Annotated in this window: 57 protein-coding genes (2 of these 57 cut by a window edge); 31 read left to right on the top strand and 26 right to left on the bottom strand. The window is 61.5% G+C overall.

The window, feature by feature from the left end; genetic code table 11:
* From G9Q84_RS23585 to G9Q84_RS23555, 7 genes are all read left to right on the top strand, one after another.
* A protein-coding gene (locus G9Q84_RS23585) for a cysteine dioxygenase family protein (protein WP_032886597.1) crosses the window boundary here: on the top strand, positions 1-54 show its 3' portion. The gene continues 558 nt to the left of window position 1, outside the view; only the last 54 of its 612 coding nucleotides appear in the window; the start codon falls outside the window, past its left edge; the stop codon is at positions 52-54.
* A complete protein-coding gene (locus G9Q84_RS23580; RefSeq protein WP_181644189.1) occupies positions 51-1,634 on the top strand; it encodes a rhodanese homology domain-containing protein in 1,584 nt (527 codons plus the stop codon). Before G9Q84_RS23585 ends, G9Q84_RS23580 begins: the two co-directional genes overlap by 4 nt.
* A gap of 101 nt (positions 1,635-1,735) precedes the next feature.
* Entirely contained in the window at positions 1,736-2,710 is a 975-nt protein-coding gene (locus G9Q84_RS23575; RefSeq protein WP_032886599.1) for an ABC transporter substrate-binding protein, read from the top strand.
* Between the two features lie 11 nt (positions 2,711-2,721).
* Positions 2,722-4,080, top strand: coding sequence for an LLM class flavin-dependent oxidoreductase (locus G9Q84_RS23570; protein ID WP_179178841.1), 1,359 nt, complete (start codon positions 2,722-2,724; stop codon positions 4,078-4,080).
* Positions 4,077-4,760, top strand: coding sequence for a peroxiredoxin-like family protein (locus tag G9Q84_RS23565; protein WP_181644188.1), 684 nt, complete (start codon positions 4,077-4,079; stop codon positions 4,758-4,760). The genes G9Q84_RS23570 and G9Q84_RS23565 overlap by 4 nt, the downstream gene beginning before the upstream one ends.
* 76 nt (positions 4,761-4,836) lie before the next feature.
* Complete coding sequence (locus tag G9Q84_RS23560; RefSeq protein ID WP_181644187.1) at positions 4,837-6,006, top strand: acyl-CoA dehydrogenase family protein; 1,170 nt, start codon at positions 4,837-4,839, stop codon at positions 6,004-6,006.
* On the top strand, positions 6,003-6,950 hold the full coding sequence (locus tag G9Q84_RS23555) for a D-isomer specific 2-hydroxyacid dehydrogenase family protein (protein ID WP_181644186.1): 948 nt from the start codon (positions 6,003-6,005) through the stop codon (positions 6,948-6,950). Before G9Q84_RS23560 ends, G9Q84_RS23555 begins: the two co-directional genes overlap by 4 nt.
* A 1,033-nt stretch (positions 6,951-7,983) precedes the next feature.
* On the opposite strand, the gene G9Q84_RS23550 is transcribed toward G9Q84_RS23555, so the two are convergent.
* The 5 genes from G9Q84_RS23550 to G9Q84_RS23530 form a co-directional block, all read right to left on the bottom strand.
* A complete protein-coding gene (locus G9Q84_RS23550; protein ID WP_181644185.1) occupies positions 7,984-8,757 on the bottom strand; it encodes an energy transducer TonB in 774 nt (257 codons plus the stop codon).
* Positions 8,754-9,200 carry a protein TolR gene (gene tolR, locus G9Q84_RS23545; protein ID WP_181644184.1) on the bottom strand — a complete coding sequence of 149 codons (447 nt, stop codon included), beginning with the start codon at positions 9,198-9,200 and terminating at the stop codon, positions 8,754-8,756. Before tolR ends, G9Q84_RS23550 begins: the two co-directional genes overlap by 4 nt.
* A 14-nt stretch (positions 9,201-9,214) precedes the next feature.
* Positions 9,215-9,907 (bottom strand): protein TolQ, encoded by a 693-nt coding sequence (gene tolQ, locus G9Q84_RS23540; protein ID WP_032889400.1) that lies wholly within the window; start codon positions 9,905-9,907, stop codon positions 9,215-9,217.
* A gap of 46 nt (positions 9,908-9,953) precedes the next feature.
* Entirely contained in the window at positions 9,954-11,819 is a 1,866-nt protein-coding gene (locus tag G9Q84_RS23535; RefSeq protein ID WP_032889402.1) for a phytase, read from the bottom strand.
* Positions 11,820-11,963: 144 nt separating this feature from the next.
* Positions 11,964-14,477 carry a TonB-dependent receptor gene (locus G9Q84_RS23530; protein WP_122764163.1) on the bottom strand — a complete coding sequence of 838 codons (2,514 nt, stop codon included), beginning with the start codon at positions 14,475-14,477 and terminating at the stop codon, positions 11,964-11,966.
* A gap of 382 nt (positions 14,478-14,859) precedes the next feature.
* Between G9Q84_RS23530 and G9Q84_RS23525 the strand changes: the two genes are divergently transcribed.
* The gene (locus tag G9Q84_RS23525; protein WP_181644183.1) at positions 14,860-15,774 is read left to right on the top strand and encodes a GGDEF domain-containing protein; all 915 of its coding nucleotides are present in this window, start codon (positions 14,860-14,862) and stop codon (positions 15,772-15,774) included.
* A gap of 1 nt (position 15,775) precedes the next feature.
* Positions 15,776-16,813, top strand: a complete 1,038-nt coding sequence (locus G9Q84_RS23520) for an AraC family transcriptional regulator (protein WP_095184515.1) — start codon at positions 15,776-15,778, stop codon at positions 16,811-16,813.
* Here G9Q84_RS23520 and G9Q84_RS23515 read toward each other — a convergent pair.
* The 6 genes from G9Q84_RS23515 to G9Q84_RS23490 all read right to left on the bottom strand — a co-directional run bounded on the left by G9Q84_RS23515 (position 16,800) and on the right by G9Q84_RS23490 (position 22,481).
* Entirely contained in the window at positions 16,800-17,681 is an 882-nt protein-coding gene (locus G9Q84_RS23515; RefSeq protein WP_095184514.1) for a LysR family transcriptional regulator, read from the bottom strand. The genes G9Q84_RS23520 and G9Q84_RS23515 overlap by 14 nt on opposite strands.
* Positions 17,682-17,860: 179 nt before the next feature.
* Complete coding sequence (ycaC, locus tag G9Q84_RS23510) at positions 17,861-18,478, bottom strand: isochorismate family cysteine hydrolase YcaC (protein ID WP_032889415.1); 618 nt, start codon at positions 18,476-18,478, stop codon at positions 17,861-17,863.
* Positions 18,479-18,498: 20 nt separating this feature from the next.
* Complete coding sequence (locus G9Q84_RS23505; protein ID WP_181639940.1) at positions 18,499-20,337, bottom strand: amidohydrolase; 1,839 nt, start codon at positions 20,335-20,337, stop codon at positions 18,499-18,501.
* Positions 20,334-20,924: an antibiotic biosynthesis monooxygenase gene (locus G9Q84_RS23500; protein WP_032889421.1), complete on the bottom strand. Its 591-nt coding sequence runs from the start codon at positions 20,922-20,924 to the stop codon at positions 20,334-20,336. Before G9Q84_RS23500 ends, G9Q84_RS23505 begins: the two co-directional genes overlap by 4 nt.
* Positions 20,925-21,012: 88 nt before the next feature.
* Positions 21,013-21,600 (bottom strand): NUDIX domain-containing protein, encoded by a 588-nt coding sequence (locus tag G9Q84_RS23495; RefSeq protein ID WP_032889423.1) that lies wholly within the window; start codon positions 21,598-21,600, stop codon positions 21,013-21,015.
* Between the two features lie 35 nt (positions 21,601-21,635).
* Complete coding sequence (locus G9Q84_RS23490; protein WP_181644182.1) at positions 21,636-22,481, bottom strand: SDR family NAD(P)-dependent oxidoreductase; 846 nt, start codon at positions 22,479-22,481, stop codon at positions 21,636-21,638.
* 162 nt (positions 22,482-22,643) lie between these two features.
* Between G9Q84_RS23490 and G9Q84_RS23485 the strand changes: the two genes are divergently transcribed.
* A complete protein-coding gene (locus G9Q84_RS23485; RefSeq protein WP_181644181.1) occupies positions 22,644-23,570 on the top strand; it encodes an alpha/beta hydrolase in 927 nt (308 codons plus the stop codon).
* Positions 23,571-23,762: 192 nt separating this feature from the next.
* Here G9Q84_RS23485 and G9Q84_RS23480 read toward each other — a convergent pair whose 3' ends face one another.
* Entirely contained in the window at positions 23,763-24,923 is a 1,161-nt protein-coding gene (locus G9Q84_RS23480) for an alpha-hydroxy acid oxidase (RefSeq protein WP_181644180.1), read from the bottom strand.
* Between the two features lie 121 nt (positions 24,924-25,044).
* Here G9Q84_RS23480 and G9Q84_RS23475 point away from each other — a divergent pair, with 121 nt between their 5' ends.
* Positions 25,045-25,830: a DeoR/GlpR family DNA-binding transcription regulator gene (locus G9Q84_RS23475; protein ID WP_181644179.1), complete on the top strand. Its 786-nt coding sequence runs from the start codon at positions 25,045-25,047 to the stop codon at positions 25,828-25,830.
* Here the strand turns inward: G9Q84_RS23475 and G9Q84_RS23470 are convergent.
* Both G9Q84_RS23470 and G9Q84_RS23465 read right to left on the bottom strand, forming a co-directional pair.
* Positions 25,795-26,532, bottom strand: coding sequence for a DUF72 domain-containing protein (locus G9Q84_RS23470; protein ID WP_242461477.1), 738 nt, complete (start codon positions 26,530-26,532; stop codon positions 25,795-25,797). The genes G9Q84_RS23475 and G9Q84_RS23470 overlap by 36 nt on opposite strands.
* Positions 26,529-26,960, bottom strand: a complete 432-nt coding sequence (locus G9Q84_RS23465; RefSeq protein WP_095184510.1) for a DNA methylase — start codon at positions 26,958-26,960, stop codon at positions 26,529-26,531. Before G9Q84_RS23465 ends, G9Q84_RS23470 begins: the two co-directional genes overlap by 4 nt.
* Positions 26,961-27,300: 340 nt before the next feature.
* Between G9Q84_RS23465 and G9Q84_RS23460 the strand changes: the two genes are divergently transcribed.
* Positions 27,301-27,861 carry a type 1 glutamine amidotransferase domain-containing protein gene (locus G9Q84_RS23460; RefSeq protein WP_032889437.1) on the top strand — a complete coding sequence of 187 codons (561 nt, stop codon included), beginning with the start codon at positions 27,301-27,303 and terminating at the stop codon, positions 27,859-27,861.
* A 62-nt stretch (positions 27,862-27,923) separates the two neighbouring features.
* Here G9Q84_RS23460 and G9Q84_RS23455 read toward each other — a convergent pair whose 3' ends face one another.
* Positions 27,924-28,130, bottom strand: coding sequence for a PLDc N-terminal domain-containing protein (locus G9Q84_RS23455; RefSeq protein ID WP_095184509.1), 207 nt, complete (start codon positions 28,128-28,130; stop codon positions 27,924-27,926).
* A gap of 324 nt (positions 28,131-28,454) precedes the next feature.
* Here G9Q84_RS23455 and G9Q84_RS23450 point away from each other — a divergent pair, with 324 nt between their 5' ends.
* Together G9Q84_RS23450 and G9Q84_RS23445 are read left to right on the top strand one after the other, a co-directional pair.
* A complete protein-coding gene (locus tag G9Q84_RS23450) occupies positions 28,455-28,931 on the top strand; it encodes a hemerythrin domain-containing protein (RefSeq protein WP_032889441.1) in 477 nt (158 codons plus the stop codon).
* A 61-nt stretch (positions 28,932-28,992) separates the two neighbouring features.
* The gene (locus tag G9Q84_RS23445) at positions 28,993-29,274 is read left to right on the top strand and encodes a hypothetical protein (protein ID WP_181644178.1); all 282 of its coding nucleotides are present in this window, start codon (positions 28,993-28,995) and stop codon (positions 29,272-29,274) included.
* Positions 29,275-29,398: 124 nt separating this feature from the next.
* Here the strand turns inward: G9Q84_RS23445 and G9Q84_RS23440 are convergent, their stop codons facing one another.
* Positions 29,399-29,944, bottom strand: coding sequence for a putative natural product biosynthesis protein (locus tag G9Q84_RS23440; RefSeq protein WP_179178833.1), 546 nt, complete (start codon positions 29,942-29,944; stop codon positions 29,399-29,401).
* Between the two features lie 62 nt (positions 29,945-30,006).
* A complete protein-coding gene (locus tag G9Q84_RS23435) occupies positions 30,007-30,390 on the bottom strand; it encodes a DUF2946 domain-containing protein (protein ID WP_181639944.1) in 384 nt (127 codons plus the stop codon).
* Positions 30,391-30,571: 181 nt separating this feature from the next.
* Between G9Q84_RS23435 and G9Q84_RS23430 the strand changes: the two genes are divergently transcribed.
* Positions 30,572-31,177, top strand: a complete 606-nt coding sequence (locus G9Q84_RS23430) for an SCO family protein (protein ID WP_032889449.1) — start codon at positions 30,572-30,574, stop codon at positions 31,175-31,177.
* On the top strand, positions 31,177-31,659 hold the full coding sequence (locus tag G9Q84_RS23425) for a copper chaperone PCu(A)C (protein ID WP_095184506.1): 483 nt from the start codon (positions 31,177-31,179) through the stop codon (positions 31,657-31,659). The genes G9Q84_RS23430 and G9Q84_RS23425 overlap by 1 nt, the downstream gene beginning before the upstream one ends.
* Before the next feature lie 10 nt (positions 31,660-31,669).
* On the opposite strand, the gene G9Q84_RS23420 is transcribed toward G9Q84_RS23425, so the two are convergent.
* Positions 31,670-31,999 (bottom strand): DHCW motif cupin fold protein, encoded by a 330-nt coding sequence (locus tag G9Q84_RS23420; protein WP_032889453.1) that lies wholly within the window; start codon positions 31,997-31,999, stop codon positions 31,670-31,672.
* 140 nt (positions 32,000-32,139) lie between these two features.
* On the opposite strand from G9Q84_RS23420, the gene G9Q84_RS23415 reads away from it, so the two are divergent.
* Positions 32,140-32,625: a hydrolase gene (locus G9Q84_RS23415; RefSeq protein WP_032889455.1), complete on the top strand. Its 486-nt coding sequence runs from the start codon at positions 32,140-32,142 to the stop codon at positions 32,623-32,625.
* Between the two features lie 80 nt (positions 32,626-32,705).
* Here G9Q84_RS23415 and G9Q84_RS23410 read toward each other — a convergent pair whose 3' ends face one another.
* On the bottom strand, positions 32,706-33,173 hold the full coding sequence (locus tag G9Q84_RS23410; RefSeq protein WP_181644177.1) for a GNAT family N-acetyltransferase: 468 nt from the start codon (positions 33,171-33,173) through the stop codon (positions 32,706-32,708).
* 205 nt (positions 33,174-33,378) lie between these two features.
* Here G9Q84_RS23410 and G9Q84_RS23405 point away from each other — a divergent pair, with 205 nt between their 5' ends.
* From G9Q84_RS23405 to G9Q84_RS23395, 3 genes are read left to right on the top strand one after another with little or no spacing between them, the layout of a single operon-like run.
* Positions 33,379-33,879, top strand: a complete 501-nt coding sequence (locus G9Q84_RS23405) for a GNAT family N-acetyltransferase (RefSeq protein WP_122764152.1) — start codon at positions 33,379-33,381, stop codon at positions 33,877-33,879.
* Positions 33,880-33,915: 36 nt separating this feature from the next.
* Positions 33,916-35,115 (top strand): hypothetical protein, encoded by a 1,200-nt coding sequence (locus G9Q84_RS23400; protein WP_181644176.1) that lies wholly within the window; start codon positions 33,916-33,918, stop codon positions 35,113-35,115.
* A 46-nt stretch (positions 35,116-35,161) separates the two neighbouring features.
* Positions 35,162-35,587 carry a GNAT family N-acetyltransferase gene (locus G9Q84_RS23395; protein WP_032889463.1) on the top strand — a complete coding sequence of 142 codons (426 nt, stop codon included), beginning with the start codon at positions 35,162-35,164 and terminating at the stop codon, positions 35,585-35,587.
* Positions 35,588-35,607: 20 nt separating this feature from the next.
* Here G9Q84_RS23395 and G9Q84_RS23390 read toward each other — a convergent pair whose 3' ends face one another.
* A complete protein-coding gene (locus G9Q84_RS23390) occupies positions 35,608-36,837 on the bottom strand; it encodes a TPM domain-containing protein (protein ID WP_099602238.1) in 1,230 nt (409 codons plus the stop codon).
* Between the two features lie 128 nt (positions 36,838-36,965).
* Between G9Q84_RS23390 and G9Q84_RS23385 the strand changes: the two genes are divergently transcribed.
* The gene (locus G9Q84_RS23385) at positions 36,966-37,781 is read left to right on the top strand and encodes an alpha/beta fold hydrolase (RefSeq protein WP_099602237.1); all 816 of its coding nucleotides are present in this window, start codon (positions 36,966-36,968) and stop codon (positions 37,779-37,781) included.
* Positions 37,771-38,913, top strand: coding sequence for an ATP-binding protein (locus G9Q84_RS23380; RefSeq protein WP_181644175.1), 1,143 nt, complete (start codon positions 37,771-37,773; stop codon positions 38,911-38,913). Before G9Q84_RS23385 ends, G9Q84_RS23380 begins: the two co-directional genes overlap by 11 nt.
* On the opposite strand, the gene dapF is transcribed toward G9Q84_RS23380, so the two are convergent.
* Positions 38,901-39,704, bottom strand: a complete 804-nt coding sequence (dapF, locus tag G9Q84_RS23375; RefSeq protein WP_032889470.1) for a diaminopimelate epimerase — start codon at positions 39,702-39,704, stop codon at positions 38,901-38,903. The two genes, G9Q84_RS23380 and dapF, sit on opposite strands and share 13 nt — an antisense overlap.
* A 79-nt stretch (positions 39,705-39,783) precedes the next feature.
* Between dapF and G9Q84_RS23370 the strand changes: the two genes are divergently transcribed.
* The 6 genes from G9Q84_RS23370 to G9Q84_RS23345 all read left to right on the top strand — a co-directional run bounded on the left by G9Q84_RS23370 (position 39,784) and on the right by G9Q84_RS23345 (position 49,447).
* Positions 39,784-40,275, top strand: coding sequence for a P-loop nucleotide/nucleoside kinase family protein (locus G9Q84_RS23370; RefSeq protein ID WP_122681818.1), 492 nt, complete (start codon positions 39,784-39,786; stop codon positions 40,273-40,275).
* Positions 40,276-40,396: 121 nt separating this feature from the next.
* The gene (locus G9Q84_RS23365) at positions 40,397-40,900 is read left to right on the top strand and encodes a sigma-70 family RNA polymerase sigma factor (protein ID WP_032889474.1); all 504 of its coding nucleotides are present in this window, start codon (positions 40,397-40,399) and stop codon (positions 40,898-40,900) included.
* Between the two features lie 109 nt (positions 40,901-41,009).
* The gene (locus G9Q84_RS23360; RefSeq protein ID WP_181644174.1) at positions 41,010-41,969 is read left to right on the top strand and encodes a FecR family protein; all 960 of its coding nucleotides are present in this window, start codon (positions 41,010-41,012) and stop codon (positions 41,967-41,969) included.
* Positions 41,970-42,108: 139 nt separating this feature from the next.
* Entirely contained in the window at positions 42,109-44,928 is a 2,820-nt protein-coding gene (locus G9Q84_RS23355; RefSeq protein WP_099602235.1) for a TonB-dependent receptor, read from the top strand.
* Positions 44,929-44,957: 29 nt separating this feature from the next.
* Positions 44,958-47,714, top strand: a complete 2,757-nt coding sequence (locus tag G9Q84_RS23350) for a M16 family metallopeptidase (RefSeq protein WP_181644173.1) — start codon at positions 44,958-44,960, stop codon at positions 47,712-47,714.
* The gene (locus tag G9Q84_RS23345; RefSeq protein ID WP_181644172.1) at positions 47,711-49,447 is read left to right on the top strand and encodes an ABC transporter ATP-binding protein/permease; all 1,737 of its coding nucleotides are present in this window, start codon (positions 47,711-47,713) and stop codon (positions 49,445-49,447) included. The genes G9Q84_RS23350 and G9Q84_RS23345 overlap by 4 nt, the downstream gene beginning before the upstream one ends.
* 7 nt (positions 49,448-49,454) lie before the next feature.
* Here the strand turns inward: G9Q84_RS23345 and G9Q84_RS23340 are convergent, their stop codons facing one another.
* Positions 49,455-51,056 (bottom strand): L,D-transpeptidase family protein, encoded by a 1,602-nt coding sequence (locus tag G9Q84_RS23340; RefSeq protein WP_099602232.1) that lies wholly within the window; start codon positions 51,054-51,056, stop codon positions 49,455-49,457.
* Between the two features lie 40 nt (positions 51,057-51,096).
* Here G9Q84_RS23340 and G9Q84_RS23335 point away from each other — a divergent pair, with 40 nt between their 5' ends.
* On the top strand, positions 51,097-51,807 hold the full coding sequence (locus tag G9Q84_RS23335) for a murein L,D-transpeptidase catalytic domain family protein (RefSeq protein WP_032889480.1): 711 nt from the start codon (positions 51,097-51,099) through the stop codon (positions 51,805-51,807).
* Between the two features lie 30 nt (positions 51,808-51,837).
* The gene (locus G9Q84_RS23330) at positions 51,838-52,584 is read left to right on the top strand and encodes a creatininase family protein (RefSeq protein WP_099602230.1); all 747 of its coding nucleotides are present in this window, start codon (positions 51,838-51,840) and stop codon (positions 52,582-52,584) included.
* Between the two features lie 100 nt (positions 52,585-52,684).
* Here G9Q84_RS23330 and G9Q84_RS23325 read toward each other — a convergent pair whose 3' ends face one another.
* Positions 52,685-53,017 (bottom strand): hypothetical protein, encoded by a 333-nt coding sequence (locus tag G9Q84_RS23325; protein ID WP_095185009.1) that lies wholly within the window; start codon positions 53,015-53,017, stop codon positions 52,685-52,687.
* Between the two features lie 34 nt (positions 53,018-53,051).
* On the bottom strand, positions 53,052-53,696 hold the full coding sequence (locus tag G9Q84_RS23320; protein WP_032889485.1) for a hypothetical protein: 645 nt from the start codon (positions 53,694-53,696) through the stop codon (positions 53,052-53,054).
* 130 nt (positions 53,697-53,826) lie between these two features.
* Between G9Q84_RS23320 and G9Q84_RS23315 the strand changes: the two genes are divergently transcribed.
* Positions 53,827-54,099, top strand: a complete 273-nt coding sequence (locus G9Q84_RS23315) for a hypothetical protein (protein WP_032889487.1) — start codon at positions 53,827-53,829, stop codon at positions 54,097-54,099.
* On the opposite strand, the gene yfcF is transcribed toward G9Q84_RS23315, so the two are convergent.
* Both yfcF and G9Q84_RS23305 read right to left on the bottom strand, forming a co-directional pair.
* Positions 54,074-54,706, bottom strand: coding sequence for a glutathione transferase (gene yfcF, locus G9Q84_RS23310; protein ID WP_099602229.1), 633 nt, complete (start codon positions 54,704-54,706; stop codon positions 54,074-54,076). The genes G9Q84_RS23315 and yfcF overlap by 26 nt on opposite strands.
* Positions 54,707-54,938: 232 nt before the next feature.
* Positions 54,939-55,565 carry the final stretch of a TonB-dependent receptor gene (locus G9Q84_RS23305; RefSeq protein ID WP_181644171.1) on the bottom strand. Its footprint extends 1,809 nt past the window's final position, so 627 of the gene's 2,436 nt are visible here — the last part of the coding sequence; its start codon lies off the right edge, out of view; its stop codon occupies positions 54,939-54,941.

The raw sequence follows: 55,565 nt of genomic DNA, 5'->3' as shown, positions 1-55,565 counted from the left end.
GCCTTCCTCCCGAACATCTGGGATTTGTCCAAAGAAAAGAGCCCTGCCCTATGAGCACCGTACCGACCCGCAATTTCGCCCAGATTCGCCAGGCCCTGTTGGACCATGCAGAAGTCGCCCTGATCGACGTGCGCGAAGAAGCGCCGTTTGCTGAATCCCACCCGCTGTTCGCGGCGAATATCCCGCTGTCCAAGCTGGAGCTGGAGGTGTATTCGCGCATTCCACGGCGTGATACCCAGGTCACCGTCTACGACAACGGCGAAGGTCTGGCCAGCCGCGCCGCCGAGCGCCTGATTGCGTTGGGCTACACCCAGGTCAGCCTGCTCGAAGGGGGCCTCAATGGCTGGCGCAGCGCCGGTGGCGAGCTGTTTATTGACGTGAACGTGCCGAGCAAAGCCTTTGGCGAACTGGTAGAGAGCGAGCGTCACACGCCGTCCCTGGCCGCCGAAGAAGTGCAGGCCCTGCTCGACAGCCACGCCGACGTGGTGGTGCTCGACGCCCGCCGCTTCGAGGAATACCAAACCATGAGCATTCCCACCAGCATCAGCGTGCCCGGTGCCGAACTGGTGCTGCGCGCCCGTGAACTGGCGCCGGATCCGGCCACGCGCATTATCGTCAACTGCGCCGGGCGCACCCGCAGCATCATTGGCACCCAGTCGCTGATCAATGCGGGCGTGGCCAACCCGGTATCCGCACTGCGTAATGGCACCATTGGCTGGACCCTGGCCGGGCAAACACTCGCCCACGGCCAGGCGCGACGCTTTGCCCCAACCTCGGAAGAACATCGCCAGGTCGCCGCCATCGAGGCACGCCGCGTCGCCGACAAAGCCCGCGTTGGCCGTGCCACCCTGGACGATCTGCACGCCTGGCAGCAGGAAACCACTCGCACCACCTACCTGTTCGATGTGCGCACCCCGGAAGAATTCGAAGCCGGTCACCTGCCCGGCGCTCGCTCCACCCCCGGCGGCCAATTGGTCCAGGAAACCGATCACGTGGCCAGCGTACGCGGCGCACGCCTGGTGCTGGCGGATGACGACGGCGTGCGCGCCAACATGTCCGCGTCCTGGCTCGCCCAACTGGGCTGGGACGTGCACGTGCTGGACGACCTGCAAGCGGCGCACTTCAGCGAAAAAGGCATCTGGGTCGCCCCGGTGCCCACGCCGCCCCAAGCCGAACTGATCAGCCCGCACACCCTCGCCGACTGGCTGGCCCACGGCGACACCGTGGTGCTGGACTTCACCGCCAGCGCCAACTACGTCAAACGCCACATCCCCGGCGCCTGGTGGGCCCTGCGCGCGCAACTGCCCCAGGCCCTCGCCAAAGTGCCGACCGCCGAGCGCTACGTGCTGACCTGCGGCAGCAGCCAACTGGCGCGCCTGGCGGTGGCTGAAGTCGAAGCCATCACCGGCAAGCAAGTGTTCCTGCTGCAAGACGGCACGGCAGGCTGGATCAACGCGAAATTGCCCCTGGAAGAAGGCGAAACCCACCTGGCCTCACCACGGATCGACCGCTACCGCCGTCCGTACGAAGGCACCGACAACCCCAAGGAAGCCATGCAGGCATATCTGGATTGGGAGTTCGGTTTGGTTGCCCAGTTGGCCCGTGATGGGACCCATGGGTTCTACGTGATCTGATCATCCAACACACCTGCCTCTGAATGGGGGCAGGCTTCACCGACCCCTTTCCAGGCGGAGGTAACCCACACCTTTTTTGATCTGCCTGGAGCCTCTATCCCATGGTCTTTACCACCCCCTTCAAGCGCCTGTTCCTGGGTACTGCCCTGGCCCTTGGCCTGGCCACCAGCGCCCACGCCGCCGACCTGCAACCACTGCGGGTGGCCAATCAGAAATCGACGATCAAGACGCTGCTGGAAGTGTCCGGCGAAACCAAAGACGTGCCCTATGCCATCCAGTGGTCGGAGTTCCCCTCCGCCTCGCCCTTGGGCGAAGCCCTGAATGCCGGCGCGGTGGATGTCGGTGCCTTGGGCGATGCGCCTTACGTGTTCGCGCTGGGTGCCGGGGCGTCCTTAAAAGTGGTCAGCATCATCCACGCCGAAGGACGCAACACCACCGCGCTGCTGGTACCCAAGGACTCGCCAATCAAGACGGCCGCCGACCTCAAGGGTAAGAAAATCGTCACCGGGCGTGGCTCCATCGGGCATTACCTGGCGATCAAGGCGTTGGCCAGCGCGGGCCTGACCAGCCAGGATGTGCAGTTCATCTTCTTGCTGCCCGCCGAATCCCGCTTGGTGCTGGATAACGGCACCGCCGATGCCTGGGCGACCTGGGACCCTTACACCACCGTGGTGACCTCCCAAAGCCAGGCGCGAATCATCGCCAGTGGCAACACGCTGTTGAGCAACCACCTGTACCTCGCGGCAACCAGCCAGGCCATTGCCGACAAGCGCACGCAGCTGGACGACTTTGTCGCCCGCGTCGATCGCGCCTACGCCTGGGCCAATACGCACCCCAACGAATACGCCGCCGCCCAGACCAAAATCACCGGCCTGCCACTGGCCGTGCATGTGGCCGTGGCCAAGGAAACCCGTCTGAGCCCGGTATTGATCGACGACAGCGTGATCAGTGGCCTGCAAACCACCGCCGACACCTACCAAAAAGAAGGCCTGCTGACCAAACACATCGACGTGTCACAGGGCTTCGACAAAAGCTTTAACGCCAAGCGTGCCCCCAACAACCAAGTCTCGCGCTGAAGGAACAGAACATGAGCCAGCCACGTCAACTAAAACCACGCCATTTAAAACTGGGTGCCATGGTCCACGGTGTCGGCCACGGCTGGGGCGAATGGCGCCACCCGCAGGCACAACCGAATGCCAGTACGAATTTCGGCTTCTACAAGCAGCAGACTGAACTGGCCGAAGCTGCCAAATTCGACTTTGTGTTCATCGCCGATAGCCTGCATATACACGCCAAATCCAGCCCCCATTACCTCAACCGTTTCGAGCCGCTGACGATCTTGTCAGCCCTCGCGGCATTGACCACCCATATCGGCCTGGTCGCCACCGTGACCGTCAGCTACACCGAGCCCTACCAAGTGGCACGTCAGTTCGCGTCTCTGGACCATATCAGCGGCGGCCGCGCCGGATGGAACGTGGTCACCTCGTGGCTCAGCGGCACCGCCGATAACTTCGGCAAGGCCGAGCACCCGCCCCATGCCGTGCGCTACCGCATCGCCAAGGAACACCTGAACGTGGTCAAGGGCCTGTGGGATTCCTGGGAGGACGACGCCTTTGCCTACAACAAGCAAAGCGGCGAGTTTTTCACCCCGGACAAGCTTCACGCGTTGAACCACAAGGGCGAGTTTTTCTCGGTCAAAGGCCCGCTGAACATTGCGCGTTCGCGCCAGGGCCAGCCCGCAATTTTCCAGGCCGGCACCTCGGAAGACGGGCGTAACTTTGCCGCCGAACATTCCGATGCGATTTTTGTGCATGTGGAAAGCATCGAAGAAGGCCTGGCCTACTCCCAGGACCTCAAACGCCGTGCCAAAGGCTTTGGCCGCGATGCCGACAGCCTGTCGATCCTGCCGGGCATCCGCCCGATTGTCGGGCGCGACGAGGCCGAAGTGGAAAGCCGCTACCAGCAGGCCGTGGAGCTGGTCACCGTGGAAGACGCCATCGTCGCCCTCGGCCGCCCGTTCAACGACCACGATTTCAGTAAATACCCCCTGGACGAACCCTTCCCGGAACTCGGCGACTTGGGCTCCAACAGCCAGAAAGGCGGCTCCGATCGCATCAAGCAACTGGCCAAGGACGAAGGCCTCACGCTGCGTGAAGTGGCCCTGCGGTTCTCGCGGCCCAAGCGTGATTTTGTCGGCACCCCTGAGCAAGTCGCTGATGCGATCCAGACCTGGTTCGAGCGCGGCGCCAGCGATGGCTTCATCGTCAACTCGGTGCTGCCGGATGGCTTGCAGTACTTCACCGAACTGGTGGTGCCGGTGCTGCAACAGCGCGGCCTGTTCCGCACCGAATACACCGGGCAGACCCTGCGCGACAACCTGGGCCTGGACGTACCGGTCAACCGTTACAGCGTCGAGGTGCAAGCGCCGCAGGAGGCATTGGCATGAGCGAATCCCTTAACCGTCAGTTGGCGGCGCTGCACGCCGAGCGTGTAGCGACCTGGGCCCCGGCGGCGTTGCAAGTCAATATCGACCAGCGCCAGCGCCTGGTGGATGAAGCGCGGGTAGACGACTACGTGCAGGTGGGTGATGAGCTCGACCCGTTTACCTTGCTCAACGTCGAAGGCGGCGAACTCAACCGCGAGCTGCTGTTGGCAGACGGCCCGGCGGTGCTGATCTTCTTCCGTTTTGCCGGCTGCCCGGCGTGCAACATCGCCCTGCCCTATTACGAGCGCCAGCTGTACCCACGCCTGCGCGAATTGGGTGTACCGCTGGTAGCGATCAGCCCGCAAGTGCCGGAACGCCTGGTGGAAATCAAGACCCACCACGCGCTGCAACTGCTGGTCGCCAGCGACCCGGATAACAACCTCGGGCGGCGCTTGGGGATTCTCTACAGCTTCGATGAAGCCTCGCGTAACGCGGCATTGGCCAAGGACAATCACATCGGTGAAACCACCGGTACGGGGACCTGGGAGTTGCCCCAACCGACCGTCGTGGTGATTGCCCAGGACGGCACGGTCGCGTTCGTAGACGTTAGCCCGGATTGGCTGGTACGTACCGAAGCCGAGCCGGTGGTACAGGTGGTGGAGCGCTTGTTGGGCCAACAGCCTGTGCGCCTCGCCATCTAAGCCAAAAATCCTCTGTGGGAGGGGCAAGTCGAATCGTCGCGCCGCCCCGCCCATATTTTTGACCGAGTACATTCTTATGACCCAACCGTCTCTACGCTCCGTGGAAGTTGCCAATTTTGAAGCCTTGCTCGAACGCCTCACCGCCGAGCTGGCCAGTACCGCGCCGCAGTACGATGACAGCGGCGCCTTCCCCCACGCCAACTTCCAGCTATTGCATGAACACGGCCTGGTCGCCCTCACCGTGCCCAAAACCCTGGGCGGCGGCGGTGCCAGCCTGCCTCAGGCGCGCAAGGCGATTAGTGCGATTGCCAAGGGCGAGCCGTCCACCGCGCTGATCCTGGTGATGCAATACCTGCAACACACACGCCTGCAAGACAGCAAAACCTGGCCCCAGCACCTGCGCGTGAAAGTCGCCGAAGACGCAGTGCGTAACGGTGCGCTGATCAACGCCCTGCGCGTCGAGCCCGACCTCGGCACCCCGGCCCGTGGCGGCCTGCCCGCGACCACTGCGGTGCGCACCGCCGAAGGCTGGCGCATCAGTGGGCGCAAGATCTACTCCACCGGCAGCCATGGCCTGAGCTGGTTCAGCGTGTGGGCACGCAGTGACGACGCCGACCCGCTGGTGGGCGCCTGGCTGGTGCCCAAGGACAGCCCCGGCGTGAGCATCATCGACACCTGGGACCACCTCGGCATGCGCGCCACCTGCAGCCATGAAGTGGTGCTCGACAACGTGCTGGTGCCGCTGGACCACGCCGTCAGTGTCAGCCCTTGGAGCGCACCGCAGCCGGAGTTGGATGCGGAGGGTTTCCTGTGGATGTCGGTGCTGCTCTCGTCGGTGTACGACGCCGTGGCCCAGGCCGCGCGGGACTGGCTGGTGAACTGGCTGGAAGAACGCACGCCGTCCAACCTCGGTGCGGCGTTGTCGACCTTGCCGCGCTTTCAGGAAACCGTCGGGCATATCGACACCCTGCTGTTCGCCAACCGCAGCCTGCTCGACGCCGCCGCCGACGGCCACACCCCGGCCGCCAACGCCGCACAGTTGAAGTACCTGGTCACCCACAACGCTATTCGCGCGGTGGAACTGGCCATTGAGGCTTCCGGCAACCCTGGCCTGTCGCGCCATAGCCCGCTGCAACGCCACTACCGCGATGTGCTGTGCAGTCGCGTACATACCCCCCAGAACGATGCAGTGCTGCAAGGCGTCGGTAAAGCCGTGTTCGCCCAACGCCAGAAGGAACGCACATGACTCACGTGATTATTGCCAGCCAGTTGGACGAAGACTACAACGACGTGATCCGCGCTCGCCTGCGCACGGTCCACCCCGAAGCCCAGGTGATCGGCGTTCCGGTGGGCGTGCCAAGCGACCTGCCGCCCCAGGCGAATATCCTGTTGCTGCGTCCGATCAACGTGCGCGGCTACACCGCCCCGGAGACCCCGCCGCCAGGCTGGCCCTACGGCGCGCAATGGGTGCACTTGGTCTCATCGGGCATCGACTTCTACCCGCAATGGCTGTTCAACGGCCCGCCGGTGACCACCTCCCGGGGCAGCGCCGCCGACAACCTGGCCGAGTTCGCCCTGGCGGCGATCTTTGCCGCGTCCAAGCATTTGCCGGATATCTGGGTGAAGGATTCACAGTGGAATTTCACCCCGCTGCGTCCGCTCAAGGGCACCACATTGGGGATTCTCGGCTTTGGTGCGATTGGCGAACGCCTGGCGCAGAAGGCTCACGCGCTGGGAATCAAGGTGGTTGCGCTGCGCCAAAGCCCGACACCGTTCGGGATCGACGGGGTCGAGGCGGCCAGGGACATCCACGACCTGTTCGCCCGCGCCGACCACCTGGTGCTGGCGGCACCGCTGACCGAGGCTACGCGCCATATCGTCGATCGGGACGTGTTGGGCAGCGCCAAGCCGGGGCTGCATTTGATCAACATTGCGCGCGGCGGGTTGGTGGATCAGGAGGCGCTGCTGGAAGCGCTGGATAACGGGCAAATCGGCCTGGCATCGCTCGACGTGACCGAGCCGGAACCGTTGCCGGATGGGCACCCGTTGTATACGCATCCGAGGGTGAGGTTGTCGCCGCATACGTCGGCGATATCGACCGATAGCCGTAATGAGATTGCTGATACGTTTTTGGCGAACCTGGAGCGTTATGTTTTGGGTGTGGAATTGGTGAATCTGGCTAATGGGTGATGCCGTTTGAAGGTGGGGGTTGTTTGGATTGCGGTTTTTTGGTGTACATATCCGTTTATGCGGTAACGGCGGGTATTGGTTCCGCCCTTACGGCGGGTCACTTTGGAAAAGCCCCAAAGTAACCAAAGGGCTCTTGCCCCAACACTCGGCACCTCGCCTAGGCTCGGTGTGCCCGCACTCCGGCTTGAATCCGTGGGCCGCCGCGATGGGCCATCCATGGCCCAGCGCGGCTAACCCGGCGTCCTGCCGGGTTACCCACGGATTCAAGCCTGCGTTCGGCCAGCGTGTTTGACGGGGCGCCTGAGATCAAGATCAAAAGCGCAGATCAAAAGACCGCTGACTTCGTCAGCGAAAAGGATGTAAGAGCCAAATCAAAAGCAGATCTAAAGCAGATCTAAAGCAGATCAAAAACAGATCAAAAACAGATCAAAAACAGATCAAAAACAGATCAAAAACAGAGCAAAAGCAGGACAGCAGGCTAGGACCTATCTGTCTGATCTATGGAGATCAAACTGTGGGAGGGGGCTTGCTCCCGATAGCAGTGGGTCAGTCACAACTGCATCAACTGACACCCCCTCATCGGGAGCAAGCCCCCTCCCACATTTGGACGGAGTTGGAGCTGAGAACCCGGTCGGCTCTAAGGCCGCCGCGGCCTTGCTTTTGATCTGAAATCGCCCCGTCAACCACGATAGCCGGAATTCGACATTGATTTGGGGGGTAAACCGGCAGGGATGCCGGTTTAGCCGCCCTGCGCCATGGATGGCGCGTGGCGGCGGCCCCCCAAATCAATGTCGGATTACGGACACACCGAGCCTAAGCGAGGTGCCGAGTGGTGGGGCGAAGGCCTTTTGGTTACTTTTGTGCCTTTACAAAAGTGACCCGCTGTAAGAGCGGAACCACAGGCGGCCGTTACCGCAGCAACGGATATACACTCGATCCCATCCAACATCTTGGTCGGCTTTAAGGCCGCCATCGGAAACACCACCTGCGGTAAACCAGCTCACCACAACAGCAGCATTGCCAACCGAACGGATCATTTGATGCGGTAGTGAAACGTATTCCTCACAGCCGGCACCACAACAGCCTTGCCATCAACGATCCTTGGCTGATAGCGGAAGGTGTTCGCCGCCGCCAGTGAAGGACGCATGAACAACGGGTGGCAGCCGTCCAACACCTTGGGATTTTCCACGCGGCCTTGGGTGTTGACGCTGTACTCCAGGGTGCAATCGCCTTCGATGTTCTTGTCCAGAGCACGCTCTGGGTAGTCCGGCGCTTCCTTGCTCAGAGGCTGGTATTGGCGGCTGTCAAAGGTCGGTGCCGCTGCAGGCGCAGGTGTGGCGACGCGGGCTTTTTCCGCAGCCAATCGCTCCTGGGCCTGGCGCTGTAGTTCCAGCTCGCGGGTGCGTTGTTCGGTGGCCAGGCGTTCCTGTTGTTGCTCGATTTTCTTTTCTTCGACGCGTTTACGCGCCAGGGCGGCTTTCTCCAGTTTTTGCGCCTGGATTCGGGGGTCGACCGCAGGTTTCACTGGTACCGGAATCACCACCGGCTCCGGCGGCGCAGGTGCCGGTGCAGCAACCACCGGTTCTGGTACTGCCACCGGTGCAGGCGGCAGCATGACCAACTGCGTGTGCATCACCCGAGGTGCCTCCACCACCGGTTTTTCCGTCGACCAGCCCACCATCAACGCCGCCAACACGCCCACGTGCAGCGCCCCCGCCAGGCTGGCGGCGAAGCTGTTTCGCCACACGCCGGAGGTATCCCTGGGTTCCATCACAAGCGTCGGACTGTGCATGATCATCGCCGTCATTGCGGGGCCTCGGTCACCAGCCCCACGTTGCTGACACCGCCTTTTTGCAACACCGCCATGGCTGCAACCACACGTCCGTAGCCGGCGTTGTCGTCGGCGCGGATGTACACCTGGGTGTCACTGCGTGCCGCCACCACCTGCATGACCTTGGCGCCCATTTCGTCCAGGCTCACGGCGCTGTCGGTCTGGTGCTGGGTGTCGAGCTCGCCGCCGAGGTTCCAGTAGTAGCCGCCATCGGCCTTTACCGACAGCGTCAGGATCTGCTGGCGGGTATCGGTGGCCAGCGCCTCGGCGGCGACCTTGGGCAGCTCGATCTTCACGCCCTGGGTCAGCATTGGCGCGGTGACCATGAAGATCACCAGCAGCACCAGCATCACGTCGATATACGGCACCACGTTCATTTCGGCCTTGGGCCCGTGCTTGCGTTGCGGCCTGACTAACATGGGAGTTGCTCCTTTCAGGCGGCCACGGCCAGGTTGATCGGCGCACCGCGCAGGGTGCGGTGCAGGCGCACTTGCAGCTCATTGCCAAACGCGTAGTAACGGGTGAGCAGCGTCTGGCCACGCGCCGCGAAGCGGTTATAGGCGATCACCGCCGGGATGGCTGCAAACAGGCCGATGGCTGTGGCGATCAGCGCTTCGGCAATGCCCGGCGCCACTGTCGACAACGTGGCCTGTTGCACTTGGGACAAACCGATAAAGGAATTCATGATCCCCCACACCGTGCCAAACAAACCGATGTACGGGCTGACTGAACCCACGGTCGCGAGAAATTGCAGGCCCTTTTCCAGTTCGATTTCCTGCTCGGTGATCGCCACCTGCAAGGCCCGCTCAACACCTTCGAGCACCGCAGGGTCATGGCTGTGCAGGTGCTGGTATTCCTGGACGCCGGCAATAAAGATCGGCGCAATCCCGCCCTCGCCCGCCTGCACGGTTTCGCGGTACAGCGGTTGCAAGTCCGACGCTGCGCGAAAGCGCTGCACGAAGCCATTCAACTGGCGCTCCAGGCGGCGCAGTACGCTGCCGCGCTGGATGATCAGGTACCAGCTGAGCAACGACGCCAGCAGCAAGGTGATCATGACCGCCTTGACCAACAGGCTGGCGTCACTGATAAGGCCCCAGATCGTCATATGTTCCATCGTCGCGTGCATGGTGATGTCCTATTCGATTAAAAAGTGATGACGGGGTGATGACGGTTCACGGCAATTTCAGCGCACGGGTCACGTCAGCCCACGGTACGAATTTAAAATTCTGGGTTTGCTCGGGCATGCGCTTGCGGCCGTCCTGCACCACCAGCATGCCTTGGCTCCAAGGCCCGCCCAGGTTGATGGCGGTGACCTCCAAGCCATCGGTTTCCGAGGCGCCGTCGATACCGGCGGCGGCATTAAGGCCGACGCGAAACCCACCGTGAATCGCAAACGGCGGCTCGGCATCCACCACCAGGTAGCTGTCGTTGCCTTGGCTTGAGATCACCAAATAGTCGCGTTTGTCGCTCTGATACAGCGCCAGGCCCTCGACGTCCGCGTGCAACTGCGGGCCGACCTTGATCACGCTAGTGAGGGTGGCCGGTTGATCGGCACGAGCGTCCACCGCCCACACCCCCACGTCTTCTTCGCCGATAAACAAGCGCTGGCGCTGGTCGTCGGCCACGCAGCCTTCAGGCTGGCTGTCGACCTTGAACTGGCGCACCAGCTCACCTTGCACACGGCCATCCGGGGCGCTCAGGCGGTATTGCAGGAAGGTGCCGTCCTTGCCGTTGGCGATGGCATAGATCTCGCCGCTGGCGGGCTGATACAGGCAGATGCCATAGATTTCCTTGAGCGGCGTAGGCACTTCACCGGCTTCGCGCAACTCGCCGCTCTGACGGTCGATGCTGAATACGCTGAGGCTGTTGTGATCACGATTGCTGGCGACGGCCAGATCCACGGTCTGGGCGCCCAGCTTGAAGTTGGGGCGGACGTCGACGTTGTTCAGGCGTCCGACCGCCAATTCCTGCAACAGCTTGCCGTCAAGGTCATAGGCCAACAGGCCTTGTTTTTTATTGGTGCCAAGCACGCGGCTTTTGGCCGGGGTGTCGGGGTGAATCCAGATCGCCGGATCATCCGCCGCATCACCCTGGCGGCCGACTGGGTCGGTTTGGCGCACGGCGGCGACTTCCGGCAGTACAGGATCGGCCGCTACAGGCTTGGCCTGCCAGTTGAGCTTGCCCTGGTAGAGCGTGCCGCTGTCGTCGTCGCGTACCAGCAGCTGTTGGCCGTTGACGCTCAATTGCTCGGGTTCTTTCAGGCCAGGCAAGCTCAGGCTCGGCTGTTCCACCCAGCGCTCGCCCGTCCTTTGGAACAGGTGAAGTTGCGCAGTCTTTGGATCGAGCGCGACCACGCCACCCGGCACCAGGGCGACGGCACCGGCTTCACGCTTGGGATTATCGAACACCGCCACCGGGGTGCGTTTCACGTCCGCTTCCGGGTGCGCCGGGTAGGCCCACCAGCCGACATTTTCTTCATTGACTATCAGTTGATTCGTCCCGTCGTCCACCTGGCAGAACTGCGCCGATGGTGGCAGCGGCAAACCGCGCACACGCTGGGGTTCAGTCAGCAGCGTCGCGCCATTGCCCACCAACCATTGCTCGCCCTTGCCCTCCTCACCCACCAAAAACACAAACAGGTTGGCCGCTGAATCGCGGTACAGGCACAGGCCGTTCACCGGGTAATCGCGGGCCGGCAGGTACAGCGGTTTGCCCCAGGTTTTGCTGGCGGCGTCGAGGGTGATCAACAGCGCTTGTTGACGATCATTGTCGAGGCTGGCGACCAGTACCTGGGCGCCTGCGGTGCGGGTGTCGAGGCTGCTGAAGTTGCCTTTGAACCGGGTCAGTTCAGTGCCTTTGGCGTCGAGCAGTTGCAGGCCGTCGCGGGTGCTGGCGGCCAGGCGCTCGGGGGTGCTGGGGAGGAAAGCCACTGCTTCGGCGTTCAGGGATGTCGCCCAAGGCGTCAGGGTCAGGTCGGCAGCCAGTGCATGAGTGCAGGTCAACACCGATATCAGCAAGTACAACGTGGAGATTCTCATGTACAAACAAATCCTTCGAAAACAATGGAGTTCCCATGTGGGAGGGGTCTTGCTCCCGATGAGGGTGTGTCAGTCAGCAGATGTATTCACTGAACCACCGCTATCGGGAGCAAGCGCCCTCCTACATTGGAATCGAGGTGTGAGTTAGAAATGGGTGAAGGTCAGGCCGAGCTTGTAGGTCGGGCCGTACTCTTCGTATTGGCCGTTGTAGCTGCGGTGGCCGGTGTAGACGAAGTACGACTCATCGGTGAGGTTCTGGGCCTCGAAGCTGACTTGCAGGTTCTTGGTCAGCGAGTAGCGCGCGCTGAAATCGACGAAGGTCTGCGCGTCCACATGCAGGTCGTGGGCCTTGTCGTTGATCGAGGCCAGTTCATACAGGTAGGCCGATTTGTAGTTGGCCGACAGGCGCAGGCTGAGCTTGTCGTCTTCCCAACCGAGCATCAGGTTGCCGACGGTGTCCGATTGGTTCGGCAGGCTGATGTTGCGTTTGCGGTTCGTGCCGCTGGCGGCGTCGAAGCCTTCGATATCCGCGCTGGAGCGGCTGAAGGTGCTGTTGGCGCCGATCAGCAGACCGTTCCAGGGCGCGGGCAGCCAGTCGAATTTCTGCGAGTAGGCCAGTTCCAGGCCATAGAGCTTGGCGCTGTCGCCGTTGGCGTAGGTGTGGGCCTCGGAGAAGTTGGTCCAGGCGCCGGTGCCGGCCACGTCGGTGTTGTAAACGAAGTTCTTGATGTCTTTGTAAAACACGAACGCTGAGACGGTGCCGGCGCGGCCCATGAAGTGCTCGATGCCAAGGTCGAGGTTGCTCGATTCCAGGGGCTTGAGGTCCGGGTTGCCAAAGGTGGCTTCGTCATCGTCGATCACAAAACCCGGCGCCAGTTGGCCGAAGGTCGGGCGCACCACGGACTTGGTCCAGGCCGCGCGCACCTGGGTGTTTTTGTCGATCTGGTAGCGCGCATGCAGGCCCGGCAGCCAGTGGTGATACTGGCGCTTGGTCTCGGTGGCAGTGAACACGCCATCGGTGGCGCCGGTACCCTTGGCTTCGAACTCGGTGCCTTCGTAGCGCAGGCCGGCGATAAAGCGCCAGTCGTCGATGTCGATGGTGTTCATCAGGTAGCCGGCGTTGATGTCTTCGCGAATGGTGAAGTCGTTGACCCGGGACTCGGTCTCGTCATAAAAGTCCGCCGCATTGAGGCTGCCGATCAGTTGCTTGATGCCGCTGGCGCTGATGCCTGGCCCGTAGTTGCCCAAGCGATAGTCGACACTGCCCTTCTGGAACTGGGTCAGGTTGAGCTGGTCGGCGGTGTAGCCAAGGGTGTCGAAGTCCTTATAGACCCAGGCCTCCAGGTCATTGTCCTTATTACGGCGACTCACCTTGCCACCGAATTTGACCTGGGACGCATAGCCGCTCAGGTCGTAGTCGCGGGCCAGGTCCAGGCGCAGGTTTTTCTCGGTGTCCTTGGTGTTCTGTTTTTCCCAATCAACTTTGTCGAGCGTGAAGTTGCTTGGGTCGTAGAAACCGGCACCGATGATTGGCCGTGGCTTGTCCTTGTCGTAGAAACCGCTGTTGGCAAAGTCGCCGCCGTCGAAGGTGGCTCCGGCGATGTGCGCCGGGCTGTCTTCGCTCGATTGGCTGTAGCCGGCCTGACCGCTGAGGGTCCACAGGCCAAGCATGCGCTCACCGCCGAACACGTAGGACTGGATTTCCTGGGTTTCCTCACGGTTCTTCAGCTTGCGCTTGGCTTCAGCGTCGCCCAGTTCACCAGCGGCTTGGGGGTCGGCAAATTCAATGCTGGTGGAGTTGCGGGTTTCGGTGTCTTTGTAGCGGCTGTAGAGGGTGCGCAGGTAGTAGCTGCTGAGGTCATCGGGCTTATAGTCGAAGTTCAGTCCACCGCCGGCGCGTTCGCGGCTGATGTCGTAGTCGCGCTGTTCGAATTCATTGAGTTTGGCGCCGTCGGTGAAGTCCCAGGCACCGCCGGTTTCGACGTTGTCCGAGCCAAAATCACGCTTCTGCCAGCTTAGGGCTGCGGCTACGCCAAAGTTGTCGATGCCGTCGCCGAGGCTGAAGCGGTTGCTCGCCGCGCCGGAGAATTTGGGGCTGGTCTGACTCGTATTCTTGTCGTAACTGGCTTCGGTGCTGCCGGTGTAGAACAGGCCTTTGTGGTCGAAGGCCGACAGGCTCTGCACGTCGACGGTGCCACCTAGGGAGTTAGCGTCCATGTCCGGGGTGAGGGTCTTGATCACCGACAGCGACTGCACCAGTTCTGACGGCAGCACATCGAGGGCCACGGCGCGGCGCGCGCTTTCCGGGGCGGGCACCAGGGTGCCGTTGATGGTTACGCTGTTGAGGTCCGGACCGAGGCCACGCACGCTGACAAATCGCCCTTCGCCCTGATCGCGCTCGACGCTGATGCCGGGCAAACGCTGCACCGCTTCTGCGACGTTTTCATCCGGCAACTGGGCCACGCCGTCGGCATGCACCACGCTTTTGATGCTGTCAGAGCTGCGCTGCTCTTTAAGCGCTTGATCGATGGCAGCGGCCTGGCCGACCACTTCGACATGCTCGGTGGTGGTGGCTTCGGCGGCACTCAACCGTTCGCTGGCAATCGCCAGGGCCAAGGCGGTGAGCGTGAAGCTGACGAGCCCGGTGCGCTTGTACATGAAATCCTCCCCAAGAATCCGTTGGCGCCAGGCAAATGGCCCGGCAACTGGGAGGGCAAGCTAGGGGTGGGGGATGACGGTTCTGTGACAGGAGTTGGCGGCGAGGCCCGTAAACCGGGGGTTTTGCCCGAACCCGGACGTGGAATGAGCTGATATGACCTGTGGAGATCCCCTGTGGGAGGGGGCTTGCCCCCGATAGCGGTGGGTCAGCAGGCCTATCTGTTGACTGATACACCGCCATCGGGAGCAAGCCCCCTCCCACATTTTTTGATCTCCAGTGTGTTTGAGCTGAGCTGATTCGACCCTCCCACGCCGTCATCCAACCGTCACATCCATCTGCTGTGCTGGCGCCCATCGCTCATTCGCCCAAGGACCCGCGGCCATGTTTTCCGTGCTCAAACCTCATCGCTGGAAACTCGCGCTCTTGCTCATTGCCGCCAACGCCGGGCTGATCCTGCACCTGGCCTGCGGCGAGTTGAAAAGCGTCAGCGAGTGGGTCTGGCTGGATATTTTCGGCGAAGGCGGTTCCGCCCTGCTCGCCCTGGTGTGGCTGGGCCTGGTGCTTAAAAGCCGCCCCGCCGGGCGCGTCACCAATTACCTGGCGCTGGGGCTGTCGTGCATCTTCTTTTCGTGGTGGATCGACAGCCTCGATGAGTTTATCCGCCTGCCTGACAGCATCACCTGGGACCACTGGCTGGAATCCGGGCCGATGCCGGTGGGCATGATTCTGCTGACCATCGGCATCTACCACTGGCACCGCGAACAACTGGCGATCAGCGCGCAGATGGAAAAGCGCGAACGGCTGTTTCGCGAGCACCGCCTGTTCGACAAACTCACGCCCCTGGCCGGTGCCGACTACCTCAAGCGCCAATTGGCCGACAGCCTGCACGACAGCCGCGAACAGCAACAACCGCTGTCACTGCTGGCACTGGACCTGGACAACTTCGCCGCCATTAACCAGGCCTACGGGCATGTCGAAGGTGACGCCGTGCTCCAGGCCCTCAGCCATTTGTTGTTACTCAATCTGCGCCGCCAGGACTTGCTTTGTCGACTGGCCGGTGACCGCTTTGTGGTGCTGCTGCCCAACACCGGCGAGCGCCAGGCCAAAGAGCTCGCGCTGGAGTTGCAGCAAGCGGTACATGGCCTGGCCCACAAAACCCGGCAACAGGGCGAACGCCTGCAACTGGCGGCGACCACAGCGGTAGTAATGGCCCTGGACGAGCCGCCCCAGGACTTGCTCAAGCGCCTGAACCTGGCGTTGGCCAGGGCCAAGCAACCTCTCGCGAAAAGCGCCTGAGATGGCGGTGAAAACCAACTGGTATGAGGCCGACAGCCGCTTCATACCAGGGCACAACCAACCGGCCACGCTGATTGACCTGGCACTGTCCCGTGACATCGACAGCCATCGTTTGCTGCGCGGCACCGGGCTGTTCCATGAGGACATCCTGGCCGGAACGGCGCGCTTGAGCCCGCAGCAGTTCCTGGCACTGATCGGTAACAGTCGAAAGCTGCTGGATGCCGACGACAGCAGTTTTCTGTTGGGCCAGCGCTTGCTGCCCGGCTATTACGGCGCAGCCAGCCATGCCTTGGGCCATGCACAGAATCTGCATCAGGCGCTGGAGATCCTTATTCAGCAACAGGTGCTGCTCAGCCCGTTGGTCACCCTGCAAGTGGAGCTGGATGAGCACCACGCCTACCTGTATTGGCTGGACAGTTGCGGTGCTGGCGAGCAGTGGCGGTTTCTGCTGGAAGCGAGCATGACGTCGCTGGTTGCCATGAGCCAATGGCTCAGCGGCGAGCGTCTGCCGTGGGTGTGCAGTTTCAGCCATGCCGAGCCGCGTTATGTCGAGCAGTATTGGGTGCATCTGGGCGAAGAGACGCGCTTCGAGCGCCCGCTGGACATGATGTGCATCCCCCGCGAACACCTCACCCGCGCCTGGCCCGGGGCTTCGGCTACCGCCGGCCAGGTCGCGCGCCAGCAGGCTCGCGAACAGATCGAACATTTGGGCTTTGCCGGCAGTTTTCTCGATTGCCTCTACGACTATTTGCGCGAGCAGGTGCGCCAACCGCCGAGCCTGGAACAGGCGGCCCAGGCCTTCGCCATGAGTCCGGCGACCCTCAAGCGCAAACTGCACAAACACCACACTGGCTTTCAGCAGCAAGTGGACCGGGTACGCAAACAAGTGGCGCTGCACCTGTACCAGGTCAAGGGCTACAGCAATGATGAAGTGGCGGCGTACCTGAACTTCAATGATGCGGCGAACTTTCGACGCTCTTTCAAGCGCTGGACTGGCAGCACCCCGAACCTGATCCGCCAGTTGTTCAACAGCCGCTAGCCAGGCGCTCGCGCAGGAACTCTACCAACGCCTGCACCGGCCGCGAGCTTTGCCGATGTTGGGGATAGACCGCCGACAAGGTCAGGGCTTCGGGGGCGAAGTCGTCGAGAATGGTGATCAGGCGACCGTCCTTCAACGCGTCGCCAACGATAAAGGTCGGCAGGTAAGTGACGCCCAGCCCGGCGATGGCGGTGTCACGCAACAGCTCACCGTTATTCACGCGCATGCGACCGCTGACATTCAGCGCCTGCACCTTGCCCTTGAAGCGCCATTGAACTTGACGGCCATGGCCGTAAGGCAGGCAGTCGTGTTGAGCCAGATCATCGGGTTGCAAGGGTGTGCCGCGCAGAGCCAGGTAGTCGGGGCTGGCGCAATACACCCGCTGGATGCTGGCGATACGGCGGGCGATCAGGGTGGAGTCTTCCAGGGTGCCGATGCGCAACACCAGGTCGTAGCCTTCGCCGATCAGGTCCACGGGGCGATCGCTGAGGTCGACCTCCACCGACACTTGGGGATGGCGCTGCAAAAACAACGGTAACAGGCAACCCAGGTGCGCCATGGCAAACGACAACGGCGCACTGAGGCGAATGGTGCCGCGCGGTTCGCTGTTCTGGCCGGCGATGCCCTGCTCCACTTGCTCGACTTCACCGAGCAGGCGCAAGGCGGATTCGTAGTAGCTCTGGCCCAGGGGCGTGACATCCAGCCGGCGCGTCGAGCGGTTGAGCAGGCGCACGCCGAGGCGATCTTCCAGCTGGATCAGGCGGCGGCTGACGAATTGCTTGGACAGGCCCAATTGTTCGGCGGCAGCGGTGAAGCTGCCGGATTCCATGACCTGGCAAAACAGGCGCATGTCTTCGAAGGGGTTCATTGTCGCTTCTCGGTGGACGATGGGCTGATTTATAACTGGATGGTCGCAACACCACAAATCAAATGTGGGAGGGGGCTTGCTCCCGATTGCGGTGTGTCAGTCTCAATAGCTTTGACTGAGGCACCGCTATCGGGGGCAAGCCCCCTCCCACATTGATCACCTACAGGCTTGAAAACCGGTTACTTGGCAGTAAACGCCGAGTAGCTGTTCATCAGGTTGCGGTAGTTGGGGATGCGCGGCGACAGCAGGTTGGCCAGGCCTTCCATGTCGTTGCGCCAGTCCACTTGCAGCTCGCAGGCCACGGAGAACCAGTTCACCAGCTGGGCGCCGGCGGCGGTCATGCGCGCCCAGGCGGCTTGTTGCACGGTTTCATTGAAGGTCCCGGAAGCATCGGTGACGACGAACACTTCGAAGCCTTCAGCGAGGGCACACAGGGTCGGGAACGCTACGCACACGTCCGTCACTACACCGGCAATGATGATCTGCTTGCGGCCGGTGGCCTTGACCGCCTTGACGAAATCTTCGTTGTCCCACGCGTTGATCTGGCCAGGACGGGCGATGTACGGCGCGTCCGGGAACAGTGCCTTGAGTTCTGGCACCAATGGGCCGTTAGGACCGCCTTCAAAACTGGTGGTCAGGATGGTCGGCAGGTTGAAGAACTTCGCCACGTCGGCCAGGGCCAGTACGTTGTTCTTGAATTCATTGGGGGAGAAATCCTGTACCAGGGAGATCAGGCCCGTCTGGTGGTCGACCAACAGTACGACGGCGTCATCTTTGTTCAAGCGCTTGTAAGTCATGGGTTAACTCCTTGGGGGGTTTAAAAGGCAAAACACGAGCAGCCGAACGCACCCCAGAAACCCTGGAAGTCGCTGACCGGCACGCTGGAAAGACGGGCTTTCTCATGGCTGTGGGAATGCACGCCGCACGGGCCGCTGCATTGGTGTACTTGAGCTTGCAAAGGCGAATTTGGACGCCAGTGACCAGGCACCTTGACCACCGGCGACCAGTCCGGCAGCACCGGCACGCGCGGCGGTGCGTAGTCTTCGAAGTCGCCGGCGCCGTACACGACCTTGCCGCCCACCACGGTGAGCACTGACTCGATCCACTTGATGGCTTCTTCATCGACACTGAAGAAGTCCGCTGACAGCGCGGCGACGTCCGCCAATTGGCCGACCTTGATCTGGCCTTTCTTGCCCTGCTCGGACGAGAACCAGGCGCTGCCATGGGTGAACAGCTCCAGCGCGGTGAGGCGCGGCAGACCTTCGGCGTGCAGTTCCAGGCCGCCGACGGTACGGCCGCTGACCATCCAGTACAGCGAGGTCCAAGGGTTGTAGCTCGACACCCGTGTGGCGTCGGTGCCCGCCCCTACCGGCACGCCTTCGGCGAGCATGCGCTTGATCGGCGGCGTGGCTTCGGCAGCCTTGGCACCGTAGCGCTCGACAAAATACTCACCCTGGAACGCCATGCGGTCCTGGATCGCAATGCCGCCGCCGAGGGCTCGAACGCGCTCGATATTTTTCGGGGTGATGGTCTCGGCGTGGTCGAAAAACCACGGCAGCCCATTGAACGGGATGTCGCGGTTGACCTTTTCGAACACGTCGAGCATGCGCGAGATGGACTCGTCATAGGTGGCATGCAAGCGGAACGGCCAGCGTTGTTCCACCAGGTGGCGCACCACCGGTTCCAGCTCCTGCTCCATGGTCAGGGGCAGATCCGGGCGCGGCTCCAGGAAGTCTTCAAAGTCCGCCGCCGAGAACACCAGCATCTCGCCGGCGCCGTTATGGCGCAGGTAGTCATCGCCCTGATGCAGGGTGACGCTGCCGGTCCAGTTCTTGAAGTCGCTGAGTTCTTCCTTGGGCTTCTGGGTGAACAGGTTGTAGGCGATGCGCACCGTCAGCTGTTCGTCCTTGGCCAGTTGCTCGATCACCGCGTAGTCATCGGGGTAGTTCTGGAAACCGCCGCCAGCGTCGATGGCGCTGGTGAGGCCCAGGCGATTGAGTTCACGCATGAACTGGCGCGTGGAGTTGACCTGGTATTCCAGCGGCAGTTTCGGGCCCTTGGCCAGGGTCGAATACAGAATCATCGCGTTGGGCCGCGCCACCAGCATGCCGGTGGGGTTGCCGTTGCTGTCGCGCACGATCTCGCCGCCCGGCGGGTTCGGCGTGTCTTTGGTGTAGCCGGCCACGCGCAGGGCGGCGCGGTTGAGCAAGGCGCGGTCATACAGGTGCAGCACAAACACCGGCGTGTCCGGCGCGGCCTGGTTGAGCTCTTCCAGGGTCGGCATGCGTTTTTCGGCGAACTGGAATTCGTTCCAGCCGCCCACCACGCGCACCCATTGCGGCGTGGGCGTGCGGTCGGCCTGGTCCTTGAGCATGCGCAGTGCATCGGCCAGGGACGGCACGCCTTCCCAGCGTAGTTCGAGGTTGTAGTTCAGCCCGCCACGGATCAGGTGCAGGTGGGAGTCATTGAGGCCGGGAATCACGGTGCGGCCCTTGAGGTCGATGACCTGGGTGCCGCTGCCACGCAGGGCCATGGCCTCGCCATCGGTGCCGACGGCGACAAAGCGGCCCTGGCTGATGGCGACGGCGGTTGCGCGCGGGTTTTCACGGTCCACGGTGTGGAACTGGCCATTGAACAGAATCAGATCGGCGTTCATAGGGTTTCCTTTACAGAGGCTTCAAGCCAGGGTGCGAACAGGCGGGTAGCCGCCGGCATCAGCAGGTACACCACCAGCAGCACGATGGTCAGGGTGACCAGGAAGGTGGAGACCACGTAGTTGGACAGGAACGGGTGCAGACGCAGGATGGGCCCCCAGATAAACGGCAACAGCAAGGTCTGCGGCAAAATCACAAACAGGCTGACGACCGCCTGTTTCCAGCGCGGCGGCTTGGCGGCGCTGTCGGCCAGGGGCGCGAACCAGAATTCGTTGACCGCACCGATCTCGGTCTTGTCGCCATCGGCCAGCATCGGCGAGGCTTCGACAATCAGGGTTTTACGCTCGGGGGAGTCGAGCCAGGTTTCCAGGTCGTCGGTGGAGCGGTAGCGCAATACGCAAGTGAATAGCGCCAGGTTGTTCTGTTTGCTGCGCACCACGTCGACACCCAAGTGCCCTGGGCGCTCGCCGGCGATGCGCACGATGCGGCGCAGCCATGCTTCGTAGTTGGCTTCCTGGCCTTGCTTGATCAAGTGTTTGACGACCAGGGTGACGACTTCGTCGGGTCCCGTCTGTGGTGCTGGGTCCATGGTGTGCCCCTCTGCCTTGAAATGTCAGCGATGAGGGGAGTTTGCCGCGGATGGGGGGTGGGAAAATTGAATGTACGTGCTGTTTAAGTCACCAGCCTTCTTTCAACATACGCAACTCCAGGTGCTGCAGCAGCATGATGGTCTTGCCGTCGGCGATCTCGCCGCTCTGCACCATCGCCAGGGCCTGCTCGAAGCCCAGTTCCAGCACCTCGATGTCCTCGCCCTCCTCTTCCAGGCCACCGCCACCACTGACCCGATCCCCCGGCTGGTATTCGCCGATAAAAAAGTGAATCCGCTCAGTGACCGAGCCTGGGCTCATGAACGCCGCGTAGACCTTCTCAACCTGCCCCACGCGATAACCGGTCTCTTCCTCGGCTTCCAGGCGAATGCGCTCCTCGGGGCTGGCATTGTCCAGCAAGCCCGCCGCCGCTTCGATCAGGTAACCGTGGTAGTCATTGACGAAGGTGGGCATGCGGAACTGGCGAATCAGCAACACGGTGCGTTGCGCGCGGTTGTACAGCAGGATGGTCGCGCCATTGCCTCGGTCGTACACCTCGCGGGTCTGAGCTTGCCAACTGCCGTCGCGACGACGCAGGTCGAAGCTGTATTTTTTCAGCAGGTACCAGTTGTCCGAGAGGGTCTCTTCGGCGGTGATGCGAACGGGGCTGTTGTCCATGGTCGGGCTCTTTGTTCCAAGGAGTAATCGGGGGTTCACGCTTGTTTGATGCGAGGCCACGCGGCCGCGACTTCTTCAGCACTGCCGGCGTTGATCCGCGCCAGGTTGCGCGGGTAGTCCACCCCGGGATTCTCAGTGAAGCGCGTTGCGGTGAATTGACCGTTGCTGGCCCGCAGGATGTAGCCCGTGTCCTCGCACAGCGTGGAGGCGAGAAACAATACCCCCGGGGTTACCCAATCCGGCTTGAGTTCGTCAGGTTCATCGGTCACGCCCCACATCCGTGTCTTGGCCACCGGCGAGATCGCATTGACCCGGATGCCGGCCTCGGCGCCCTCATGGCTCAGCGCGTTCATGATCCCCAGTTGCGCCATCTTGCCAGCGCTGTAGGCCACCAGGCCGGTCTGCTCGTATTGTGCGTACATGGCGCGGTCGGACGTGGTGAGGATAATCCGTGGCGCGGTTGAGCGCAGAAGGTGCGGCCACGCGTGCTTGCACAGCCAAAGTGGCGCGTAGAGGTTGATGTCCATGGCCCGCTGCAGGAACGCGGCATCCAGGTCCTGGATGTTCTGGTAACCCACCCAACCGGCGTTGTGAATAAGGATATCGAGTTGACCGAATGCCTCGATGGCGTACGCAACCAGTTGCTGACAGCCCTCGTTGGTGGACAAGTCACCGCCATGTCCGATCACCGCGAGCCCTTCGGCCTGCAAGGCTTCTGCCGCCGCCTGGACCACCGAGGCATCGTTGCCGGCGCCCACCTTGTCGGCGCCGATATCGCTGATCACCACCCGGGCACCGCCCAGGGCCAGTGCCCGTGCATAACTGAGTCCCAACCCACGCGCACCGCCGGTGACGATGGCGGTTTTACCTGTGAAATCCATGTGCTTGCTCTCCTGTTCGGCCGCCTACCCTAACAACCGGTGTACGGGTTGTTCAACGCTGTAACACTTTGCAAGCAATCGCCGTGGGCGGCCGTCGAATTTATACCTGCCTGTGTAGGCCATCTGGTAAAACCCCAGCTTCACCTTTGTTCAGGAATCTTCATGCCCTCTCGTTTTCTATCGCGCCTGAGCCTGCGCTGGTTGCCCCTGCTGTGCATGGCGTTGTTGATCGTCGGCCTGCCGGTGGGGTGCAGCGTGCTGCAACACAAGGAGCGCGAACTGGTGTTTCGCATCGAACCGGGCACCGCCAGTTGGTACAGCGGCTTGCCCAAGGCGGTGCAGGAATTTGAACTCAAGCCCGCCAGTTTTAAGTCGGGGCAGAACATTCATGGTTGGTGGTACCCGGCGGACAAAAAGGACGCGCCAGCGATCCTCTATCTGCATGGGGTACGCTGGAACCTCACCGGGCAATTGTTCCGCATCGAGCAATTGCATGCCCTCGGCTATTCGGTTCTGGCCATCGACTATCGCGGGTTTGGCCAAAGCCGCGGCGAGCTGCCGTCGGAAACCACCGTGTACGAAGATGCGCGTATCGCCTGGGAACGTTTCCAAGTGCTGCAACCAGACCCGAGCAAGCGCCTGATCTACGGGCATTCCCTCGGTGGCGCGGTCGCCATCGACCTGGCTGCCGAACTGGGCAAGCAAACGCCTCGACCGGTGCGCGGCCTGGTGATCGAATCCACCTTTACCTCCCTGGCAGACGTGGCGACGGCGGTGGCCAACACGTCGTTGCCGGTGCGCTGGTTGCTGTCGCAAAAGTTTGATTCTATCGACAAGATTGCCGACATCCATATGCCGTTGCTGGTGGTGCATGGCCTCGACGACCGCTACGTGCCGCCGCGCTTCAGCCAACAATTGTTTGAAGCTGCCCAGGAACCCAAGCGGCTGTTGCTGGTGCCCGGCGCCAGCCATAACAACAGCATGAGTCTGGCCGGTCGCAGTTATCGCCAGGCTCTCGACAACTTGATGCAGACCAAGATGCCCGCACACGCTGTCACGCACTCCGCGGAGCGCAAGGGCGAGTCATAAAACAGCTTTTCGACACTGGGTTCGCGCTTGGCTGTCAAGCGCAAACCCTGCCCATACTGGGCCTCGCTGAAAGTTGATCAAATATTGACCGCGGCCTAAATCGCCATACCCGCCGGGGTCTTGCAAAGTTATCCACAGAGATACCCACGGTTTTCGTGGACAACTCTTTTCGTATTTTTACGATTTTTTTGCTCAAACAATGCTTTCGGGAAAGGTCCCCGGCAGCAAAATCTCACGGTTCACATCGCGTATATCGTTATAGCCACACAGCGCCATCGACACGTCCAATTCACGGGCGATGATGTCAAATGCCTTGGTCACGCCCGCCTCACCCATCGCACCCAAACCATACAAATGCGCACGACCGATCATGGTGCCTTTAGCGCCGAGCGCCATCGCCTTGAGTACGTCCTGGCCGGAACGAATACCGCCATCGAGCCACACCTCTATACGCTCGCCTACCGCATCGACAATCGCCGGCAACTGGCTGATGCTCGACGGCGCGCCGTCCAACTGACGGCCACCGTGGTTACTCACCACCAAGGCATCCGCACCGGAATCAGCCGCCAGGCGTGCGTCTTCGACATCGAGGATGCCCTTGATGATCAACTTGCCGCCCCAGCATTTCTTGATCCACGCCACATCGTCCCAGCTCAGTCGCGGGTCGAATTGCTGGGCGGTCCAGGACGACAGCGAACTCATGTCCGCCACACCCTTCACATGCCCAACGATATTGCCGAAACCGCGCCGTTGGGTGCCGAGCATGCCCATCACCCAACGCGGTTTGGTCGCCATATTGAGGATATTCGGCAGGGTCAGTTTGGGCGGCGCAGACAGGCCGTTGATCAGGTCCTTGTGCCGTTGCCCCAGGATCTGCAAGTCCAGGGTCAGCACCAGCGCATCTACGCCAGCGGCCTTGGCGCGTTCGATCAGTTGCTCGACGAAGCCACGATCACGCATCACATACAGCTGGAACCAGAACGGCTGGCCCACCTGTTCAGCGATGTCTTCAAGGGAGCAGATGCTCATGGTCGACAAGGTGTAGCGCAGGCCGAACCTGGCGGCAGCGCGGGCGGTGAGAATCTCGCCATCGGCATGCTGCATACCCGCAAGGCCGGTGGGAGCCAGGGCCACGGGCATGGCCATGTCCTGGCCGATCATAGCGGTGCGGATCGAGCGCTCATCAATGTTGCGCGCCACCCGCTGGCGGAATTTGATCCGGGCAAAATCGCTTTCATTCGCCCGGTAGGTGCTCTCAGTCCAGGAGCCGGAATCGGCATAATCGTAGAACATCCTTGGGACACGTTTTTGCGCCAGCTTGCGTAAATCTTCGATGGTTGTGATCAACGACATCTAGGTCACCTCTCCCTGAACTGAGCGCAGAGAGTAGCCGCACCACGGTCGCTCAACCAGTGATTGCGTTTATATCTACGGGCGACTAATCTCGCACAAACCCGCAAAAAAGCGCAAAAACATGCACAGCAATCATCAAGCCATCGACCTGCCTTCCCTCCGCAAACAGAAGATTCTGTTGCTGCTGGAGCGCGACGGCAAAGTCACCGCCTCGGAACTGGTGGAACACTTTGCGGTGTCTCAGGACACCATCCGTCGTGACCTCGGCGAACTCGCCGCCGCCGGCCTGTTGCAGCGCGTACACGGCGGCGCCCTGCCTCGGCCCAAGGACACAGGCAAAGATTTTTTCACCCGGGTCGGCGAGACCAATGACGCCAAACGCCAACTCGCGCAGTTGGCCGCACAGAGGGTGGAAGACGGCCAGATTGTGCTGTTCGATTCCGGCTCGACCACGCTGCAGATCGCCCAGTCATTGCCGCGCGCAATCCGGCTGACGGTGGTCACAACCTCACCGATGATCGCCATTGCCTTGGCCGACCATCCCAATGTGACCGTGATTCTGGCCGGCGGCCAACTCAACCCGGCCACGCTGTCCACCGGCGGCCACGAAGCCGTACGCCTGATCCAAAGCATCAAGGCCGACCTGTTGTTTACCGGCGTGTGCGCATTGCATCCGCAAGTAGGCATCAGCTCGCTGCACTTTGATGAAGTCGCGGTCAAGCAAGCCTTGCTCGACAGCGCCTCCCAGGTGGTCGCGGTGACCATGGCGGACAAACTCGGCGCGGTGGAGCCGTTTGTGGTGGCGCCGTGCAGCCGGATTCATACGTTGATTACCGAGTGGCATGTGCCGAGTGTGGAGGCGTACGAGCAGCTAGGGTTGGAAGTGTTGCGGGTTGAGGTCGAGTAGGTACAAGGCATCAGCCACCGCATGGCCGCTGGCGATGTTGTCGAAAATGCACCAGGTAGGAATGCCATCTGCAGCCGACCGGCTCAGGTGCCTTGCGAACCCGAGTACACGCTCCGGGCCATAGGCGCTGTGATAGATGCGCGGTGATCCGTGCAGGCGCCAATAGCGCACGCCTTGCCATCCCGCGCAGGTGGGCGTGGCGTCGATCACGGGTGGGTCGACTGCCACCCGTCCTATGTGCAAATCCTGCAACATCGCCTCAGCTGCCAGCCAACTGGCGTGGCGCGGCTCAAGCACCACATTGCCGGCAAAACATCGGCGAACAGCCATGAAAAAGACGCTGGCACTGGAGGGCTCATAGCTCAATGAGGGAGGCAGTTGCACCAGCAGGCAGCCCAGGTGTTCACGCAGTGGCGCGCACTGTTCGAGAAACTCATCCAGCGCAGCTTCACAACGCTGCAGGCCCAACTCGTGGGTAATACGTTTGGGCACTTTCACCGAAAAACGAAACGCAGACGGCACGGATTGGCCCCAACGTGCGTACGTTTTCGGCAGGTGTGGACGATAGAACGAGCTGTTGATCTCCACCGCGTTAAAGCGCGACGCGTAGCGCTGCAAATGGGTGCCCGCGTCGCTGAACGCCTGCCAGTGCTCACGCGGCAAGCTCCAGCCCGCACAGCCGACGTACAACAAACCCGTCAAAACAGCACCGCCGCCGCATCGCGCATGAAAATCTCGATGGTCTTGGGGCCTACGCCATCGAACTCGGCCAAGCGGTTCTCAAACGCCTTGCGGTCTGCACTGGCGCGACGTACGTGAGTGATCTTTCCCCCGTAATCGGCGTTCAGCTTCGCGCTGAGGTCCAGCAGCCGCTGCGCAGTAGATTCGTCGTAGCGAACGTAATGGGCACGCCCCAGCATTGCCACCAACTCTCGCGACGTACAGTGCTGCAACTTGCGGGCAGTGTCGCGCCCCTGCTGCTCCACAATCACCCTGTACGCCTGTGCGGCAATGGGTGCCTGGATTCGCTTGCCCATCAGGAAACTGGCGATAAACCACTTGAACAAGCCGCTGTCGTCGTCAGGCTTGAGTTCGATCCCCAATTCAGCAGCGGTAATCGCGCGCGCCATGCTTATTGACCCCGCTTGCGATCAGCCGTGGCGGCTGAGTCTGCACTTTTGCGCGCCTCTTGCGAGCTCATACGGTCAGGCGTTTTAACGGCAGTTATGGGAGCGGCCACGGTATCTCTCCAAGCAATTAAGGGCGCACAAAAAATCGCGTCCTGTGTGAAGCAGAGCCCTGGGTATTTCGATAGTTCAAGGAAATTTCAGCGTAGAAATCGGCGCAAAAAAATTTAAACCTTTTGCCCACGCGCGCCCTCAACAGTCAGGTATCGGCGAAGCTGAAATGGCCAGGAAGCGACAGGCCAGACACGACCATTAACCCCCTTCACCCAGGAGACACTCGACCATGACCTCGCAACTCAACGGAAAGAAAATCCTCATCATCACCTCCAACACCGGCATCGAGCGCGACGAGTTGCTCAAGCCCCTGGAAGCGCTGCGCGGTTTTGGCGCGACGGTGACCCACGCTTCCAGCAAGGGCGGCAGCACCCAAACGTTTGTCGGTGATACCGAAAAGGACAGGACCGTGGAATCCGAGGTGCAACTGTCGGATGTGCAGAGCAGCGATTTTGATGCGCTGGTGATCCCCGGCGGTACCGTGAACGCCGACACCCTGCGCCAGGACGCAGCGGCGCTGCGCTTGATCAAGGACTTCGCCGCCGACGGCAAAACCATTGCGGCCATCTGTCATGGGCCGTGGACCCTGATCGACGCGGGCGTGATCAAAGGCAAGACGTTGACCTCCTACAAAAGCGTCCGCATCGACCTGGAAAACGCCGGCGCTGCCGGTTGGGTCGACGCCGAGGTCAAGCAATGCAACGCCAATGGCTGGACCTTGATCACCTCCCGTACACCCGACGATTTGCCGGCGTTCAATGAGGCGATTGCCAAGGCGCTGGCTGGCTGATATCCGGCACCTGAACGTAAACAGGCGCCCATAGGGCGCCTGTTTGCTAACGGCCTTAGGCGTCAGCTCTTGCGGTGTTCCGGCATCTCGCGTTTGGGCCCGAACATCGCCCACGCAATCAGGCCCAGCAACGGCACAAAGATCAGGATCACCAGCCACAGCCCCTTGGTCTCCCAGCCACCGGTACTGCGCAATACGACGTTAATTGCCCACAATTCCAAGAGCAGCAGAATTACCGCCAAACCGATCCAGACATAATTTATTTCCATGATTCACCTCCTGAGGTCTAAGGGTTAGGTCAAGCATTCCCCCCAAGGGTTCCATCGAAATTACGCCAGGGCGCTCTCGCCCAATGGTTGCGGCACATGCCGAGCCACCTCCGTCTGTCCAGTGCGCAGGTAGAAGCGGGTTTAATGCAACCTGGTTGGGGACCGACCATGCAAGCTGCACGACACAGGTTTTCTAAAATCAATCTCAACTTATTGATTCGAATGACGTTTAACCGATCATCCATGATGGTCTGACTTATGCAATTTCCTACCAGACAACGCGCGCACCTCGACGCGCCCGTACCCTGACTGTGAGGTTTCATCATGAATGCCATCGACCTGCTCAAAGCCGACCATGAACGTGTTAAAGCATTGTTGACCCAACTGAGCGAATCCACCGAACGCGGGGTTAAAAAGCGCACCGAGTTGCTGGCTAAACTCGAAATGGAAATCAGCCTGCACACCAAGCTTGAAGAAGAGATTCTGTACCCGGCGTTCCGTAAAGCCGGCGGCAAGGAGCAGGACATCATGTACCACGAAGCCAAGGAAGAGCATCGCACCGTCGACTCGCTGGTGCTGCCTGACCTGAAGCAGACGGAGCCGTCCACCACCGAGTTTTCCGGTCGGGTGAAGGTGGTCAAGGAACTGCTGGAACACCACATTGAAGAAGAGGAAACCGAGATGTTTCCTCAAGCGAAGAAACTGCTGGGCAAAGCTCTACTGGAAGAACTGGGTGAACAAATGCAAGCCATGAAGGCCGCGCATAAGAAGGCGATGGCGGACAAGCCAATGGCTGCGTGACGCACCCGTCGACCCGTGGACAAGTCCACGGGTGTGTTCGATGAATCAAGAGGATTGAATCATGACGAATAGACAAAGGATCGTGCTTGCACTCTGCCTGACGGCTCTTTCAGGCCAACCCGCCCTCGCCGCTTTCGGCGACAACCCGACACCTGCAGCCAATGTTGTTGCAGGCGACGGGGCTTCAGGCTCCGCGCTGCCACCCGGCACGTACCCGAGCAGCCCGGCCGACAGCGGCAAAAAAAGCCAGGACACCGTCAAACAGCCGGACAAAACTCCCAAGCCTGATGACCGCGACGATAGAGACAAAGACCGTCAGCAAAAACCGCGCACCGGCAGCTGACAGCTCAACCGTAATCGGCAGCGCAGCCTGTCAGTCAGCGCGCGCTGTTCAGGGCCACGCCACCGACGCTGCGATGTGCTGCACCATTTGGTGCCAACGCAATACGCACGCGCCTTGATACCGATCAAGGCACAGGCAACCAGTCGTTGAAGCGTCCTTGGGCATTCAACGGGCACCAGGCGAAATCCCATGGCGAGGGTGGCAAGGCTGAGGGTGCAGCGTCGGCGAACATCGCTTGCTTGCAATCGAACACCGTCATCGATTGCCAGGCCAGGACTACCCCCTGCGCGTGGCTGGTATCGGTGTTGACCCAACACGCTGCGGCGGCCGCCATGAACGCTTCGATGGGCTCATCGTCGATGTGCTGGCGATACGTCGAGCTCAGCAACCAGCGGCACACATTCAGGTGGTAGGTCCAATCCTGCGCGGGCTGGTTGCGATAGGCCCAGGTCATAAAGCTGCGGAACAGGTTCAAGCCCTCGGGCGGGTCGAGCTTGAGCAGGGCTGGGCAGATATCGAACAGGGTGTGCCAGTAGGGCAAAAGGCGTGCATCCAAGTGCACGAAGCAGCGGGAGTTACTCGGGTATTCAGCCCGCGCCGGTTCCGCGCGCAGGCGACGGGACACCTTGCTGACCAGGCGACTGGCGCCTGCAGGCAATTGTTGGTTCATGAAATGCACTCACAGTCGTGACGATAGAACGCCTCCTGGTCACAGGAAGCCCAAGGCACACGTCAGAATGCGGGGGAAGCGCGGGGATTGGCCGAGGGCCAGGCATGGCGCGGCGGCGCCTTGTTGCGTTGTTCACGGGCCGGGCGCGGGGTTTGTTCGAGGCCCAACAGCCACGCCAGTCCAATCAGGAACACCAGGGCGACCGTCAGCGAGGCGCACACCGGGCAGGCAAAGTAGTTCGAGATGTTGCTGGAAGACGGGCTGCCCAACCCTTTGTCGGAAAGTGGCGCCTGCTTACCGTCCACCGAACAGAACGCGCCGCCGATCCCATTGAGCTCCTGGCCCATCATCTGGCCATGGCCCAAACCGCACACGAACAGGTTCATCAGTACGCAGAAGTACAGGGTCCAGACGATTGGCGAACGGTCGGGGTGGCTCGATTTCATGGCGGCGACTCTACCACCGAAGCCGCAAAGGGATGAAATACGGCGGCCCCCTGTGGCAGAACGTCGCAGATTACGTGCCATCGCCAGGGTTGGTAGACTTGGCGCCCTCCTCGTTTACTCCTTTTCAAAGCCTGATGTGTAGATCCAGAGCAATGCAGGCGTTTCACAGGATGCACAGTTGATGAGTACGTTATTCACCCGCCGCAAGGTCCTGACCGGCATGGGCCTGCTGGGTCTGGGCCTGCTGACCGGTTGTGACAACAGCCCCAGGTTGAACTTCAAGTACGGCAAGGACTTGAGCGACAAGATCATGGGCCGCACCTTCAAGCTCAAGAACACCGAGGGCGACACCGTCACCCTCAGCTCCTACCGTGGCCTGATGCCGGTGGTGTTCTTCGGCTTCACCCAGTGCCCGGCCGTGTGCCCGACCACCCTCGCCCGCGCCGCCCAAGCCAAGAAGCTGATGGGCCGCGACGGCGAGATCATGCAGGTGATCTTTATCACCCTCGACCCGGAACGCGACACACCGGAGATTCTCGACAAGTACGTCAAGGCCTTCGATCCGAGCTTCGAAGCGCTGTACGGCACCCCCGAAGAAATCGCCGTGGCCGCCAAGGAGTTCGGGATCTTTTATGAAAAGATCCCCGCCGGCGACACCTACACGCTGTCCCACACGGCCACCAGTTTCGTCTTCGACACGCGCGGCAACCTGCGCCTGGGCCTGCAAGCATCCCTTACCGCAAAAGAGTGCGCAGAAGACCTGCTCACCGTCATGGAGGTCTGCTAATGACTGCCGTTCAACACCTCAAGCGCTTCACCTTCGGCCTCGCCCTCTTGGGTTTCGCCGCCCACGCCAGCGCCCAGGTGCAAGTGACCGACGCCTGGGTGCGCGCCACGGTGCAGGGCCAGCCGTCCAGCGGCGCGTTCATGACCGTCACGGCCGACAGCGACAGCAAGTTACTGCGTGTGGCATCGCCGGTGGCAAAGGACGTGCAGATCCATGAAATGAGCATGAAAGACGACGTCATGCGCATGGGCCCGGTAGACGCAGTGGCCTTGCCCGCAGGCAAGGCCGTCACACTCGACCCGAATGGCTACCACGTGATGCTGATGGGCCTGACCGGGCAGATCAAGGAAGGCGACCAAGTACCGCTGACCCTGACGGTGGAAAACGCCAAGGGTGAACAGCAGACCGTCGAAGTGACCGCGCCAGCACGTGGTTTGGATGGTGTGGACCATAGCCATATGGACCACAGCAAGATGCACTGACCGTGCTGCATCAATCCACGATAAACAGCTTCGCCCCAACGCTCGTCGATGAGCGATGCGCTTCCATGTCATTACCTACCTGGTAACTCATCCCGGCCGTCAGCGTGAACTGACGGCCGTCTTCCAACTCCGTGTCCAACTCGCCTTCCAGGCACAACAACACATGCCCGCGTTTGCACCAGTGATCGGCCAGGTAGCCGGGGGTGTACTCCACCATGCGTACACGAGTGTTTCCGAAATGGCAGGTGCGCCACAGCGCATGGCCGGTAACGCCGGGGTAAACGACGGGGTCGATGGCGGACCAGTCGGTGGTGCCAAAGGGGACAGCGGTGAGGTTCATGGGGGGCTCAGTCGTGAGTTGTGGTGGAGGAAGGCTATCGGCCTGCAACGGTAGGCGACAGACACAGATCCCATGCTTTTGTGGGATACAGGTGGCGACGCTTGTTATCCTGCCGGTCTTGTTCCCGTGGATGCGCGCTGATGCAGATCGACCCTGCTTACATCCTGCTTGAGACCGAGCACTGGCAGCTCAACCATCACCTGGCGTCAAAACTGCCGGGCTACCTGATGCTGGGTGCCAAGGCGCGTATTCATTCCCTGGCCGACATGCCGGAAGCCGCACTGGCCGAACTGGGTGGGTTACTGGCCAGGACCCAGCGGGTCATGGAGGCCCAACTCGAACCCAAGTGGCTGTACATCAGCCGCTACGGGCATATGCCTGGGTTCCCGCTGCATTTTCATTTCATCCCGGTGTATGACTGGGTGGAAGATGCGTTCTGGCGGGATGAGCGTTATCGATTGCTGCATAGCTTTGCCGCGCCCGGCCATGCGCAGGCGCAGACCGACGGCGCCGAGTTGACGCTGTTTGTGTGGCGCGAATTTGGGGAAAGTCGGGTGCCGCCGCAGGTTCATGGGGATTCGGTTGACGCGGTTATAGAGCGGCTGCGCGCGGCTTTCCGTACCTGATGAGGGGCAAGGACGGCGTCGAGAGCTTTGTTGCCTGAACCACCGCTATCGCCAGTAAGCCCCTCATTGGGCAGCGCTGCTCATTCAATCCGCTTAATCATCGGTATACACGCCAACTCCAGCCCCGACGGCGAGTGGTAGATCGCCGGCTGCTCCCCCACATAGCCGCATGCCCGATAGAAACTCGCCGCATTCAACGTCGCATCCAGCACCACCTCTGCTAACTCCAGTTCCCGCGCAAGCGCCTCAAGATGATCCAGCATCGCCTTGCCGTACCCACGCCCGGTGAACTGCGGTAGTACAAACAACGCGCCCACTTCATTGTTGTCGAGGTCGAGCATGCCGGTGGCGACCGGTTCATCGTTTACCCAGCCGAGGTAAAACGGTTTTTCCATCAACGTGCTGTAACCATCGTCGGCACTGCCGCGAGTCCAGAGCGCCATTTGCTCAGCGGTGTAGGCACCGATGCATTGGCTGCGGATGGCTTCGCGGCGGATGTCAAAAGCGGCGTTGGCGTCTTCGGGGGTGGCGCGTTTTATTTCCAGCACAGGGTCCTTCCTTTATGCGTGTTGGTGACTTCAAGGCCTGATCGATACCTTGGAGCCAGACGTGTTTTTTATATTAGCGCGATCGAGTGGCGCGATGCTGGGGGCAGTGCAACAGTCAGAATGTCGCGACATACACCGTAGACTGTGCCACGTGGCGGGTTTGTATCTATCATGTGCCCTTTCAATCAATGCTCCAGGAACCTGCATGCCCGCCCTCACCCTGCGCAACGCCCTCCCCGCCGACGCTGCCCGTTGCTTTGAGATAGAAATCACTGCCTACGAAGGCGACGAAGCCGCGACCCTGGAGAAGATCGCCACGCGCATTGCGTTGTACCCGCAAGGCTTCCTGATTCTTGAAGCCGATGGCGAGGTGGTGGGATTTATCAACAGTGGCTGCGCCCATGAAGTGGTGATGTCGGACGAGGCATTCAAGGAGTTGGTGGGGCATGCACCCGAGGCGCCGAATGTGGTGATCATGTCGGTGGTGGTCGACCCAGCGCATCAGGGCAACGGCTATTCCACGGTGTTGATGAGCGAGTTTGTGCAGCGCATGGAGACGCTAGGCAAACGAACCATTCACCTGATGTGCAAGGAGCGGCATGTGCCGTTGTACGCGCGGCTGGGTTACACCTATGTTCGGCCTTCGCCTTCGGATCACGGCGGGATGGCGTGGCATGAGATGGTGATGCGCCTCAGCCATCCTTGAATCCTGCTCATCGACCACCCGTGAAGGAACCACGACGTGATTCACGCAAGACCGCTGACCTTTCAACAAGCCCTGAAAAAAAACCTCAAACGGGTCCTGACCTACTGGGCGCCCCTTAGCGTTATTTTCGCCGGGATGGGCACCTTGCTGGGGTTTTATACGCTGTCGACCTATGCCACTGCGATTGGCCGGCCGGATGTGATGGCTGCCGCGATTGAGGCAAAGTCCGCGCTGATCCCCTGGTTGGCAACAGTGATCGGCATGCTTGGCGTATATCTGCTGATTCTGCTCTCAACCACAGTACTGTTCGGGCTCACGGTGTCCTTGTTCAATGACATCACCTCTCTGCAGAACCGGTTGGTGGGTCTGCTTCTGCTGCCTGTGCTGACAGGCATCCTGCTATTGCTGTGGCAGATCTTTGAAGGACCTGCATTGAGTGACGGGGAAAAACTCGGCTGGACACTGCTCTGGCTCGTTGTGTCACTAGGCACCCTGCTGGCAACCAAGACATTCAGGGTCGCGGTCGACACATGCGCAACCATGGCGAGCCCCAGCAATGCCAATAGCTGGTCCCTACGCTGCTGGTTCATGTTGATGGTGGCATTGTTGCTGGTCAGTACAGTGATTTCCGCGGTGTTTCCTGCCAGCCTTGTACTGAAAGCCTATACGGGCGAGGACACGCCTGAAGCCGTCAGGCAGTTGATGTTCATCTCGATGTTCGCCGCCAGCGTCACGCTAACGCCCGTGGTGGTGTTCTATGTCAGCAAGGCTGACCTGTTCAAGCGCCTGGGCCTGTGCCTGCTGGCAGTGCTCATTACCGGGAGCATGGTGATTGGTATTTCGCCGGGGAGCCCTGCGACAATCGTTTACGCGGCAGCACGTGTCATGGACGCGCACACCGTGGTCGAGGCCAGGTTCCTGCTGACGAAAACCTACGCCAAGGAAGACTTCGAAAGCGCAGTGTGGGGCAATGTCGAGACCTTGCGTGGACAACCGGTGGTATCGGCATTCCCACTGTTTTCCTTCGGCGATGTGCTGCTTTTGTGCCCAACCCGCCTGATCAACAAAACGCTCAAGGAGTGGCCGGAACATTCCGACTACTGTGTGCTCACTCAAAGCAGCAACGCGATTCGCACACCCAGGAAGTCGGCGCCGGCAACAGACGCTGCAACGCCCTCTGGAAACAAAACAGGACAAGCATCACCCGAACACTCATCAGACGCCTCGCCCCACTGAACCACGGGCCAGCGCCAAGGTTAGGCACAACACGGACGCCATCGCGATGCAGCATGCTCAGATTGAAATCAGCGACCAACCCAACCCCGACGCCGAGCGCATCCTGAGTAGCGGCCTGGCCGCCTTCAACGAACAGGCCGCCGGTTACCATGACCGGCGCCCTTTGACGGTGTTGATCAGAGACCCGCACACCCAGGAAGTCTTGGGAGGCATTACGGGTAGAACAGCGTTCGGCATGGCCTTCCTTGACCTGTTTCACCTGCCCGACTCCCTGCGTGGCACGGGCCTCGGCAGCCAGTTGCTGAAAGCTTTTGAAGACGAAGCTCGGCGTCGGGGCTGCCTGAATGCGGTGCTGTACACCATCAGCTTTCAGGCGCCGGGGTTTTACGAGAAAAATGGATGGGTGCGGTTTGGGGAAATACCCTGCGCGCCCCAAGGCAGCAGCCGCGTTTTTCTCTCTAAACAGCTGTAACGGTCAGGGCCTCGTCAGGCTTACCAACTCCCCGAAGCCCCGCCGCCGCCACTGGAACCGCCGCCCCCGGAGGAATTGCTGGAGCTGGAGCCACTGGAGCTGGAGCTAGAGCTGGAGCCACTAGAGCTGGAGCTTGAACCGGAACTCCGACTCGAACCCGACCCGGAACTGGCAATGCTCTGCACAAACACAATAAACGCCACGAAGGAGGCCACGGGGATCGCCACGATCCAGCCCTGGTAACCGTGCCCCAGCAGCATCCCTGCGGCAACGTAGACAGCCGTGACCGCCAACGCACGCAGGAGGAAAAAGCGCGGGCTCTTTTTCCAGGATGCTTTGATGACGAAGTACAACCCAAGGTATAAGCCCAGCACTAACGCCCCGCCAAACGGCCACACCAGCCAATGGACATAACTGACCTCTACAAACCGGTTGGCTATCACCACACCGACGACATAGGCCAGCACCCCCATCACGCAGTAGAACGCCGTGCGCGCCAGCCACAATGCGCCGAAGGTGGCGCCGCCAATCAGGATGCTCAGCGGCAATACCAGCAGATACACCGGCCATTCCCGGCCACCGGCGAACACCACCAGCAACACAGTGACGGCGGCCGTGGCGATTAACGCCCCGCGCCAACCCAGCTTTCGCGCGGCCATCAGCACGCCGCCAATCGCACCAACGATAAACGCGAGCAACACCGCGATGGCCTCGGGCGCAACGCCGGGGCCTGTCACCTGAGGCAACTCTCCGCCGTCCACCAGCACGACCAGATCATCCACGCCTTGGCTGATGCCGCCCGCGTAGTCGCCCCGACGAAACGCCGGCGTAATGTGCTCCTCAATGATGCGGTGGGCCAACAGGTCGGTGACGGTGCCTTCCAGGCCGTAGCCCACTTCGATACGCACCTTGCGATCAGCCTTGGCCACCACCAGCAGGATGCCGTCGTTGACGTCCTTGCGCCCCAGTTTCCAGGCGCGGAACAGTTGGTTGGCGTAATCCTCGATGCTCGCCTCGCCAGTTGAGGGCACCAGCAACACGGCCACCTGGGCGCCTTTGCGTTGTTCGAGGGCGGCGAGCTGCTCTTTCAGACGAGTGGTGGTGCTGGTGTCGAGGGTGTTGGTGAGGTCGATCACCCGCTGGTCAAGGGCGATGCCAATCGGCGAGGTGTCAGCCTGGGCGCTGATTAACGGGCTGGTGAACACCACTACCAGCAGAATCGAGAGAGATTGCCGTAACCACCGCATCATGTTTGTTACCTGAAGTTTCTTCCTGAAGGCGCCGACTTTACCTTATCAGCGCTATAACGCGTGACCCCACGCCGATGACTATCTAAACTGCCGCGTATATAGCAATACGCCATAATTTCGGGACCCACATGGACCTACGCCACCGCAACAACGTTACTGTGATGGGCCGCGGGGCTTCGACCCTGGTGTTTTCCCATGGATTCGGCTGCAACCAGGCCATGTGGAAATACTTGGCACCGCAGTTTGAAGACCGCTTTCGCGTGGTGATGTATGACTTGGTGGGCGCCGGTCTGTCTGACCTGAGCGCCTTCGACAAGACCAAATACAACGTGCTGGAAGGCTACGCCCGCGACCTCAACGAGATCATCGACGCCTATGCCGAAGGCCCGGTGATTCTGGTGGGGCACTCGGTCAGCGCGATGATCGGCACCCTCGCCGATCGCCTGAGCCCCGGCCGTGTCGCTGCCCATGTGATGATCGGTCCCTCACCGCGCTATATCGATATCGATGACTACGTAGGCGGCTTCAAGCGCAGCGATATCGACGACCTGCTCGACACCCTCGACAGCAACTACCTCGGTTGGTCCAGCGCCATGGCTCCGGTGATCATGGGCGCGCCTGGGCAACCAGCGCTGAGTGACGAACTGACCGACAGTTTCTGCCGCACCGAACCGGACATCGCCAAGCAATTCGCTCGCGTCACCTTCATGTCCGACAACCGCCAGGACGTGATCGGCCTGACCACCCCGGTGTTGATCCTGCAATCGAGCGACGACCTGATTGCCCCCGTGGCCGTGGGCGAATACCTGCACCGCGTGTTGCCCAACAGCACCTATTGCCTGGTGGCTAACGTCGGCCACTGCCCCCACATGAGCGCGCCGCAAGCCTGCGCGGCGGCCATGGACACATTCCTCGCGCCTTGGGCGGTTTCCCGTGCCCACTGAGCTGTTCGACAGCGCCGCCTGCGCCCTGGCCGTCACCTCGGAAGACGGCACGATCCTGCAAGCCAACGCGCGCTTCAGTGATTGGTTGGGGTTCAGCAATGCCGAGTTGTGCGGCCATCGCTTCCAGGACCTGCTGACCATAGGCGGGCGGATCTTCCACCAGACCCACCTGGCGCCGATGCTGCGCATGCACGGCAGCGTCACCGAAGTGAAGTTGGACATGCTGCACCACGACGGGCACAAGGTGACCGTGCTGCTCAACGGCAACAAACGCGAACAGGCCGGCGCTGTAGTGCACGACCTGGCGTTGTTCGGCACCACCGACCGGGACAAGTACGAGCGCGAGTTGCTCAACGCCCGCAACCTGGCCGAAGCGCTGCTGCAGGAAAAGACCGCTACCGAACTGGCGCTGCACCAGGCACAGGCCGAACTGAGCGAGGCCTACGCCATTGCCCAGCGCCGCGCACTGTTTGCCGAGCAGATGGTTGCGATTGTCAGCCATGACCTGAAAAACCCCCTTACGGCGATCCGCATGGCGTCGGACTTTCTCAACCGTGGCGAGCGCACCGCCAAAGAACGCCAGCTACTTGGGCATATCGGCCAATCATCCGAACGCGCCCAACGCATGATCGCCGACCTGTTGGACTTCACCCAGGCCCGGGTCGGCCAGGGCATCAGCATCAAGGCGGCGCCGCTGGACCTGCATGACGTGATTCATCGCACGGTGGATGAGCTGCGTGTGGCATTCCCCAAAGCGACGTTGGAGCATCAGGCCAAAGGCAGTGGCGGCGCGTGTCTGGACGCAGACCGTGTGCAGCAGATCATCGGCAACCTGGTGGCCAACAGCGTGGCTTATGGCGACCCGCTGCTGCCCATCACCATCACCTCGAACCTGGGTGATGGCGCGTGTGAAGTCGCCGTGCACAACCACGGCCCGGCAATTCCCGAAGCCTTGCTGACCGGGCTGTTCGAGCCCATGACCCGCGGCACCGACCAGGGCAGTGACGTACGCAGTGTGGGCCTGGGGCTGTATATCGTGCGCGAGCTGGCAAAAGTGCATGGCGGCGATGTGGCGGTGAGTTCCTGCACCAACACCGGCACCACGTTTACGGTGAAGTTTCAGGACAGATAGACACTGCCCTGCATGATCGGCTCGACACTGCCGGTCAACACCACGCCGCCCTCGCCCGCCCAGTGCACGGTGACCGTGCCGCCATCGCACTGCACCTGCACCGTGGCATCCAGCAAGCCGCGCCGGATGCCATTGACCACCGCCCCGCAACAGCACGAACCGGAACCCAACGGCACGCCACCGCCACGCTCCCAGATGCGCAGGCGGATATGCCCACGGTCCAGCACCTGCACAAAATGCACATTGGTCCTGGCCGGGAACAACGGATGAAGCTCCAACGCCGGGCCTACTGCGGCCACATCGATGGCGTTGATGTCGTCGACAAAAAACGTGCAATGGGGATTGCCCATACTGCACGCCGCAGGGCTGCCGTCGATCGGCAATGTGCCCGTGTCCATGGCCTCGGCCAGCGGCACTGATGCCCAGTCCAACGACGGCTCGCCCATGTTCACCGACACCCGCCGCCCCGACTCGCGCACGCAGGTCAGCAGGCCACGGTCAGTGCGCAGCACAACCGAATCGCCGCCGATTTCATGCATCAAACGGTCGGCCACGCCTCGGGTGGCGCTCCCGCAGGTTTGCAGCGCTGTGCCGTTGGGGTTCCAGAACTTGATACGCGCGACGGCATCTTCGCAATCAAGCACCACGGCCAGTTGATTGAAGCCGATGCCAGTGTGGCGATTGCCCAGGCGGCGGGCGATCTGTGGGGTGATCGGGTCGTCCAGGCCACGGCGGTCGACGATGATGAAGTCATCGCCATGGGCGTGCATTTTTACGAACTGCAAGGGCATGGAGTGTCCTGGGGTCGACCTGTGGAGGAAGTGGAGGATACCCTGAACCCGCCCCTGTGACCTATCGAAGGACCGAACCATGCTTATCGTCTTCAGCGGCTTGCCCGGCACCGGCAAGACCACGATTGCCCGCGAACTGGCACGCCGGTTCAATGCGGTTTACCTGCGCATCGATGTCATCGAGCAAGCGCTTCGCGATGCAGCTGTGGTGCCGGGCGCCAGCGGCTATGGCGTGGCGAACGCTCTGGGCTTGAGCAACTTGCAGTTGGGGCATACGGTGGTCGCCGACTGCGTGAACCCGGTGCAGGAAAGCCGCGCGGCGTGGCGAGCAACTGCCGCAACGGCGGGGGTGGCGTTGGTCGATATCCAAATCGTTTGCTCTGATACGCGTGAGCACCAACGCCGCGTCGAAAGCCGTGAGAGCGATATTCCAGGGCTAATTGCGCCGAGCTGGCAGTCGGTATTGGTTCATGAATACGAACCTTGGGATGACGCGCCATTGACGGTCGACACCGCCCAGATCGATGCGGCGCAGGCTGTTGAAAAGCTCCTCAAGCACTTGCGCCGTTGATTGCCGCGCAACAAAAGCGATCAAGTTGTTGATAACCATTATCAACCACCGCTAAACTCCGCGCCCTCTCACTTCCCAGTCTGTGCCACGCGGCACAGTCGCGCGCAGGCAGCTGACTCTCTTGGCGGATGAAAAACTCCAGCTTTACCTGACCCACCGGGCCGCGCTGCTGGACTATGCCACGCCCATCGTGGGCTGCCGCGCGCGCGCCGAGGACGTGGTGCAGGAAGCCTGGTTGCGTTTCAGCGGCCAGGATGAGCAGGCCGATATCCGCCACCCGGCCAGCTACCTGTACCGCATCGTGCGCAACCTTGCCCTGGACTTGACGCGCCGCACCGCCACCGAGCGGGTGCAGCCCGGTGGCGACGAATTGCTCAACGACTTGCCCTCCAGCAGCGCCTCCCCTGAGCGTGAAGTGAGCAGCCAGAATGAACTGGAAGCCATCTCCCGCGCCTTGGCCCAATTGCCCGAGCGCACCCGCCGCGCTTTTGAAATGCATCGGCTGGGCGGGTTCACGTTGCAACAGGTAGCCGCCGCTTTGGGGGTGTCGACTGCATTGGTGCATCAACTGGTTCACGACGCGCTGCGCCACTGCATGGACTGCCTGGAGGTGGACGATGACTGAGCGCACCGAAACTTTTCTGAAAAAAAACTCTGCTGATGCGTCTTTTGCGGTGAAGGGCGAATCCATGGGATCCTGCCCGCCGTTTTTTGCCTGCGGAGATACGCCATTCATGCCCACCGAGGATAGCGCCAACGCCCGCCGCGACCAGGCCCTCGACTGGCTGATGCGCGTGCAACAGGCCCCGCTGGATGCGGACCTGCGTGGGCAAGTGGCCGATTGGTGCGCAGCCAGCGAGGCCAATGCCAAGGCCTATCGCAAGGCTGAACGCGTATGGCAGTTGACTGGGCATGTAGCGCCGGTCAGCGCAGAACATTGGCCACAGCCCGCAGCGCCACTGCAGCCTTACACCGGCCGCCCGCGCCGGGTTCGACGCTGGGTCGCCGCTGCCATCGCGGCGTGTCTGGTGGTGGCGTTGGCGCCGAGCCTGCTGCTGCGCTGGCAAGCCGATTACCGCACCGGCGCTGGGGAAACCCGCGACATCACCCTCAGTGACGGCAGCGTGGTGCAACTCGACAGCCATTCGGCGATTGCCGTCGACATCGCCGACAATCACCGCGATGTGCGATTGCTGACCGGCCAGGCGTTTTTCAAGGTGACGCCGGACAAGAGCAAACCCTTTCATGTATTGACCACGACATTGCGCGTGACCGTGACCGGCACCGCGTTCAACGTCAATGCCACGCCGGATGATCCGAGCGTCGCCGTGCAACAAGGCTCGGTCAATGTCACCGATGCGCAAGCCCGCCGCACCCTCGCCAGCCTCGTGCCGGGGCAACGCCTCACCTTGCGCGCCGGGCGCGCCGAACTCGGCAGTTTTTCCCCCAGCCAGGCTGCTTCCTGGCGTCAGGGCCAGTTGATTGCCGATGACCTGCCGATCAACGAGGTACTGGAACAACTGCGCCGCTATACACCCGCCATCATTGTGCTGCGCGATAAGCAACTGGGTGCGCAGCGGGTCACGGGGGTTTACGACCTGCGCAAACCCAAGGCGGCGTTGCAGGCCGTGCTGCAACCCTACGGCGCAAAAGTCAGCGCCTACAGCCCGTGGCTGCTGGTGTTGAGCAAGTAATTTCCCGGCATTTAAAAATAATTCAGCTTTTTTCTGAAAATCCCCCGCGCTGTCCCGTCTTCTGTCCCGCGCGCAGCAATTGAGATTTATTCGTATTCATTGACTGGCCGGTTTTTTGTGCCGGCGCGGGGATCTTTGCATGACACACACCCTTCACCCGTTCGGTACGCCGGGCACGTGGCCGCTGCGCCTGAAAAAAGGTGCTGCCGCCAGCGTGCTCGGGCTTTGCTGCGCATTTGGCCCGCTGCCGCTGGCCCTGGCGCAACCCGATGCGCCCGCCTCGGGCCACGTGTTCAACATCCCGCCGCAGCCGCTGGCCGGCGCCTTGATCGCCTTCGGCCTACAGAGCGGCAAGCAAGTGAGCGTTGACCCGCAGCTGCTCAAGGGCGTGAGTTCCCCCGGTGTGAATGGCGACATGAGCAACGACGCTGCCCTCGCTTACCTGTTGCAAGGGACCGGCATCGGCTGGGGCTATCAGGATGGCGCGCTGGTATTCCATCGCCTGCCCAATGCCGCTGCTGGTGAACCCTTAATGCTGGACAGCACGGTGGTGCTGGGTTTCACCCAGGAAAACTCGTTCCAGGGCGCCACCGTTATTGATCAAAAGGCGATCCAGGCCTTCCCCGGCGCCAATGGCGACATCACCACGCTGCTGCAAATGCACCCCAGCGTGCAGTTCAGCGGTGCGCAGCAGAGTTCCAAGACCCCCGGAGAAATCGACCCGGCGGACATCAGCATCAACGGTGCCAAGTTCTACCAGAACAACTTCATGATCGACGGTATCTCGATCAACAACGACCTCGACCCCGGCGCCCACGGCTACGGCGAAACCCGTCAGTTCGATGCAGCACCGAGTCGCTCCCACGGCATCGCCCTGGACGCCGACCTGCTGCAGGAAGTGACGGTCTACGACAGCAACGTGCCCGCCGAATATGGGGGATTCAACGGTGGTGTAGTCGACGCTATCACCCGTCGGCCCACGCAGGCGCTGCACGGTAAATTCTCCTATTCCATGAGCCGGTCGGCGTGGACGAGTTACCACATCACCGAGAAAGACCAAGCTAACTTCGACAACGCATCCAACGAGCAATACCAGCCCGAGTTCGAGAAGACGACGCTGCGCGGCAGACTCGAAGGCCACCTGACCGAAGACTTCGGCGGCATCCTGAGCTTCTCGCAAAAGCGCTCGGTCATTCCGTTGAACACCTACACCGGGGGCTACAACAGCCCCACCGGCGAGAACACTCGGGACCAGACGCGTCAACTCGACAACTACATGGTCAAGTCCTACTGGAACGTCAACGACAGGCTCAGCCTCGACGGTTCATTTATCCAGGCGCCCCAGGAAAACACCTATTTCCGCGAAAACTACCGCAACGCTGATTTCACCAACATCAACGGCGGCTGGCAGGGCTCGGTCAAAGCCGTATGGGAAGGCGACACGGCGCGCTGGTCGCACACGCTGGCGGTCAGCGACCTCAACAGCTCGCGCCGCTCCGAATCCAATGACGCGATCGCCTGGTTCTACTCCACGACCAAAGACTGGGGTCGCCCGGAAACTACCAACTCCCGTAGTGGCGAGGGTGCCTATGGCAACCTGGACCAGACCCAGAGCAGCATCGACTACAAACTCAAGGCTGACTGGCAGGCCTTCAACTGGGCGGGCACCGAACACAAAGTGGTCACCGGTCTGCAACTGACCCGCACCCAAGCGACCTGGGAGCGGGAAAAAATGGCCACCTCCGCCACCATCAACAAGCGCGACAGCATTGCCACCTGCGCCAACAACGACAACCTGTGTTCCATCGGTACGCTGCTCAACGGGTCCACCCGCCAGTGGGCGGGTACGCGCCTGGAGTACGGCGCCGGCAAGATCGACCTGACGGAAAACAAATACGCAGTGTTCGTCGAAGACGCGATGCAGATCGGCAAGCTCGGCCTGCGTCCGGGGTTACGCCTGGAAGGCGACGACTACATGCAACAACAGAACCTGGCCCCACGTTTTGCCGGTGACTACGACTTCTTCGGTGACCGCAGTACCGTGCTGGTATTCGGCGTCAACCGCTACTACGGCCGCAACCTGTTCAAATACCGCCTGGCCGACGGTCGCCAGGGTTTTAACACGCTCTACACCCGCACCACCCAAGACGGCGCGTGGCGTTCCACTCAAGTGGAAAACCTGAACAAGCTGACCGACCTCAAGGTCCCCTACGATGACGAATGGACCCTGGGGCTTGATCAGGTTTGGCTCGACACCGACTTTCGCCTCAAGTACGTGCACCGCGAAGGCAAGGACAAAATCGTCAAGGCCTCCTCTCGCGTGCTGGGCCTTGGAGCACAAGCCGGCTATGACAGCATCTACTACACCTACACCAACCAAGCTTCCAGCGAGAGCGATAACATCAGCCTGACCATCACCCCCAAAGGGGAATTCAATTGGCAAGGCACCCGCACCAGCGTGCAAGCAGCCTTTGACTGGTCACGCACCAAAGACGCCTACGGCACTTACGAGTCAGGTATCGACGCCGATGAATTCGCCGATGCTGACGTGATCTACGACGGCAAGCGCATGGCCTATAGCGACCTGCCTGCCAGCGACTTCAATCGCCCCTGGACAGCCCGCCTGACCACCATCACCGAGATCCCGCAGTGGAACCTCACCGTCAGTAACTTCCTGCGCTATCGCGGTCCCTACGAACAGATCGTCAGTACCAGCAAAACCGTGACCGTCGACGGCGATGACCTGGCGGTGTACGACGCCGCGACTGTCAAGGCCGCCCCCACGTGGGACATGCGCATCAGTTGGGAAATCCCCACAGGCAAGGAGCAGGCGCTGTTCGCCGCGGTGGACATCACCAACGTCACCGACCACGTCAACGAGATCGTCGGCAGTGGCAGCTCGACCGTCACCTATGAAGTCGGCCGCCAATATTGGCTCGAAGTCGGCTACCGCTTCTAACCAGCCACCTGATTAGCCTGGAACCCTTGATGAATAAGTTACTTGCAGGCCTGCTCGGCCCACTGCTGCTGTGCGCCTGCGCATCGCCCGTCACCCAAGAACCGCTGCCGTGGGCGCCCCAGGTGGTGCGCGGCCAACTGGCCAATGGCTTGGAATACCGCTTGGTGCAGGACAGCACCCAAACCGGCCGCCTGGACCTGCGCCTGACCGTGCGCGCCGGCTCGGTGGATGAAGACGACGACCAGGTGGGCGTGGCCCATATGCTCGAACACCTGACCTTCCGCAGCCGTGCGGGCCAAGCCAGCGACCTGCGTGCGCAGATGACCGCGTTGGGTTGGGTGCAGGGCCGCAACTACAACGCCATGACCAGCTATGACCGCACCCAGTACCTGCTCAGCCCCATGGCCGGTACCACGCAAACACCCATAGCCTTGGAAAAGCTTGCGCAACTGGTGTTCGCGGGTGATTACAACGCCGCAGACCTTGAGCGCGAACGCCCCATCGTCATCGAAGAATGGCGCGGCGGCCTTGGCGTGGCCCAACGCATGAATGACCAACGCGCGGCCACTCAACGAGTGGGTTCGCGTTACCCGCAACATCGCACCATCGGCAATGAAACGGCGATCCGCGAAGCGTCGCTCGGTGCCTTGCAGCGCTTTCAACAGCGTTGGTACGTACCCAATAACATGGTGTTGTCGGTGGTCGGCGACTTCGAGCCACAGCAGTTGACGCAGCAGATCCAGCAGGCCTTTGGCACCCCCCCCGCCAAGGCACTACCGGAACGTGAACACCGCGAACTGCCTCTCGATAACCAGCTCAAAATCTTCCGCCTGCAAGACCCGCAAACCGGCAGCAACCAAGTGTCCCTGCTGTTTCGCCTGCACGAACCGGACAGCCGTGGCATCACGGCCGAAGCCAGCCGCGAGCGTTTGGTCGACCGCATGGCCCTGTCGGCGCTGTTGGCCCAGTTACGCCGCCAACCCCTGCCAACCGGCGTGCGCAGCCTTACGACGCAGAAGACCTTGATCGGCGAGTATTCCAGCGTACTGGGCGTCGCGGCCGGTGTTGACGGTGCTCATCATGACGATGCCCTGAGGCAGCTGCTGACCGAGTTGGAGCGTGTGCGCCAACACGGGTTGACTGCGCAGGATCTGGACCGGGAACGGAGCAAAATCCGCTTATTGGCAGACGCCATGCTGGCCAAGGATGAGTCGCGCACCTTCGAGCAATGGGTGACTTCGCTCAACGATGCAGCCGTGCAGAACCGCCCCGTCGTCGCGCCGCATCAGATAGCCCAGCGCACGCTTAACGCGCTGGACACCATCGACCTCGCAGCCCTCAATGCCCGCCTGAACCGTTGGCTGAACAGCCCCGACCAAGTGCTGCAATTCACCGCGCCGGGCAACCGTGTGGTGCGCCTGCCGACGGTGGACGATGTGCAACAGTTGCGCGCGTCCATTGCCCACTCATCACTGGCAGCGCCGCAGTCGGCCCCGCCGGTGGCACCGCCTGCTGCCACCTTCACACTGCCATCGGCTGGTGCACCCGGTTCGGTGCTGGGCAAACGCAGCTTTACCGCTGAACAGGTCGAGCACTGGCAACTGAGCAACGGTGATCGCCTGGTCTGGCTGCGCCGCAATGCCGAAGACGGCCAATGGCGACTGCAAGCCGAATCGTCCGCCGGTTACGAGCGCCGCGACGTACCCGCCTGGCGCCTGCAAATGGCGGCGCAACTGGGCAACCAGAGTGGCGCGCCAGGATTGGAGGCGTGGCGTAAACAGCACAAGGCAACCTTGAGCCTTGAACAAAGTGCTACGCGCCTGCAATTAAGCGCCCGCTCAAACGCCTCGATTGTCGCCCTGACCACACTGCTGCAAAGCTATCGCCAGAGCCAGGTGGGCGCGCCGATCGATGACGAACTGTTCAGCGCTGCCCGCGATGATCTGCTGACCCGCGTGAGCACCCGACCCGACGCCATCGCCGCTGCCCGACGTGAACTGCGCTACGGCGTCGACACCTGGCAAGCCCCTGATCAACACGCCTTGGAGGCATTGCAATCAAGCACCCTGAACGAGGACTGGCAGCAGCTCACGCAGGCCCCGGTCACCTACTACCTGATGGCGGACATGGATCCGGCGCACCTGGCAAAAGCCCTGGTCGAGCAACTGGCCAATATCCCGCGCGGCGTTGCCCAACCCGGCCGCCCTGCCCTGCAAAAACCCGGTCAACGCCGCGCCGACATCGCCGTAGCCCTGGAACCTCGCGTGGTACTCGAAGCCAACAGCTTCAGCGAACAGCCATGGACGCCCGAAGCGGCGGCCCGTGTCGCAGCCCTGCGTGAACTGGCCAACCAGCAGCTCAAGCAACGCCTGCGTGGCGAGGCGTCCGGCGTCTACCGCCTGCGCTTCGACAGCGAACTGAACCCCGACACCCAGCGCATCGAAAGCCAGTTGAGCTTCACCTGCGACCCCCAACGCGCCGACGAACTGTGGGCGCTGGCCCAGCAGACTCTGGCGCAGTTAGGCCGTTCGGTGGATGCGAAATGGGTCACTGACGAACGCATGGAACTGCGCCGTCAGGAGCGAAAGCGCTTGCTCGATCCCACCACCCAATGGCGCCGCCTGTTGCTCAGCGAACGCCAATGGCAAGACCCGCGCTACCTGAGCCGCCAGACCCGTTTGCCGGACGGCCTGCGACTGGAATTGCTCAAACCCTTGGCCAGCCAGTTGTTCCCGGCGAATAACCAAGTGCTGCTGCGCGTCCTGCCAAAGGTGGATGCCCCTTGAAGAGCCTGCGTACGTTCTACCGCCTGGCCGCGCCGTTCTGGCGCCAGGGCTCGCAGTGGCTGGGCTGGCTGATGCTGGTCAGCATCATCGGCATGGGCCTGTTGATCGTACAGATCAATGTCTTGATCAACGCCTGGAGCAAAAGCTTCTACGACACCCTCGGCGCATTCGACACGCCTGCGCTGTACGCGCTGATGGGCCGCTACGTGATTTACCTCGGCGCCTATGTGCTGATCGTCGTCGCCCTGGACTGGGTGCGCAAAGCCTTGGTGCTGCGTTGGCGCCAGGCCATGACCGAGCAGTTCACCCATGCCTGGCTCGCTGACCAGGCCTTCTACCGCCTGGGCCTGAACGGCGAGCCGGACAACCCCGACCAGCGCATCAGCGAGGACGTGGATATCGTTGCCGACCTGAGTGTGGAGTTGGTGGCATCGTTCATCATCAACATGGCCCAGGTCGGTGCTTTCATGAGCATTCTCTGGCAACTGTCGGGGGTGCAGACGTTCAGCGTCGGCGAATACAGCATCACACTGTCGGGCTACCTGGTGTGGATTGTGGTGCTCTACACCCTGGCCGGCAGCTTGATCACCCACTGGGTCGGCCGTCCGCTGCACCGCCTGAACGTGGACCGCCAGCACTATGAAGCTGACTTTCGTGCCAGCCTGCTGCGCAAGCGTGAACACGCCGAACAGATCGCCCTGTACCGGGGCGAGGCGGTGGAGCGCGCGCACCTGGCTGAGCGTTTCCAGGCGATTGCGCACAACTGGCGGCAACTGATGGGCCGCGAGCGTAACCTCAGCCTGTTTACCGTCAGCTATGAACGGGTCAGCCTGATCATTCCGGTGTTTGCCGCCCTGCCCGCGTTTCTGGCCAAGACCATCACGTTAGGCGGATTGATGCAGATCCGCAGCGCGTTTGGCGCGGTGCAAGGCTCCCTCAGTTGGTTTATCAAGCTGTACCCGAAGTTGATGCGCTGGAGTTCGGCGGTGGAACGGCTGGGGCAGTTTGAACACGCCATCGCCGCCAGCCGCTGCCAGGCCCAGGCACCGGTGATTGGCGACTGCCTGTGCGTCAGCGGCCTGGATGTACTGCGCCCTGACGCGGGCCTGCTGCTGGGCGATGTGTCAGTACAAGTGGCTCAGGGGGAGTGGCTATTGATTGCCGGCCGCAGTGGTATCGGCAAATCCACGTTGCTGCGCACCTTGCAGGGCATCTGGCCGTATTGCCGGGGCGGCTGGCAATTGCCGCCAGGGCGCAGCCTTTTGCTGCCGCAGAAGCCTTATCTGCCGAGCATGCCGCTGCGTCAGTTGCTGGCTTACCCTGCGGTTGAAGTGCCGAGTGGCGTGCGCTTGGTTGCCGTGCTGCTACAGGTGGGGTTGCCGGGGTTGGTAAAGCGCCTGGACGAACAAGGTGAATGGGCGCGGGAACTGTCGGGCGGTGAACAACAGCGCATCGGTCTGGCGCGCGCGCTGCTGTATGCGCCGGATACGTTGTACCTGGATGAAGCGACCAATCAGCTGGATGAAGCCAGTGCGCATGCCCTATTGGTGCTGGTGCGTGAGCAATTGCCTGAATGCACAGTGATTGGCATCAGTCATCAGGTGGCGCTGGCGCCACTGTTTGATCGCACCTGGTCCCCTGAAACGGCACAAAACGCTGGGGTTGTGGCAGGTTTTGAGGCTGCTGCGCAGCCCAGCGCGGGACAAGCCCGCTCACCACAGAAAGAGCACTGACCGGGGACTAGAGCACGCTGCCCATCGCCTTCATCAACACCAGGTCCCGCGCGTAAATATCCGGCGCGTAGACCAACCCTCCCTGGCGGTCGACTTCGACCGTCCAGTAACCAAGCAACACCGGCACCGGTGTGGACAGCCTGAATTCATGGGTCACGCCAGTGGCCAGCAGTTCATCGGTGCGCGCGCGTTCGGCCGGGCTGACCAGCAGATCGCGCAGCAACAACGGTTGTTCCACCCGCACGCAACCGGAGCTGAATGCGCGAGGGCCTTTGGTGAACAGCGGCTGGCTCGGGGTGTCGTGCAGGTATACCGAGTACGGGTTGGGAAAGCGCATCACGATCTTGCCCAACGGGTTGCGCGGCCCGGCTTCCTGGCGCAGCAGGATATTGCCGGGGCGCGCCCAGTCGATCTGCTCGGGCGCCAGCGGGTGGCCTTCGGCGTCGAGCACTTGCAGGTTTTGCTGGCGCAGGTATTCAGGGTTCAGGCGGATGGCCGGGAGTTTATCCTCGCGCATGATGGTCGGCGGGATCGTCCAGGTGGGGTTGAGCGTCAGCCGGGTGATGCGGGATTTGAGCAGCGGCGTCTGGCGTTCGGCGCGGCCCACTTGCAGGCGGGTTTGCCACACCGGGATGCCGCTCTGGTACACGCTCAATTGCGCGGCGGCGACGTTGACCAGCACGCCTTCGGGCTCCAGGTCCTGGGCCAGCCAGCGGAAGCGTTCAAGGTTGATGCGCAGTTGCTCGCGGCGCATGGCCGGGCTGATGTTGAGTTCGGCCACGGTGCCGGCGCCGATCACACCGTCCGATTGCAAGGAGTGGCTGACCTGGAAAGCCTTCACCGCCGTGACTAATTCAGGACGGTATTGCTTGCCGACGCCCTTAGGTTCGCTGGGCAGATAACCGCCGCTGTAGAGCCGCCGCGCCAGTTCCGGAACGCGTGGGTCTTCCATGCCGGGACGCAACAACGGGCCGCTGCCAACCGCCTCCCAATGGGGCAATGGCTGCTGGCGCACCGTGGAATAGGCATTGCGCAGGCTGCGGTACAAATCTGCGCTGGGGCGGGCCTGGTCGAACGCTTGCGCCATGTCATTCAAGCCGATGGCGGCAAAGGCCAGCACGTCGGTGTTGGGATCGCGGGTGGGAGGCTGGGAATGCCACAGCGGTTCGAAGCGCGATTGCTGCAGCCGGCCGAAGTGCAAGTCCTGGAGGGCTTGCAGGTAGTGTTGGCTGCTGTCGATATCGCTGCACAGTACGTTTTGCGTGGCGTGCGGCGCGGGCAGACTATAGTGGGTGGGATCCAGGCCATCGTCGGCAAGCATCAGCAATTGCGTTTGGAGTGCTTGGCGGCGCGTCTCGTCCGACCATAACGGTGCATCGCCTTGCTGCTGATAGAACGCTTGCAGGCGCGCAAGGGCTGGCGCGTCGATCTGCGGCGCCAGGCCTGGGCAAACACTGGGCAACTGCGCCAGGGCTTGTTGCAACGGGGCCAGGTCCACCGGCGCGGGGGTCGTGACCGGCAGCGGTTCCACCGGCAGCGCATCCGCTGTGGCGACCAATGGTGCAACGAGCAGGCAAATGCTCAAGTAACATGCGTGTTTTTTGAACAATGGCTTGGCTCCAATCCACAGTGGGGGAGATGTACTGTAGATGCTGACTTTTATGTATCGCCTGGGGATCGCCTTGAGTTTGGCTGTATTGAGCAATTCTGCGCTCGCCGCCAATGGCAACCCTCCTTCCTTGTATAGCAGCCTGGCGCGCTCGGCTCCAGAACTCAATCCCACTGTGCTGAAAAGTGCCCTGAGCGCGATGCAGTGCGCAGTCAGCAATGGCGAGGAACGCTCCGAGCGCCTGGCCGTGATTGACTATTCTCAGCCGTCGACCGCCCGTCGGCTGTGGATCTTCGACCTGCGCAAGAAAACCCTGGTGCTGCGCGACCTGGTGGCCCACGGCGCCAAGTCCGGAGAGAACTTCGCCACCCAGTTCTCCAACACCGAAGGCAGCCATCAATCCAGCCTGGGCCTGTTCCGCACCCAGGAAAGTTACCTGGGCACCCACGGTTACTCGCTGCGCATGGACGGCCTGGAGCCGGGGTTCAATGACCAGGCCCGTGATCGCGCCATCGTGATTCACGCCGCCGACTACGTAAGCCCGCTGTGGAGCAAGCGCGAAGGCCGTATCGGCCGCAGCCAGGGTTGCCCGGCGGTGCGCCCGCAGGTGGCGCGCCAGGTGGTGGATAAACTCAAGGACGGGCAGTTTATGTTTTCGTGGTACCCCGACCAGCGCTGGTTGAAGTCCTCGACGTACCTCAATTGCAAACCCCAACAGGTGGCAAGTAGTCGTACAATCCGTGGCGGTTAGCCTGTCCCCACAGATAAAAGAGAGCGTTCAATGCTTCTACACCAATCGACCTGGATCGAGATCGGGCAGTTTCTGGAGCGCAGTCGCACGGTGGTGATCCCCATCGGCTCCAACGAGCAGCACGGCCCGACCGGTCTGCTGGGCACCGACTGGATGTGTCCGGAAATCATCGCCGTTGAGGCGCAAAAAAACGCCGACATCCTGATCGGGCCGACCTTCAATATCGGTATGGCCCAGCATCACCTGGGTTTCCCCGGCACCATTTCCTTGCGCCCTTCCACCTTTATCGCCGCGATTGGCGATTGGGTGCGTTCGCTGGCCGGGCATGGTTTCGACAAGATCCTGTTCCTCAACGGCCATGGCGGGAATATCGCAACCATCGAGGCGGCGTTTTCCGAGCTGTACGCCGAAGCCAGTTTTGCCCGTCGACCCGCCGGCTTCGCCCTGAAGCTGGTGAACTGGTGGGACCTGGAAGGCGTCAGTGACCTGGCCCACCGCCAATTTCCGGTAGGCCACGGCAGTCATGCCACGCCGTCAGAGATCGCGGTGACGCAGTGGGCGTATCCGGACTCGATCAAGTCGGCCGACTATTCGCCGCAGATCGCCAACACCGGTCCGATCCGCGAAGCCCTGGACTTCCGTGCACGCTTCCCCGATGGACGCATGGGCTCGGACCCGGCGCTGGCGACGGTGGAGAAAGGCGGTGAATTGGTGGCGTTGGCGGCTCAAGGGCTGGTCAAGACCGTCAACAGTTTCAGCAACGAAGCCAAAGCCTAGGTCGAGTACACATCAACCTGTGGGGAGGGGCGGCTTCGCAGCCCAGCGCAGGGCAAGCCTGCTCACCACAGCAAGCCTCCTCCCACATTGGATGTGTGTGCTACTTACATTCCTGCGCCGCCAACTCCAGTCGCGACGGGGTTAACGCCGACGCCAGCGGCTTGCGCTCATACAGGAACACCTTGGCGCCCTCTCCAGCCTTGTAGGCTTCCAGCACATCGTCGGCCGCAATCTTACTGGTCAACACCGCGCGGGCGTGGCGCGAGTTCTGGGTCACGGTCGACGTAATCCCGTGTTTTTCCAGCTTGGGCAAGACGCATTGGAAATAGGCGTCAGGGCCTTTGCTGGTTTGCAGGGTCAAGGTTGGAGTGTTTGGGGCAGAGACACAGCCGGCCATCAACAGAGCCGTAGCCGGTACAAAAAAAGAGCGCATGAAAAAATCCTGATATTGAATATAAACGTTCACATCAACCGGCACGTACCAGCGCCTTGAGCGACGCATCAAACTGCTTCAAAGCATCCAACTGCACATCCCGCTGCTGCTCGATCTGCGCGGCAATTTCCGGCGCGTCTTTGTCACGGACCCACACCGACGGCACCTGTTTGTGCACCGAGCCTTCGGCCTTGGCGATGTATTGCAGGTCGGCGTCATAGAACCGCGCAATAAAGCGCGCCTCGACCTGATCGTTACGCTGGGTGAGCAGTTGATTATGGGTATCGAGCATCACCACTACATCGGGATGAGCCTGCACCAAGGCATCCAGGTTGTCGTAGACGGTCACCGACAAAAAGGCGCCCTGCAGCGAACTCATCAACCAATCAATGGCCAACTCCGGGTCGGAGCTGTTGACGAACGCCTGGCGTATACGCCCGTCGAGGGCATCCTTGGCGCCATTCAAGGCCATATCGTGGTAGCGTTCCAGATAGCTGAGGTTGTCGCGAGTATTGTCGCTCAACAACACACCTACTGACTGCGTGTGCTGCAGGGAGTTTACGCTACCGGCGATGGGTAGCAAATGGCCTGTACGCAGTTCGCCAGCGATGGCCGCGTTGCTCACTGCCACCGTACCCAGCATCAGAATCATTAGACCAAGCTGAATAATCGTCCTCATCGCGCATTTCCTTGAACAGCGTCTCGATGAAAGGATTTTGCGCTTTCCGTGCGAAAACAGAACTTGCGTTGCGTGATGGTGACTATTATCTGAAGCGATAGTGTTGCGATAAAACCGATAAGGAGCCGCCATGAAGCCCCACCAGAAAACCTTCGACCGCATCCGTGAAGCCGTCTTGCCGGAATTTCGCGAGCGGGTCGCCGATTACCTGGTCGACTATGAAACCGTGCTGCAGGACATCAACGCCGACGCCGACCAAGTCTGTGCCAGCGCCCAACAACTGCGCGGTTACCTGCGCGGCTTGAACACCACGCGGGTGCTGGGCATGGCCGATTGGGAAGACCTGGATCGGCGTGTGGAACACATCACCGCAAACGCTACAGCGCAGGACGTTGCTGATTGACCCATTCCTGCACCGACGGCCGCTGCCACTGACGCTGGGCATACGCCACCAACTCAGCCGGTACGCGGTCGCCGTTGAGGATCAGGCGGTTGAGCATGATCGCCAGATCCACATCAGCAATCGACCACTCACCGAACAGGTTCGTCGGGTTACCCGCCAACAACGCCTGCGCCCCAGTGATCAACCGCTTGGCGGCCGCTTCGGCCACGGGTGACAACGGCGGCATCTGCTGGCCGTAGAACACCACCAGCGTGGAACGCTCCTGACGAATTGGCAGCAAATCACTGCGCAACCACGCCTGTACCTGCCGCGCCCTCGCCCGCTGCTTTGGATCGGCCGGGTACACCGCTGTCCCAGGGTAGGCCTCTTCCAGATACTCGGTGATCGCCGAAGATTCCGACAACGCAAAGTCACCTTCCACCAGGGTTGGCACCCGTTGGGTCACAGACAGCCGGGCGAAATCGGCGGTCTGGTTTTGCGCGGCATCCAGGTCCAAGGTAACCAGTTCGAAGGCCAGGCCCTTTTCCCGCAGGGTGACGAACACCGACATCGCGTAGGGGCTGGTGAACAGCGAATCAACGTATAGGCGCAACGGGCTCTGGCTCATGGGCAATCTCCTTGAATGAGCCCTCACGCTACGAGATGTGCGCGGATAAAGACAATGCAGGGTTTTTATGGGGGCATTCCTGGCGGGAATACTGCTTAAAACGCCTGAATATCGACCTCTCCCGTGTAGGGCTGCCGGTGGGTGCCTACACGTCCTTTATAGATCGGTATTGGGTGGGCGTCAGGCGTCTGGCGCCCCCCAAACACGTTCGACAGGGGACCGTGTTTACCCTTTAGAAGTCCACCGTTGCCGATAGCTTCACCGTGCGTGGCTCGCCCTGGGTCAGGTAGTTATTGGCGGTCGACGCCGACGCCCAGTACGCCTTGTTCGAGACATTCTCGACGTTGGCGCGCAAGGTGATGAACTTGTCGTCGGCCTTGAAGCCATAACGCGCACCGAGGTCAACACGGGTCCAGGCCGGAATGCTGAGTGTGTTGTCAGCGTTGACGTACTCGCCGCCGGTGCGCAGCAGCCGTGCGTTAACCGCAGCGCCCTGGATGCCCGGAATGTCCCAATCGGCGCCCACATTGAACTGAAAACGCGGCACACCGGCGGCGCGATTGCCGTCAGTGAGGCCGTTGGCAGTGCGCTTCAACTCGGTGTTCATCCAGGTCGCACCGGCCAGCACGCGCAGGCCGTCGAGGGGTTCGCCGAAGACGTTGAGCTCCACACCTTTGTTGATCTGCTGACCGTCGACGCTGAAGTTATTGGTGCCATTGGCGTTGGTGTTGGTCGCACTGTTCGGCTGTTCGATGCGGTAGACGCCGAGGGTAGCGCCATAGCTGTCCCAATCGAACTTGACCCCGGCTTCAGTCTGTTTGCTGCGGTTGGGCGCAAAGACTTCGCCGGGATTGGTGAC

The organism is Pseudomonas sivasensis (genome assembly GCF_013778505.1).
Lineage (GTDB): Bacteria > Pseudomonadota > Gammaproteobacteria > Pseudomonadales > Pseudomonadaceae > Aquipseudomonas > Aquipseudomonas sivasensis.
The sequence above is the reverse complement of the archived record's forward strand: the minus strand, read 5'-3'. Positions and strand labels throughout refer to the sequence as shown.

Bases quoted from the DNA above. Each gene is read 5' to 3' on its own strand.
- G9Q84_RS23580 (WP_181644189.1), top strand. From the start codon at position 51: ATGAGCACCGTACCGACCCGCAATTTCGCCCAGATTCGCCAGGCCCTG.
- G9Q84_RS23575 (WP_032886599.1), top strand. From the start codon at position 1,736: ATGGTCTTTACCACCCCCTTCAAGCGCCTGTTCCTGGGTACTGCCCTG.
- G9Q84_RS23570 (WP_179178841.1), top strand. From the start codon at position 2,722: ATGAGCCAGCCACGTCAACTAAAACCACGCCATTTAAAACTGGGTGCC.
- G9Q84_RS23565 (WP_181644188.1), top strand. From the start codon at position 4,077: ATGAGCGAATCCCTTAACCGTCAGTTGGCGGCGCTGCACGCCGAGCGT.
- G9Q84_RS23560 (WP_181644187.1), top strand. From the start codon at position 4,837: ATGACCCAACCGTCTCTACGCTCCGTGGAAGTTGCCAATTTTGAAGCC.
- G9Q84_RS23555 (WP_181644186.1), top strand. From the start codon at position 6,003: ATGACTCACGTGATTATTGCCAGCCAGTTGGACGAAGACTACAACGAC.
- G9Q84_RS23550 (WP_181644185.1), bottom strand. From the start codon at position 8,757: ATGACGGCGATGATCATGCACAGTCCGACGCTTGTGATGGAACCCAGG.
- tolR (WP_181644184.1), bottom strand. From the start codon at position 9,200: ATGTTAGTCAGGCCGCAACGCAAGCACGGGCCCAAGGCCGAAATGAAC.
- tolQ (WP_032889400.1), bottom strand. From the start codon at position 9,907: ATGCACGCGACGATGGAACATATGACGATCTGGGGCCTTATCAGTGAC.
- G9Q84_RS23535 (WP_032889402.1), bottom strand. From the start codon at position 11,819: ATGAGAATCTCCACGTTGTACTTGCTGATATCGGTGTTGACCTGCACT.
- G9Q84_RS23530 (WP_122764163.1), bottom strand. From the start codon at position 14,477: ATGTACAAGCGCACCGGGCTCGTCAGCTTCACGCTCACCGCCTTGGCC.
- G9Q84_RS23525 (WP_181644183.1), top strand. From the start codon at position 14,860: ATGTTTTCCGTGCTCAAACCTCATCGCTGGAAACTCGCGCTCTTGCTC.
- G9Q84_RS23520 (WP_095184515.1), top strand. From the start codon at position 15,776: ATGGCGGTGAAAACCAACTGGTATGAGGCCGACAGCCGCTTCATACCA.
- G9Q84_RS23515 (WP_095184514.1), bottom strand. From the start codon at position 17,681: ATGAACCCCTTCGAAGACATGCGCCTGTTTTGCCAGGTCATGGAATCC.
- ycaC (WP_032889415.1), bottom strand. From the start codon at position 18,478: ATGACTTACAAGCGCTTGAACAAAGATGACGCCGTCGTACTGTTGGTC.
- G9Q84_RS23505 (WP_181639940.1), bottom strand. From the start codon at position 20,337: ATGAACGCCGATCTGATTCTGTTCAATGGCCAGTTCCACACCGTGGAC.
- G9Q84_RS23500 (WP_032889421.1), bottom strand. From the start codon at position 20,924: ATGGACCCAGCACCACAGACGGGACCCGACGAAGTCGTCACCCTGGTC.
- G9Q84_RS23495 (WP_032889423.1), bottom strand. From the start codon at position 21,600: ATGGACAACAGCCCCGTTCGCATCACCGCCGAAGAGACCCTCTCGGAC.
- G9Q84_RS23490 (WP_181644182.1), bottom strand. From the start codon at position 22,481: ATGGATTTCACAGGTAAAACCGCCATCGTCACCGGCGGTGCGCGTGGG.
- G9Q84_RS23485 (WP_181644181.1), top strand. From the start codon at position 22,644: ATGCCCTCTCGTTTTCTATCGCGCCTGAGCCTGCGCTGGTTGCCCCTG.
- G9Q84_RS23480 (WP_181644180.1), bottom strand. From the start codon at position 24,923: ATGTCGTTGATCACAACCATCGAAGATTTACGCAAGCTGGCGCAAAAA.
- G9Q84_RS23475 (WP_181644179.1), top strand. From the start codon at position 25,045: ATGCACAGCAATCATCAAGCCATCGACCTGCCTTCCCTCCGCAAACAG.
- G9Q84_RS23465 (WP_095184510.1), bottom strand. From the start codon at position 26,960: ATGGCGCGCGCGATTACCGCTGCTGAATTGGGGATCGAACTCAAGCCT.
- G9Q84_RS23460 (WP_032889437.1), top strand. From the start codon at position 27,301: ATGACCTCGCAACTCAACGGAAAGAAAATCCTCATCATCACCTCCAAC.
- G9Q84_RS23455 (WP_095184509.1), bottom strand. From the start codon at position 28,130: ATGGAAATAAATTATGTCTGGATCGGTTTGGCGGTAATTCTGCTGCTC.
- G9Q84_RS23450 (WP_032889441.1), top strand. From the start codon at position 28,455: ATGAATGCCATCGACCTGCTCAAAGCCGACCATGAACGTGTTAAAGCA.
- G9Q84_RS23445 (WP_181644178.1), top strand. From the start codon at position 28,993: ATGACGAATAGACAAAGGATCGTGCTTGCACTCTGCCTGACGGCTCTT.
- G9Q84_RS23440 (WP_179178833.1), bottom strand. From the start codon at position 29,944: ATGAACCAACAATTGCCTGCAGGCGCCAGTCGCCTGGTCAGCAAGGTG.
- G9Q84_RS23435 (WP_181639944.1), bottom strand. From the start codon at position 30,390: ATGAAATCGAGCCACCCCGACCGTTCGCCAATCGTCTGGACCCTGTAC.
- G9Q84_RS23430 (WP_032889449.1), top strand. From the start codon at position 30,572: ATGAGTACGTTATTCACCCGCCGCAAGGTCCTGACCGGCATGGGCCTG.
- G9Q84_RS23425 (WP_095184506.1), top strand. From the start codon at position 31,177: ATGACTGCCGTTCAACACCTCAAGCGCTTCACCTTCGGCCTCGCCCTC.
- G9Q84_RS23420 (WP_032889453.1), bottom strand. From the start codon at position 31,999: ATGAACCTCACCGCTGTCCCCTTTGGCACCACCGACTGGTCCGCCATC.
- G9Q84_RS23415 (WP_032889455.1), top strand. From the start codon at position 32,140: ATGCAGATCGACCCTGCTTACATCCTGCTTGAGACCGAGCACTGGCAG.
- G9Q84_RS23405 (WP_122764152.1), top strand. From the start codon at position 33,379: ATGCCCGCCCTCACCCTGCGCAACGCCCTCCCCGCCGACGCTGCCCGT.
- G9Q84_RS23395 (WP_032889463.1), top strand. From the start codon at position 35,162: ATGCAGCATGCTCAGATTGAAATCAGCGACCAACCCAACCCCGACGCC.
- G9Q84_RS23390 (WP_099602238.1), bottom strand. From the start codon at position 36,837: ATGATGCGGTGGTTACGGCAATCTCTCTCGATTCTGCTGGTAGTGGTG.
- G9Q84_RS23385 (WP_099602237.1), top strand. From the start codon at position 36,966: ATGGACCTACGCCACCGCAACAACGTTACTGTGATGGGCCGCGGGGCT.
- dapF (WP_032889470.1), bottom strand. From the start codon at position 39,704: ATGCCCTTGCAGTTCGTAAAAATGCACGCCCATGGCGATGACTTCATC.
- G9Q84_RS23370 (WP_122681818.1), top strand. From the start codon at position 39,784: ATGCTTATCGTCTTCAGCGGCTTGCCCGGCACCGGCAAGACCACGATT.
- G9Q84_RS23360 (WP_181644174.1), top strand. From the start codon at position 41,010: ATGCCCACCGAGGATAGCGCCAACGCCCGCCGCGACCAGGCCCTCGAC.
- G9Q84_RS23355 (WP_099602235.1), top strand. From the start codon at position 42,109: ATGACACACACCCTTCACCCGTTCGGTACGCCGGGCACGTGGCCGCTG.
- G9Q84_RS23350 (WP_181644173.1), top strand. From the start codon at position 44,958: ATGAATAAGTTACTTGCAGGCCTGCTCGGCCCACTGCTGCTGTGCGCC.
- G9Q84_RS23335 (WP_032889480.1), top strand. From the start codon at position 51,097: ATGCTGACTTTTATGTATCGCCTGGGGATCGCCTTGAGTTTGGCTGTA.
- G9Q84_RS23330 (WP_099602230.1), top strand. From the start codon at position 51,838: ATGCTTCTACACCAATCGACCTGGATCGAGATCGGGCAGTTTCTGGAG.
- G9Q84_RS23325 (WP_095185009.1), bottom strand. From the start codon at position 53,017: ATGCGCTCTTTTTTTGTACCGGCTACGGCTCTGTTGATGGCCGGCTGT.
- G9Q84_RS23320 (WP_032889485.1), bottom strand. From the start codon at position 53,696: ATGAGGACGATTATTCAGCTTGGTCTAATGATTCTGATGCTGGGTACG.
- G9Q84_RS23315 (WP_032889487.1), top strand. From the start codon at position 53,827: ATGAAGCCCCACCAGAAAACCTTCGACCGCATCCGTGAAGCCGTCTTG.
- yfcF (WP_099602229.1), bottom strand. From the start codon at position 54,706: ATGAGCCAGAGCCCGTTGCGCCTATACGTTGATTCGCTGTTCACCAGC.